General features: G+C 34.8%; 56 protein-coding genes, 1 tRNA gene and 2 pseudogenes (1 of these 59 running past the window's edge). 30 read left to right on the forward strand and 29 right to left on the reverse strand.

Annotated features, from left to right (window positions below; all coding sequences use genetic code 11):
• The 3 genes and pseudogenes from Q4Q35_RS22510 to Q4Q35_RS10750 form a co-directional block, all read left to right on the forward strand.
• Positions 1-121, forward strand: a pseudogene (locus Q4Q35_RS22510) (IS982 family transposase); the annotation flags it as partial.
• A 42-nt stretch (positions 122-163) separates the two neighbouring features.
• Positions 164-340, forward strand: a complete 177-nt coding sequence (locus Q4Q35_RS10745) for a hypothetical protein (RefSeq protein WP_303277974.1) — start codon at positions 164-166, stop codon at positions 338-340.
• A gap of 1 nt (position 341) precedes the next feature.
• Positions 342-620 carry a sigma factor gene (locus Q4Q35_RS10750; protein ID WP_303277975.1) on the forward strand — a complete coding sequence of 93 codons (279 nt, stop codon included), beginning with the start codon at positions 342-344 and terminating at the stop codon, positions 618-620.
• A 522-nt stretch (positions 621-1,142) separates the two neighbouring features.
• Here the strand turns inward: Q4Q35_RS10750 and Q4Q35_RS10755 are convergent.
• Together Q4Q35_RS10755 and Q4Q35_RS10760 are read right to left on the reverse strand one after the other, a co-directional pair.
• Positions 1,143-2,126 carry a nucleotidyl transferase AbiEii/AbiGii toxin family protein gene (locus Q4Q35_RS10755; protein ID WP_303277976.1) on the reverse strand — a complete coding sequence of 328 codons (984 nt, stop codon included), beginning with the start codon at positions 2,124-2,126 and terminating at the stop codon, positions 1,143-1,145.
• On the reverse strand, positions 2,123-2,734 hold the full coding sequence (locus Q4Q35_RS10760) for a DUF6088 family protein (RefSeq protein WP_303277977.1): 612 nt from the start codon (positions 2,732-2,734) through the stop codon (positions 2,123-2,125). Before Q4Q35_RS10760 ends, Q4Q35_RS10755 begins: the two co-directional genes overlap by 4 nt.
• A gap of 727 nt (positions 2,735-3,461) precedes the next feature.
• Between Q4Q35_RS10760 and Q4Q35_RS10765 the strand changes: the two genes are divergently transcribed.
• The 3 genes from Q4Q35_RS10765 (at position 3,462) to Q4Q35_RS10775 (ending at position 6,587) form a co-directional block, all read left to right on the forward strand.
• A complete protein-coding gene (locus Q4Q35_RS10765; RefSeq protein ID WP_303277978.1) occupies positions 3,462-4,781 on the forward strand; it encodes a tyrosine-type recombinase/integrase in 1,320 nt (439 codons plus the stop codon).
• Between the two features lie 123 nt (positions 4,782-4,904).
• Positions 4,905-5,066: a hypothetical protein gene (locus Q4Q35_RS10770; protein ID WP_303277979.1), complete on the forward strand. Its 162-nt coding sequence runs from the start codon at positions 4,905-4,907 to the stop codon at positions 5,064-5,066.
• A 165-nt stretch (positions 5,067-5,231) separates the two neighbouring features.
• Positions 5,232-6,587, forward strand: coding sequence for an RNA/DNA-binding domain-containing protein (locus tag Q4Q35_RS10775; protein WP_303277980.1), 1,356 nt, complete (start codon positions 5,232-5,234; stop codon positions 6,585-6,587).
• Between the two features lie 229 nt (positions 6,588-6,816).
• Here Q4Q35_RS10775 and Q4Q35_RS10780 read toward each other — a convergent pair whose 3' ends face one another.
• A complete protein-coding gene (locus Q4Q35_RS10780; RefSeq protein WP_303277981.1) occupies positions 6,817-7,398 on the reverse strand; it encodes a tyrosine-type recombinase/integrase in 582 nt (193 codons plus the stop codon).
• A 279-nt stretch (positions 7,399-7,677) separates the two neighbouring features.
• Here Q4Q35_RS10780 and Q4Q35_RS10785 point away from each other — a divergent pair, with 279 nt between their 5' ends.
• Together Q4Q35_RS10785 and Q4Q35_RS10790 are read left to right on the forward strand one after the other, a co-directional pair.
• Positions 7,678-8,013: a hypothetical protein gene (locus Q4Q35_RS10785; RefSeq protein WP_303277982.1), complete on the forward strand. Its 336-nt coding sequence runs from the start codon at positions 7,678-7,680 to the stop codon at positions 8,011-8,013.
• Entirely contained in the window at positions 8,010-8,474 is a 465-nt protein-coding gene (locus tag Q4Q35_RS10790; RefSeq protein ID WP_303277983.1) for a hypothetical protein, read from the forward strand. The genes Q4Q35_RS10785 and Q4Q35_RS10790 overlap by 4 nt, the downstream gene beginning before the upstream one ends.
• Here the strand turns inward: Q4Q35_RS10790 and Q4Q35_RS10795 are convergent.
• A complete protein-coding gene (locus Q4Q35_RS10795; protein WP_303277984.1) occupies positions 8,471-9,214 on the reverse strand; it encodes a hypothetical protein in 744 nt (247 codons plus the stop codon). The genes Q4Q35_RS10790 and Q4Q35_RS10795 overlap by 4 nt on opposite strands.
• A 355-nt stretch (positions 9,215-9,569) precedes the next feature.
• On the opposite strand from Q4Q35_RS10795, the gene Q4Q35_RS10800 reads away from it, so the two are divergent.
• Complete coding sequence (locus tag Q4Q35_RS10800; RefSeq protein ID WP_303277985.1) at positions 9,570-10,415, forward strand: S1/P1 nuclease; 846 nt, start codon at positions 9,570-9,572, stop codon at positions 10,413-10,415.
• A 15-nt stretch (positions 10,416-10,430) separates the two neighbouring features.
• A complete protein-coding gene (locus Q4Q35_RS10805; protein WP_303277986.1) occupies positions 10,431-11,528 on the forward strand; it encodes an endonuclease/exonuclease/phosphatase family protein in 1,098 nt (365 codons plus the stop codon).
• A 7-nt stretch (positions 11,529-11,535) separates the two neighbouring features.
• On the opposite strand, the gene Q4Q35_RS10810 is transcribed toward Q4Q35_RS10805, so the two are convergent.
• The 7 genes from Q4Q35_RS10810 to Q4Q35_RS10840 form a co-directional block, all read right to left on the reverse strand.
• Positions 11,536-12,366: a coiled-coil domain-containing protein gene (locus Q4Q35_RS10810; RefSeq protein ID WP_303277987.1), complete on the reverse strand. Its 831-nt coding sequence runs from the start codon at positions 12,364-12,366 to the stop codon at positions 11,536-11,538.
• Complete coding sequence (locus tag Q4Q35_RS10815) at positions 12,342-12,836, reverse strand: hypothetical protein (protein ID WP_303277988.1); 495 nt, start codon at positions 12,834-12,836, stop codon at positions 12,342-12,344. Before Q4Q35_RS10815 ends, Q4Q35_RS10810 begins: the two co-directional genes overlap by 25 nt.
• 139 nt (positions 12,837-12,975) lie before the next feature.
• Positions 12,976-13,449, reverse strand: a complete 474-nt coding sequence (locus Q4Q35_RS10820; protein WP_303277989.1) for a hypothetical protein — start codon at positions 13,447-13,449, stop codon at positions 12,976-12,978.
• A 23-nt stretch (positions 13,450-13,472) separates the two neighbouring features.
• Complete coding sequence (locus Q4Q35_RS10825; protein WP_303277990.1) at positions 13,473-13,781, reverse strand: hypothetical protein; 309 nt, start codon at positions 13,779-13,781, stop codon at positions 13,473-13,475.
• Positions 13,782-13,806: 25 nt separating this feature from the next.
• On the reverse strand, positions 13,807-16,572 hold the full coding sequence (gene mobF / locus Q4Q35_RS10830) for a MobF family relaxase (RefSeq protein WP_303277991.1): 2,766 nt from the start codon (positions 16,570-16,572) through the stop codon (positions 13,807-13,809).
• A gap of 132 nt (positions 16,573-16,704) precedes the next feature.
• Positions 16,705-17,427, reverse strand: a complete 723-nt coding sequence (locus Q4Q35_RS10835; RefSeq protein ID WP_303277992.1) for a hypothetical protein — start codon at positions 17,425-17,427, stop codon at positions 16,705-16,707.
• A gap of 66 nt (positions 17,428-17,493) precedes the next feature.
• Positions 17,494-19,395: a vWA domain-containing protein gene (locus Q4Q35_RS10840; protein WP_303277993.1), complete on the reverse strand. Its 1,902-nt coding sequence runs from the start codon at positions 19,393-19,395 to the stop codon at positions 17,494-17,496.
• Positions 19,396-19,749: 354 nt separating this feature from the next.
• Between Q4Q35_RS10840 and Q4Q35_RS10845 the strand changes: the two genes are divergently transcribed.
• Both Q4Q35_RS10845 and Q4Q35_RS10850 read left to right on the forward strand, forming a co-directional pair.
• Positions 19,750-20,409: a hypothetical protein gene (locus tag Q4Q35_RS10845; protein ID WP_303277994.1), complete on the forward strand. Its 660-nt coding sequence runs from the start codon at positions 19,750-19,752 to the stop codon at positions 20,407-20,409.
• Positions 20,410-20,535: 126 nt separating this feature from the next.
• Positions 20,536-20,805: a hypothetical protein gene (locus Q4Q35_RS10850; protein WP_303277995.1), complete on the forward strand. Its 270-nt coding sequence runs from the start codon at positions 20,536-20,538 to the stop codon at positions 20,803-20,805.
• A gap of 9 nt (positions 20,806-20,814) precedes the next feature.
• Here Q4Q35_RS10850 and Q4Q35_RS10855 read toward each other — a convergent pair whose 3' ends face one another.
• From Q4Q35_RS10855 to Q4Q35_RS10880, 6 genes are all read right to left on the reverse strand, one after another.
• Positions 20,815-21,237: a hypothetical protein gene (locus Q4Q35_RS10855; RefSeq protein ID WP_303277996.1), complete on the reverse strand. Its 423-nt coding sequence runs from the start codon at positions 21,235-21,237 to the stop codon at positions 20,815-20,817.
• A gap of 70 nt (positions 21,238-21,307) precedes the next feature.
• Positions 21,308-22,870, reverse strand: coding sequence for a type IV secretory system conjugative DNA transfer family protein (locus Q4Q35_RS10860; protein ID WP_303277997.1), 1,563 nt, complete (start codon positions 22,868-22,870; stop codon positions 21,308-21,310).
• Between the two features lie 20 nt (positions 22,871-22,890).
• A complete protein-coding gene (locus tag Q4Q35_RS10865) occupies positions 22,891-23,166 on the reverse strand; it encodes a hypothetical protein (protein WP_303277998.1) in 276 nt (91 codons plus the stop codon).
• Positions 23,167-23,169: 3 nt separating this feature from the next.
• Complete coding sequence (locus tag Q4Q35_RS10870) at positions 23,170-23,436, reverse strand: helix-turn-helix domain-containing protein (RefSeq protein ID WP_303277999.1); 267 nt, start codon at positions 23,434-23,436, stop codon at positions 23,170-23,172.
• 83 nt (positions 23,437-23,519) lie between these two features.
• On the reverse strand, positions 23,520-23,861 hold the full coding sequence (locus Q4Q35_RS10875) for a hypothetical protein (protein ID WP_303278000.1): 342 nt from the start codon (positions 23,859-23,861) through the stop codon (positions 23,520-23,522).
• Between the two features lie 54 nt (positions 23,862-23,915).
• Positions 23,916-24,161: a hypothetical protein gene (locus tag Q4Q35_RS10880; RefSeq protein WP_303278001.1), complete on the reverse strand. Its 246-nt coding sequence runs from the start codon at positions 24,159-24,161 to the stop codon at positions 23,916-23,918.
• Between the two features lie 366 nt (positions 24,162-24,527).
• On the opposite strand from Q4Q35_RS10880, the gene Q4Q35_RS10885 reads away from it, so the two are divergent.
• A complete protein-coding gene (locus Q4Q35_RS10885; protein WP_303278002.1) occupies positions 24,528-25,799 on the forward strand; it encodes a site-specific integrase in 1,272 nt (423 codons plus the stop codon).
• A gap of 233 nt (positions 25,800-26,032) precedes the next feature.
• Here the strand turns inward: Q4Q35_RS10885 and Q4Q35_RS10890 are convergent, their stop codons facing one another.
• Positions 26,033-28,546 (reverse strand): SIR2 family protein, encoded by a 2,514-nt coding sequence (locus Q4Q35_RS10890; RefSeq protein ID WP_303278003.1) that lies wholly within the window; start codon positions 28,544-28,546, stop codon positions 26,033-26,035.
• Between the two features lie 110 nt (positions 28,547-28,656).
• Between Q4Q35_RS10890 and Q4Q35_RS10895 the strand changes: the two genes are divergently transcribed.
• Complete coding sequence (locus Q4Q35_RS10895) at positions 28,657-29,424, forward strand: hypothetical protein (RefSeq protein ID WP_303278004.1); 768 nt, start codon at positions 28,657-28,659, stop codon at positions 29,422-29,424.
• Positions 29,425-29,530: 106 nt separating this feature from the next.
• On the opposite strand, the gene Q4Q35_RS10900 is transcribed toward Q4Q35_RS10895, so the two are convergent.
• Positions 29,531-29,929: a hypothetical protein gene (locus Q4Q35_RS10900; RefSeq protein WP_303278005.1), complete on the reverse strand. Its 399-nt coding sequence runs from the start codon at positions 29,927-29,929 to the stop codon at positions 29,531-29,533.
• Positions 29,930-30,128: 199 nt separating this feature from the next.
• On the opposite strand from Q4Q35_RS10900, the gene Q4Q35_RS10905 reads away from it, so the two are divergent.
• Positions 30,129-31,400, forward strand: a complete 1,272-nt coding sequence (locus Q4Q35_RS10905; RefSeq protein ID WP_303278006.1) for a hypothetical protein — start codon at positions 30,129-30,131, stop codon at positions 31,398-31,400.
• 270 nt (positions 31,401-31,670) lie between these two features.
• Here the strand turns inward: Q4Q35_RS10905 and Q4Q35_RS10910 are convergent, their stop codons facing one another.
• The 6 genes and pseudogenes from Q4Q35_RS10910 to mce all read right to left on the reverse strand — a co-directional run bounded on the left by Q4Q35_RS10910 (position 31,671) and on the right by mce (position 34,812).
• Positions 31,671-32,069: a JAB domain-containing protein gene (locus Q4Q35_RS10910; RefSeq protein ID WP_303278007.1), complete on the reverse strand. Its 399-nt coding sequence runs from the start codon at positions 32,067-32,069 to the stop codon at positions 31,671-31,673.
• Positions 32,056-32,973: pseudogene (locus Q4Q35_RS10915) on the reverse strand (ArdC family protein). Before Q4Q35_RS10915 ends, Q4Q35_RS10910 begins: the two are co-directional and overlap by 14 nt.
• Positions 32,974-33,033: 60 nt before the next feature.
• Entirely contained in the window at positions 33,034-33,513 is a 480-nt protein-coding gene (locus Q4Q35_RS10920; protein WP_303278008.1) for a single-stranded DNA-binding protein, read from the reverse strand.
• 221 nt (positions 33,514-33,734) lie between these two features.
• A complete protein-coding gene (locus Q4Q35_RS10925; RefSeq protein ID WP_303278009.1) occupies positions 33,735-34,049 on the reverse strand; it encodes a hypothetical protein in 315 nt (104 codons plus the stop codon).
• A 235-nt stretch (positions 34,050-34,284) separates the two neighbouring features.
• A tRNA-Ile gene (locus tag Q4Q35_RS10930) sits at positions 34,285-34,358 on the reverse strand.
• 49 nt (positions 34,359-34,407) lie between these two features.
• Positions 34,408-34,812 (reverse strand): methylmalonyl-CoA epimerase, encoded by a 405-nt coding sequence (gene mce, locus Q4Q35_RS10935; RefSeq protein WP_303278010.1) that lies wholly within the window; start codon positions 34,810-34,812, stop codon positions 34,408-34,410.
• Between the two features lie 104 nt (positions 34,813-34,916).
• On the opposite strand from mce, the gene rbfA reads away from it, so the two are divergent.
• Both rbfA and Q4Q35_RS10945 read left to right on the forward strand, forming a co-directional pair.
• Complete coding sequence (rbfA, locus tag Q4Q35_RS10940) at positions 34,917-35,312, forward strand: 30S ribosome-binding factor RbfA (protein ID WP_303278011.1); 396 nt, start codon at positions 34,917-34,919, stop codon at positions 35,310-35,312.
• Positions 35,313-35,364: 52 nt separating this feature from the next.
• Positions 35,365-36,570: an ABC transporter permease gene (locus Q4Q35_RS10945; RefSeq protein WP_303278012.1), complete on the forward strand. Its 1,206-nt coding sequence runs from the start codon at positions 35,365-35,367 to the stop codon at positions 36,568-36,570.
• 366 nt (positions 36,571-36,936) lie between these two features.
• Here Q4Q35_RS10945 and dusB read toward each other — a convergent pair whose 3' ends face one another.
• A complete protein-coding gene (dusB, locus tag Q4Q35_RS10950) occupies positions 36,937-37,932 on the reverse strand; it encodes a tRNA dihydrouridine synthase DusB (protein ID WP_303278013.1) in 996 nt (331 codons plus the stop codon).
• Between the two features lie 91 nt (positions 37,933-38,023).
• Here dusB and Q4Q35_RS10955 point away from each other — a divergent pair, with 91 nt between their 5' ends.
• The 4 genes from Q4Q35_RS10955 to lepA all read left to right on the forward strand — a co-directional run bounded on the left by Q4Q35_RS10955 (position 38,024) and on the right by lepA (position 42,453).
• The gene (locus Q4Q35_RS10955) at positions 38,024-38,767 is read left to right on the forward strand and encodes a prolipoprotein diacylglyceryl transferase (RefSeq protein ID WP_303278014.1); all 744 of its coding nucleotides are present in this window, start codon (positions 38,024-38,026) and stop codon (positions 38,765-38,767) included.
• Entirely contained in the window at positions 38,757-40,151 is a 1,395-nt protein-coding gene (locus Q4Q35_RS10960) for a radical SAM protein (RefSeq protein ID WP_303278015.1), read from the forward strand. The genes Q4Q35_RS10955 and Q4Q35_RS10960 overlap by 11 nt, the downstream gene beginning before the upstream one ends.
• Positions 40,152-40,361: 210 nt before the next feature.
• The gene (locus Q4Q35_RS10965) at positions 40,362-40,565 is read left to right on the forward strand and encodes a hypothetical protein (protein ID WP_303278016.1); all 204 of its coding nucleotides are present in this window, start codon (positions 40,362-40,364) and stop codon (positions 40,563-40,565) included.
• 91 nt (positions 40,566-40,656) lie between these two features.
• Complete coding sequence (gene lepA / locus Q4Q35_RS10970; protein ID WP_303278017.1) at positions 40,657-42,453, forward strand: translation elongation factor 4; 1,797 nt, start codon at positions 40,657-40,659, stop codon at positions 42,451-42,453.
• On the opposite strand, the gene Q4Q35_RS10975 is transcribed toward lepA, so the two are convergent.
• Together Q4Q35_RS10975 and Q4Q35_RS10980 are read right to left on the reverse strand one after the other, a co-directional pair.
• Positions 42,450-43,109 carry a response regulator gene (locus Q4Q35_RS10975; RefSeq protein ID WP_303278018.1) on the reverse strand — a complete coding sequence of 220 codons (660 nt, stop codon included), beginning with the start codon at positions 43,107-43,109 and terminating at the stop codon, positions 42,450-42,452. The genes lepA and Q4Q35_RS10975 overlap by 4 nt on opposite strands.
• 15 nt (positions 43,110-43,124) lie before the next feature.
• The gene (locus Q4Q35_RS10980; protein WP_303278019.1) at positions 43,125-45,152 is read right to left on the reverse strand and encodes a tetratricopeptide repeat-containing sensor histidine kinase; all 2,028 of its coding nucleotides are present in this window, start codon (positions 45,150-45,152) and stop codon (positions 43,125-43,127) included.
• 270 nt (positions 45,153-45,422) lie between these two features.
• Between Q4Q35_RS10980 and Q4Q35_RS10985 the strand changes: the two genes are divergently transcribed.
• From Q4Q35_RS10985 to Q4Q35_RS11015, 7 genes are all read left to right on the forward strand, one after another.
• Positions 45,423-46,829, forward strand: coding sequence for a glycogen synthase (locus tag Q4Q35_RS10985; RefSeq protein ID WP_303278088.1), 1,407 nt, complete (start codon positions 45,423-45,425; stop codon positions 46,827-46,829).
• 5 nt (positions 46,830-46,834) lie between these two features.
• Positions 46,835-48,097, forward strand: a complete 1,263-nt coding sequence (locus Q4Q35_RS10990) for a glucose-1-phosphate adenylyltransferase (protein ID WP_303278020.1) — start codon at positions 46,835-46,837, stop codon at positions 48,095-48,097.
• Positions 48,098-48,100: 3 nt separating this feature from the next.
• Positions 48,101-50,005 (forward strand): 1,4-alpha-glucan branching protein GlgB, encoded by a 1,905-nt coding sequence (glgB, locus tag Q4Q35_RS10995; protein ID WP_303278021.1) that lies wholly within the window; start codon positions 48,101-48,103, stop codon positions 50,003-50,005.
• Positions 50,006-50,150: 145 nt separating this feature from the next.
• The gene (locus tag Q4Q35_RS11000; protein ID WP_303278022.1) at positions 50,151-52,553 is read left to right on the forward strand and encodes a glycoside hydrolase family 31 protein; all 2,403 of its coding nucleotides are present in this window, start codon (positions 50,151-50,153) and stop codon (positions 52,551-52,553) included.
• A gap of 121 nt (positions 52,554-52,674) precedes the next feature.
• Positions 52,675-52,968, forward strand: a complete 294-nt coding sequence (locus Q4Q35_RS11005) for a DUF6958 family protein (RefSeq protein WP_303278023.1) — start codon at positions 52,675-52,677, stop codon at positions 52,966-52,968.
• A 93-nt stretch (positions 52,969-53,061) separates the two neighbouring features.
• Positions 53,062-53,628 (forward strand): Crp/Fnr family transcriptional regulator, encoded by a 567-nt coding sequence (locus Q4Q35_RS11010; RefSeq protein WP_303278024.1) that lies wholly within the window; start codon positions 53,062-53,064, stop codon positions 53,626-53,628.
• Positions 53,629-53,679: 51 nt separating this feature from the next.
• Complete coding sequence (locus Q4Q35_RS11015; RefSeq protein ID WP_303278025.1) at positions 53,680-54,135, forward strand: DoxX family protein; 456 nt, start codon at positions 53,680-53,682, stop codon at positions 54,133-54,135.
• Positions 54,136-54,225: 90 nt separating this feature from the next.
• Here Q4Q35_RS11015 and Q4Q35_RS11020 read toward each other — a convergent pair whose 3' ends face one another.
• The gene (locus Q4Q35_RS11020) at positions 54,226-56,049 is read right to left on the reverse strand and encodes a cation:proton antiporter (protein ID WP_303278026.1); all 1,824 of its coding nucleotides are present in this window, start codon (positions 56,047-56,049) and stop codon (positions 54,226-54,228) included.
• 167 nt (positions 56,050-56,216) lie between these two features.
• Here Q4Q35_RS11020 and Q4Q35_RS11025 point away from each other — a divergent pair, with 167 nt between their 5' ends.
• Together Q4Q35_RS11025 and Q4Q35_RS11030 are read left to right on the forward strand one after the other, a co-directional pair.
• Complete coding sequence (locus Q4Q35_RS11025) at positions 56,217-57,065, forward strand: universal stress protein (protein WP_303278027.1); 849 nt, start codon at positions 56,217-56,219, stop codon at positions 57,063-57,065.
• Positions 57,062-57,671, forward strand: partial view of a SulP family inorganic anion transporter gene (locus Q4Q35_RS11030; protein ID WP_303278028.1) — the start only. Its footprint extends 1,586 nt past the window's final position; 610 of the gene's 2,196 nt are visible here — the first part of the coding sequence; the start codon lies at positions 57,062-57,064; the stop codon falls past the right edge of the window. Before Q4Q35_RS11025 ends, Q4Q35_RS11030 begins: the two co-directional genes overlap by 4 nt.

Raw genomic sequence — 57,671 nt, forward strand, 5'->3', positions numbered from 1 at the left:
CGTTAAAGGCTTTTTGGTCAATCTTATTTCTGGACTAACTGCTTATTGTTTCTTTCCTAAAAAGCCTTCCTTGAATATTACTCCTATTGAAACTAACCAACTTTGTTTATGGGCAGCTTAAACGAGATTCACGTTAAATTACAATACGGGTACTCATTTGTTAATGGAGAAAGAATTTGACCTATTCTTTGCCCGTTTTCCTGCCAAATACTATAACGAAAAAAGAGACAACAGAAAATGGATTTGTGTTTATACCGTAGCGAAACATATAGAGTCTTGTATTAAAGCTAATGCCATTGTAAACACTCCAGAAAATAAAGTCGAAAATATCTTGATTTAAAATGATGAGAGGGGGCAAAAAGGAAATCACGCTTAAGCGTTATAAACAGCTTTTTGAAAGTTTGTATCCGCAACTTTGTGTGTTTGCAGACAAATACATCAATGATTTGGATACCTCAAAAGGCTTAGTTCAAGAGGTTTTTGTAAAGGTTTGGGAAGATCAAACTGTTTTTCAAAACGAAAAGCATAGAACAAACTATTTTTATAAAGTTGTAAAAGATGAATGCCTCAATTATTTAAAAACCAAACATCTTTTAAAAAACCGTATTTTTTTAAATTGAAGGTTTTCTTCTGTAGTTGTTATCATAGAAAAAACCTGTTAAAATATCTTTTCGATTGTGAGCAATCAAAATTGACTATTCAATTTTATTGAGGGAAACTAGTCAAATATCAAGCCTCCGAAAAAAAGGAGGCTTTTCATTTCTATTAAAAAATGTTAAATTTTGGAGTGTTTGCAAAAAAAAGCCTCACATCTCTGTAAGGCTTTACAATTTCTAAGTGGTCCCACTTGGGCTCGAACCAAGATTTAAAAAAAATAGCTGCCCTTTGTCAAATTAACAAGCCCATGAGTAGCTTTGTCGCTCGTCATAGTTTTGTCAATTGCCTTAAACAAAAAAGGTGTAGCCACAGACATAATAAGTGAATCTATGGGACATAAAAATTTGACTGTAACCCAATCTACTTAGAAGAGTTGGAAAGTGGTGTTATTGATGAAGCTAGTGAGATGTAGCTCTAACTATGATTCACAATTTTTTTATTTTTTAGACTAGGTCTAAAATTCTTTTTGTTTTTCTGATATATTTTTATTTCAATTCTTTCATTATTTTTTCGAGGAGTATTTCAAAATCAAGTGATTCACCATATATCATACTATTCTGCATTTCTTTATAATCAGATTTGTAGCTATCTAAGAATTCGTTAGGCGGTATAATGTTGAGACTTTGTAAAGTCAAATCTTTATAATCCGTAGTTTTTAAAGGTGTTAGTACACTTCTATGTGCAATAATACTTTCAAAAAGAACTGTGTTTTTCAAAGCACCCTGCCCATATTCAGAATTTAGTATTTGTCCTATATCATGGAAATGTCTTGACATACGTAGATGCCTTATTTTTTCTTGAGGTTTTTGAAATTCTTCATGTAATAGAATTAACTTCTCTAAAAATGTTTTTTGAGGATTTGTCGCATTTACAATAAATCCTGGTTCTGTAAAACCCGCTTCAGGATATTGTTCATCAATCATTGAATTTATAGCAACTTCTTGATTGGGGTCTATTAATGACCTTGCACTAACTTCAATTAAAACTCTTTTAGGTAAATAGTACACATCTTCAAATAGTGATTGATAGTTTACTCTAATTGTTTCTGGGTCTTGATCAGATACTTGCGTGTTTTCTACAATAAGTTCAAAGAGACTTTCATCAACTCCATATTCTACCAATTGTTTTTGTAACAATTCAGCTAAATCGGTAGAAACAAATGAATGGCAAGCTTTTCTTAATTTGCGAATTTGTCCTTTTGATAAATCGCCTTCAAAACCTAGATATTTCCTGTCAATTCCTAAATCAATATCTTCCGAAAATCGTTGAATCAAATTAAAAGCTTTGCTTAATGAAGTCCGACCTTTGAATATTAGGTGATTCGCTAAATCGGAAGTGAATATCATGCGTAACATGAGTGTTACCCAAGCATCTTTTTCAACAGCTTGTGGCGGCAAGTTTGTTCTTACACCAATTTGGGTAAATAATTCAACTTGTTCTTCTTTCGATAATGTTAGCCAGTTGTTCATTTACTTAATATTATTTTTTGTATCCAAACGGGGGCATTTTTTAAATTTTGATAGATGAGTTTTCGCTCACCACTTTCATCAATTATCAGCTGTATTTTATCAGTCTGTTCTTGTTGCACATTTTTTTCTCCAATTTCTTTCAATGCTTGAATTATAAGGTTGGTTAATCTATGCTCAATACTTAAGTTTTTAGGATTTGTCTTTTTAAACTGAATCGTTTGGTTTCCCACTTTTATGTTTCTAGCTGAGCCATCTGTTAAGAACACGACCTTTAATGGAATTTGTGTTGATAAGCCCAATAAATTTAAGGCTGTTGATCCTGCCGCTATTATTCTTGCTTTATCTCGTTTAGCAATAGCTTTGGCAATCTGTTCAGCATGAGGGTAGATGATACCTAATCGCTCATTTTTTTTAGGTAAAAAGTATATTCCTTTTGCAATACGTTTAATGCTGTCGTCTTTAGTTAGGCGTTGCAAAGCCTTGCGTACAGATTCATAATTACCTAGTTCGGTAAAGTCTGATATAAAGAATATATCACCTTTACTAAACTTCTTTTCTATGTTCTTTAAATTCAACATTGTCCCAAAAATAGCAAATAAATGGGACAAATATAATTAAATATAGAAATAATTGTCCCGAAAATAGTAATTATTTGGGACGCAAAACCATACGATTACACTAACTAACTTTATTGTGGAATTACTTTCTAGCGTTTTTCCATCAACTATACCAGAACGGTTCGTATATTTTTGTGCTACCGGTTGTTTAATGAAGTGTTGTTCTATTTTGTTTTCTTTAGCCATTCAATTTTTCACTTTAAGTGAATATGGTACATTTGTTTTGTTATAGCTTTTCAATAATTTCATTTTTTAGCCATTGAAATGCTGCTTCTTGATCATATTTAATTTCCTGTCTTAATAAGGCTTCCATATCACCAATAAAATCCAGATTATTTACTACAACTTCACTGCATGATACTTAAGCATTTGTTTTTAGGTTTTTAGGCACTGCTGAAATAGGGCTACTTCACAAAGCTGGAATACAACGAGACCTGTTTTGAGTATAAAGAAAAGAGATTGTTGTACCTATATTGTACCCGTCTTCAAAAGCAAAAGCTCCCGATTTCTCGAAAGCTTTGTCTTTACTAGAGTGGTTCCACTTGGGCTCGAACCAAGAACCCCCTGATTATGAGTCAGTTCACATACGGTTTTGTTTATTTCTTTTTGCCTAAATACGAGGGTTTACAAGGGTTTTTCGTAAATTTGAAACCGGATTAAACCGTTTCAAACCGAAAAAAGCACGCTGAAAGCACGCTACTAAAATACCCTCTCAAAAATGTCAAAAATCAAAATAGCCTTCGATAAACGCTCATCTAATACGACCAAAGATAATAAATACCCATTAGTCTTACGCCTTAGCCACAAAAGGAAAACCAGAGATATTCCTTTCAATATTCATCTAAGAGAAGATCAATATAATTTCGAGACAAAAAAAATTACAGGCATATTAAATGCCGTCAAGCACACAAAACGCACGCTGAAAATATACTCTAATGTCGATTTATGGGTCGATGAACATGAAGGGGAAATCAAAAATTGGGACATAGCGCGTTTAAAACGGGAGATAGAACAACGCTTTTTTAATATAGCACCATCCAGAACGATCCTGAGTTACGGGGCTGTATATCTTAACCGCCTTCGCTTGGAAAAAAGATTTTCTACAGCAGACTCTTATGAAGATGCATTAAAGCTGCTCGTAAAGTTCAAAAAAAGCCTAAAGGGACAGGATGATACTGAAAAGATAAAAACCCTCTATGAAATCAAAGACGGTAAAATGCAGTGTCTTGACGAGTTCAAAGATTGGGACATGGAAATCAAGGCAATGGATTACGGGTTTGTACGTGACTTTAAGGCTTATATGAGTAATCGTTATGAATCCAAAAATACGCCGAATATATACTTAAGAAGCCTGCAAGCCATTATGAATGATGCGGGAAATACATTTGAAGATTTAAGCAACCATAAGCCACTATCCAAGATCAAAAAAAAGAGCCATGCTAATGCGCCGTCCCCACTTGATCTTGACGATATAGATAGGATACGGAATTTGAGATTAAAGCCTGATACACCGATATGGCATAATCATAATTACATGTTATTCATGTTCAATAATATGGGTATGAATTTTTTTGATATTGGGCTTATCAAACGTTTCCAGTTTGAAGACAACCGGATTAAATATTTCCGCAAAAAAACGCACTATGAAGGTGATTATTTTAACATTAATCAAAATGATGAAGCGTTGGAGATCATTAACCATTATCTGAACGGGCAAAAGCCGGACGATTATTTGTTTCCGATTATTCCCAATGGCACAACGCCTGAACGCCTTCATTTGGTCAACAAAGCAAGAGTTAAAAGCTTCAATAAATATGCAGCGCAAATTGCAAAACTGGCTGGTGTTACCAAAAAAATCACGACCTATACCATGAGAGACACATGGACAAATATCGGTCTGGATATGGGCATTGATATTCGTAAAATTTCATCCGGCCTTGGTCATTCCAGTGTACAAGTAACCGAGAAACATTACAGCCAAAGCATATCCGAAAAAATTCTTGATGAGATCAACGCCAAAATAACAGGACACTCCTAAATTTTGTTTTCTACTATCGTTGTCATTTTTGCAGGCTGTTTTTGTCATGATCAATAATTATAGCCATAAGAGAAGTCTCGCTTTAATTTTGATTTATTAAATTCACTTAAAATAAAAAAAATCATGGAAGAAATAAATTTAATAAGAGAAAAAATTAGATTAATAGTGAAAAATCTTTGGGATTTAGAGAAAGGTTTATATGATCCCAATTACTATGAAAAAAGTAAGGTTTTATCTAAGAAGCTTAATATTTTAATTCATAAGGAAAAAATGATGATGATGTAATGCTTGTTGAACTGGAAATAACTCGACGACAGGAGAGTTATTCTATTTCAACAAGCCACATAAAGGCGAAAATTATAGTCATTCTTTTTATCTTTGGTAGACATTGCGGAAATCAAACTTGAAGCTATAGTGAATTGTAGAAGCTTCATAAATAAAATTTGAAAAATGACTGAATCAAACCGGATAGAATATAAACGAGAGCTTAATGATAAGCTGGAAAAGGAAGCTATCGCCTTTCTGAATGATAAGGGCGGCGTTATTTATTTAGGTGTAGATGATGACGGACGTGTGGTTGGCCTTGATAATTCTGATGATGTGCAGCTTAAGGTTAAAGATCGTCTTAAAACAAACATAGAACCGTCATGTATGGGCTTGTTTGATATTGAGCATGAGGCCATGGATGATAAGGATGTCGTTAAGGTTACATTAGCCAGTGGTACGGAAAACCCTTATTACTGGAAAAAATATGGAATGACTGAAAAGGGAGCCTATATCCGTGTAGGATCAGCATCCGAGCCTATGCCGCAGAAAATGATAGAGGATTTATTCTCCAAAAGAACTCGTAATTCTATAGGCAAAATAAAATCACCGCGTCAGAATTTAACCTTCGAGCAGCTGAAAATCTATTACGAAGCATCCGGTTATAGACTAACTGACCAGTTCGCAACCAATCTGGAACTTTTAACCGAAAATGGCGAGTTCAATTATGTCGCCTATTTAATGGCAGACGAGAATGGTATGTCTATTCAAGTTGCCAAATATTCTGGAACTAACCGTGTAAACTTAATTGAAAACAATGAATATGGTTACGAATCCTTGATTAAAGCGACCAAGAGCGTATTGGATAAGCTAGATTTAGAGAATAGAACCCGTACCAAGATAACCCCGAAGGAACGTGAAAATACAAGGCTTTGGAATGCTATTGCCATTCGGGAGGCTGTCATCAATGCTATTGTGCATAATGATTATTCAAGAGAAGCTTCTCCAAAATTTGAAATTTTCTCGGATCGGTTAGAAATTACTTCAGTAGGTGGTTTGTCAAATGGTTTGGATGAAGATGAATTTTTTAAAGGTTACTCCATTCCAGTAAATAAAGAACTTATGCGTATCTATAAAGATTTGGATATGGTAGAGCGTTTAGGGTCTGGTATGCCTCGTATTCTGGAAGCATATCCCAAAGAATGCTTTACCTTCTCAAATAACTTCTTACGTATGTCTTTTCCGGCAACCGAACAAGTTACCCAACTCATCCCCCAAGATGCCCCTCCACATGCCCCCCAAGTCATCCATATCACCCCCCAAGTGGAAAAACTTTTGCAGGTAATTTCAGGTGAGATGAGTAGAGGAGAAATTCAGAAAAAATTAGGACTGTCTGATAAGAAAAACTATATACGGAATTACCAAAAACCCGCACTTGAAGGGGATATCATAGAAATGACCATACCCGATAAACCAAATAGTCGATTACAAAAATACCGTCTCACGGAATTTGGGAAGAAACTAAAAGAAGAACAAGAGTGATTTAGAAATCTCAACACCCTACCGCTTACCAGATACGATTTCCCAATGCTTGTAAAAATGTTGCTGAAAGTGCTGTAATCTTTCTTCAAGAGCATTGGCAACACAGCTATGAGTGCACCCGTCGGGCAGGACTTGTTGTAGGGCTTGCATTAACCCGCTTATCTGTATCAGGTCTTCTTCCATCTCATGTAATTGTTTCTGTATCTGCGGCATTTGCATTGTCCTTTTTTTATTGAAACCAGACCTTTTCGGCGATTGCTCTTTCTTCTTCGCCAACAACATCGAGATAAATAGCAGTCGTCTTTAAATCACCATGACCAAGCCATTTTTTAACCAAAGTGATAGGAGCTTTTGTGACGGCATGTACGGCAAAACCATGACGCAGCCCTCTAGCAGAACTTTGAATGCCCGTAATATCGGCCTTACACATAACGGTCTTTATATATCTGGATGCACTGCGCAAGGAAAAGCGCCAAAGCCTTAGCGGTTCTTCACCTTCACGCTCCAAACTGTTCATATAAAATTCCAAATTTTCCAATAGAATATCCGGCAAGGGAATTTCCCTGTAAATGCCTCGCTTTCGTTTTTTGAGCGTTTCCAGCACCACAGATTTGTTGGAAAAATCAATGCCGCTAACGGAAAGGTTATGTATCTCGGCAATACGCGCACCAGTGTAATAGATCAGTTGGCAAAACAGCCTTATATCTACGGGGTGATTTTTTGTGCATTCCAGAAACCTTAACCGCTCGGCATGGTTTAGGTATTTACGCTGCCCCTTATGGTTATGCAGGGATATGGTGTTTTTATACATATCTTTTGCTCGTAACGACAAATATAACTGTCTGATTATTAGATATATTCGAACAAATAATCAAATAAAAAGAGATATTTTTTTCGGTTTTGACTGAAAAACGCCCATTTCTGCACAAAAACATAGGTGTTTTTAGTGAAAAAGCACATGCATACCCCTGTGTGGTGGCAGAGTATATCTAATTTTCGGACAAATAATTGATAAGCATGTAAAAAATGTGGTTTAACCACAGTCTTTAAATCCGTTTAAAAGCAAAAAAAATCAATCATTAAAGCAAATATGGGATATACAGAAGGCAAAATATCGCCAGACAGTTATATCGTGGAACACCACGCCTTTATAGCCACTGTGATGGTGTTGATGTTTAACCCCAACCTTAAAAATGAGGTTAAAGAACATTGTAAAACAGGGCTAAATATTGTCGGGTTTATCATAGATAGCCCTGAAGGCAAGGCGAAAGCAAACCTTATGTCAGGAAAAGAGTTTGACAGGTTTTTTAAAGCTTTTCCGGCTGTTTATTTTAATAATCGGGAATTGCTGCCCACCGATATGATATTCGGAAATATAGAAAAGTGCCTTAAGGGCAATAAAGTAGCTAAAATCACAAAATTATGAGGGAAAAACTTAAAATAATCTGTGCGGTCATTTTAATGACCATGTACGTTAATACCACATTGGCGCAAAACACAAAAAATCCACACGACAAGGTTCATGTGTTCGATATGACGGGGCAGGGCATTGGAAAAGCCTTTAGGTCTTCTCACATTAGTTCACAAAGAAAAGGCGGTATTCTTATTGCCACTGTTGTATCTGACGTGCCTGAATTTTTTAAGCTCGTCAAAGATGTCATGAACGATAATATCGCAGCAGGCCGTAGACGCTTAATGATTGTCCATGCTGGGGGAGCCAAAGGCGAAGGAATAGAATCCAGCATGGTCGCTCTTTATGCCAATGGTGAAACGGGTGATGTATATTACTTTGAAGGTGATGGGGAAAAACTTAAAGATACCGGAACTAAATTGTTTTTTAGTGTGAAGTCTTTATACGAGAAAGAGATAGAACCGCTTAACAATTAGAATTTCAGGCTTGTGGTAACATCCACAGAATCATTTTCTAAATCAATGTTGTTTAACTTATCAGACATATTGGTCTTCTCTAAGCCTGATACTTTTTCTTTTTCAGCAATATATTCCCTTGCCGAATTAATGGTTTTCTGAGGAATTTTACTTCCATCGTTTCTGGCTTCTATGCCTGCATCAAGGTCTTCGAGGATTTCGTTTGCTTTTTGTATTTCCTTGTTTTTGTTTTCAATGTCACGATCAAGTTTTGACTCTTGCTCACTTAAATCCAGAATAATGTAGTGGAGCATTTCGGAGGCTTCAAGAGAACCGGCATCAAACTTCTTACCCGTTTTCTGTTCCCATTCTTTAATGGCGGCTCTGGCTTTTTCGTTTATGGGATAACCGTCTTTACCAACCTCAATTCTTCCGTCTTCTCTTAGGTCATCAAGAACTTTGGAAATAGCGTTTCTCTTATCAATAATTTCATCTCTATCTTTGATAAGCTGTTCAAGCTCGATTTGCATTTGTGCAATATCGGCAAGTATTGCTCTGCGAGCTTCTTGGAGTAAATGCAAAACACGGTCTAAATAACGACGGTCTTTTTCTTTTTTGTTGATTGCGTAGTGCGAATTATGTGTCTGCAATGAGGTTGTGGGGATGCGCCCTATACTTTCCTCAATATCACCGCGCAAACTGTAATTATGATCCGTTTGCTTTTGGTGAAATGCTTTTTCGTTGAAATAAGCTTTAAGCATGAACTCCCCCTACCTTATACATATTGAATATTATGTCATGCAAATGTTAAGAATTTCTTAGGATTTGAGTGTAAAAAGCCTGTCAGTCATTTGCTATTCTTGGTGAGAAGGTAACCAAAAAAGTAGTTACAAAGGAGCAGTTAATTTTTTGCTTCGAAATGAATTTGTTCAGTCAGTATATTTGATTATATTTATGACATCTTCCTAAGAATTAGTTTTTTATAAGTATTCATGTTGATCAGGCGTGAAGTTTATTTGATTTTTAACTTAAAATATCAATTATGAAAAAATTAATTCTTTGTTCTTTATTTTTTTTAATGACCACTATTGCCGATGCTTGGAATGCAAGGGGCATATGATTATTGCTGCCATATCGTGGGAAAAATTAGATGCTAACTCAAAAGCTTCAGTGACAGAAATTTTAAAAAAGCACCCAGCTTATGAACATAGTTGGAAAAAGGAATTCAGAAAGGTAAAAAACACCAAGATCCCTTTAGGGAAATTTTTGATGATGAAAGCTTCTATTTGGTCAGATGCCATTCGGAGCTTTAATCACCCAGAACATGAATTTCATCGTGGTGAATGGCACTATATTAATTATAAGATTAATTTTAGTGGTGGACATGACAGCAAAATACCTAAAGATGTGCAACGAAAAGGCAATGTTGTTTTTGCAATTAATTGGGCTAGGGATGTAATTACAGATACTCATACCCCAGATAACGAAAAGGCGATGTATTTGGCGTGGCTGATTCACCTTGTTGGAGACATTCATCAACCTTTGCATTGCGGGTCACTATTTAGCAGTGACTTTCCAAAGGGAGATAGAGGTGGGAATAAGTTTTTTATAAAACCAAGTACCGCTGGTGTAAAACTTCATAGTTTTTGGGATGGATCATTAGGGGGGAGTAATAACGTAAAAACAGCGTCAGATCAGGCATTTCGAATAATTAACTCAACGTCAGCTAACATTTTTCCAAATGTAGATGTAAATGAAAAATCTCCAAGAAAATGGAGTCTTGAAAGTTTCGAACAAGCTAAGAAAGAAGCCCATTTGAATGGCAAACTTAAAGCTGGAACAACAAAAAATAATGCTGTTGCCCCACCTGCAAATTATGGCCAGAAAATGAAGGGATTAGCTGAAAAGAAAGCAACTCTGGCAGGGTATAGATTAGCAAGTGATATTAATAGAATTATTTAATTACTGGAGATTATTATGGCTTTTTATCATCATCTAAAGAATTACAAAAACGACTCCGATTATCCAAATAAGCAAGAGTGGATTTCTTCCAGATTATTGACATTGCGTCATGACTTGTACGAAACCATTGAAAAAGACCGCGAACCTAAATCATTGATAATAGGCTCTTGGAATATTCGCGCCTTCGATGGAGGTATGCCAAGGCTGGATGAAAGTTATCATTACATAGCAGAAATCATAGACCATTTCGACATTTGTGCCATACAAGAAATTAAAAGCAGTCTTAAACCTCTGCGTCGCTTGGTCAAGCTTTTAGGGCCTAATTGGGACTTCTTTGTGTCGGATGTTTCCACCCATAAGGGTGGCAACAGTGAGCGCATGGCATTTGTCTATAATACCAATCGAGTATTTTTTCGAAACTTGATTGGAGAAATAGTCTTACCCAAAGAAAATTTGATTGATGGTGAACAAGTAGCCCGCTCCCCATTTTTTGCTTCGTTTCAGGCAGGATGGTTTAGGTTTTCCCTTTGTTCTGCACATATAGTGTTTGGTAATGATCTAAGTAAACGGGCTGCGGAAATAAAAGCCGTTGCTGACGTACTGGTAAAAAGGGCAAAGTCAGAGGATCAGGTACATATTTTCTTGGGAGATATGAATATCGAGGAAAAAGATGATGTGGTCATGCAGGCACTGAAAGAATCAAAGCTAACTGTTCCCGAGTTTGGGTTTACTAACATGGGTGGCGATAGATGGTTTGACCAAATAGCATTTACAGAGAAAGGTAAAGCTGGTAGAAAAACACGTCTGCTTCGTCACGGTAAGTTTGATTGGCGTCATGCCGTTTTCGGCCCTCATCCAAATCCACAAGAAAAAGCTCCTAAATTGACGGAAGCTGATAATAAAAAAGGTAAAAAGCGTCTAACTAAGGATGAGATTCTGAATCACTATGAAAAGATAGTTGAGCAAGTGAGAAAGAAGCATGACAAAAAGCCCTATAAAGATTGGGCAAAAAGTTATTCAACTTGGACAACGCATGAAATGTCGGATCATTTACCTATATGGATGGAGTTGGAAATCGACTACTCCGATGATTACTTACGTCGTTATTTGTGATTATTATCTAATTCAGCTTTCTCTTTTTAGTTCTTATTACTAAGAACTTTGAAAGGCTCCAGAAATCTTTTGCATTTAAAATTGAAAGAGAGGCTTGATTTCCTACATTATAAAACGCATAACTGTTTTTTGGATGAAAAGTAAGTACCTCATATTTATCTAAATTGTAATAAAAATCAATTTTTGATCCGTATATTTTTGAAATTTTTGAGTCTATTTTTGCAATTTCTATCAAATATCGTTCATTAAGCTTTAAACTCAAATCTTCTATATCATTCTCTAGAGTTTCAATATCTTCTTTTTTATTGTCTAGGTCTTTATACAGCTCTTCATTTTCACTAGATAAATTTCTATTATTGAATTCTAATTTGTCATTTTCATTCTCTAGATCATCTATCTTTCTCTTTGCATTATTTAATTGTCTTCTGTATCCATAAAGCACTTCTTTTAGTCCTTCATATTTAGTTACATACTCTGATAACTCTTTATCTTTCTTATCTAATAGTAATTTAATATTAGATATTTTATTCTTAAATTCAGATATATAATCTTCTTCATAAAGCAAGCCTTCGTCATCAAACTCTTCCGTAGAATATAAAAACTCTTCCGTTTCTATTGACAAAAATTCTTTTTGAATTTCCGAAAAAGTATTTAACCAACTGTTGAAGTTTTTTTCCTGAAATTTTAGATGTTCTTTTAATTTCTCATTCTCAGTTTTTAACTCATCTAACTCTTTTGATTGCCCATTTTCTTTATCAATTTGAGTTTCACTATTACAACTGAGAATACAACATAGTAATAATGGAAAACATATTATAAAACTCTTTCGAATTCCCATGAATTGTTTATTTTGTTTTTTGATCTAATATTTATAAAAGTCTTATTTTTAGTAACATAAGCACTATCACTATTCTCTGTAACTATTAGTCTATCTTGAAAATAATATTTAGCATTATAACTAGACATCCTTTTCTTCCTTACAAATATCATTTTAATACTATCCTCATGTCTATGCTTTTGAATCAAAAGAGACATAAATTCTTTCTCTCCCATGGAATTGATAACATGGCCTTTATATATTCCTTTAACCTCAATAATATCTTCAGGGCTAAAGACAGGCACTGGCTCAGGGATGGGAGGCTCAACAGTTTTATTTTTAAGGGCTAAAGCCATCATTATGCAGACAATTAAAAAGACTCCTATAGTAAACTTCCTTTTAATATTGTCTTTTAAAAGAAAAACTATAGATACAATTCCTACAGTTAGTGTAATTGTTAGAACTATGACATTTAAAGAAAAGTTGTACATGCTTCGAATTTAACTAAGGAAAAAAAACGGTTTTAAATTAATCGCTAAAAACCCTTTTTAATCGATTTAACGCAAAACAATCTTGTTAATCAACTCTTTTACATAGTAGTAATATTTTAAAGCCTATCCTATAAATGTATTATCTATCCATATCCTTAGCTTTATTAAAGCTTGGTTCTATTCCCTCCCTGAATAGTGGGTGTTTTTCTTTAAAGGATTTTTCGAGGCTGTTTTCGGCTCGATAAGGTTCTTTTGCTTCTTTAAGGGTGTCATTTCTGAGCTTCCGATCTTGATCGTTATGCATGTCTTTGATGTCTTCATAATCCTTATGCGGTAGATCTGAACGAACACCCATACCGTAATGTAACGCCCCTTTGTTACGGTTAATTTCCCTTTCTTCCATTTCCTTTAGATATTTGTTTTTTATCTTTTGCAGGTTAAAGGATTGTTTTTCCTCCTTGTTCATTTTTTCGTAGAGATCAATACGCTCCTGCAATTCCTCATGTGATAAATCTGCGTTTGGGTGATTATCCTTTTCAGGATGGTTGGGTTTGTTAATTTCTGTTGGTGATAAATGATCCTCTTTTGAATTGTTGTCTTTGTCTGTTCCCATTTTTTTTAAGGGTTTAAGGGTTATTATTTGTTTACGGCTTCTCCTTTGATTTCAATGTTCGAGATAAAGGTTTCGGATTGCCCGTCATCTTTCCCCGATGGGCTTTCTTTCATCCATATCAGGCTTTCTTTTGCCAGATATTTTTTTACAGGGGCGAGGTTTCGTCCGCTTATCGTGATAACGAGATCATAAGCAATGATGTCGAGTTTTTTACCGCCTGACAGCTTGTAAATAGGCAGGAGCGAATAGGGGATACTATACTCATTGCCCGAACGTAGAATTAAATCGAAACGTTTTGTTACATCTTCCGATCCTACCGCGTAATATTGCATAGGCTCGGAATTAAAATCGTTTTCGTTACCTGTCGCGGTTGAAGCCCTGTGATTTTAAAACTCTTCGCGCAGGAGATTGTTCTCTTTGCCTGTTTCTTCCATGTTCTTTTAGTTTTTCATTTAAGGTTCTGTGATGGGTGCGCCGCTGCTGTTGCAATAATCTGCGTCTATCATTGTCTGCAACCTCGCGGGCAGTCATGTGCTCGCCGCTGCGGGAAATATTTTGTTTCAGTTGAAATTTATCAGGGGTGTAGACCTTCACCGCGTGCGTTCCACGACTTACAGAAACGTAGAATTGTTCGCGGTTATCGGCTGGGCTCAAGGCTTCCGATTGAGAAATAATCACATCCATTGCATCCTTACCCTGCGTAGCATGACTGGTTTCAACATAAGCATGTTTAATGTGGTGAATATCTTTAGACAGGGTTTTACCGTTGCTGAGTTTAATATCACCCGTTTTGGTAAAGCCGGTGATATTAAAACGGGTTCCATTGGCAATCTTTGAATTTTCCAATGTCTTTGAATTATTGGTGAGCTTAATAAGATCGCCTTTGGCTAAAGGGGTTTCATGCCTCCAGTAGATTTGGAAATATTCCGGCTGCTCATGCGGCAATTTATGTATCTGTTTTGTTACAAGGTTTAGGACTGTGACTCCGTCCTGATTATTGCGTTTTAATACCTCATAATGTCCGCCTGCTTTAAAACCGCCTCTCTGGTTTTTGGTGAAACGGATAACCTGACCTTCTTGGTAGTTGGCTGTATCTTTCCTTTGTGCTTCGGTAAAAGACAGGTTTTTAAGCGTTTCAAAGCTCCGGTCTTTACCTTGAATACACCCCTTTGATTTAAGCCTCTCCCGCACAATATCGGAGAGTATTTCACCTTCCGCATTGGTAGGGCTAATTATAAGCGCACTTCTTTTTTTGGTTACGGATGCCACATAATCATCGGCAATAGCATCCATACGCTTTTCATAGTCTGTAATCTCTTTGATAGCCCCTAGCTTGTCCAAAGCTTTATAGCCTTCAAGTGTTTTTCCCTTCGCTAATTGCTCGACAGCTTTACGATAGCCTTCTGGTTTTTGCCTTATAACCTTGTTGACGGTGACTGTTTTTAACTTGGCTTTATCTTGCAAAATGCGGAGCGCATCACCATATTGTCCGGGCGGTCCATGTTGATAGGTGTCCCCGCTTAAAATGATACGGGTTTTGTGTTTTTGGGCTAAAGACAGAATTTCGGATTTTGCTTTAACGCCGACCATGCCCGCTTCATCTACAATGAGAACGGCATTTTTTAAATTTTCCTGAAGTTTCGGGTTATGGAGCAGGGCGGCTATGGTACCTGCTTTAAAGCCTTTTTGTTTTAAAACATTAACCGCCTGCGTTGAGGGCGCGGCTGCAAAAAGTGATTTTTTTGCTTCCCTTACGCCGGAAGCAACTTCTTTTAACAAAGTCGTTTTTCCCGATTCTGCCGCCCCTTTAAGGATGCTCACTTGGTCATTCGAGATGAGTATATCCTTGATAGCTTTACGCTGCTGGTCATTTAAAAAATCTGCTTTGGGTTTGTAATTCGGATTAAGGGCAGGGAACTTGCCTTTACCCGATGTGGCAAGCTCGATCATGCGGTTCTCCGCCCGTATCATCTCCTTTGTTGTGATATGGCTGATAGTATTTTTATCTTCCGAACGTAAAATGTTGCTCCTTCTATCCAGTTCCTTTTGAACATCCTGTGGTAACAAATGACCGTACCCTAATGTCAAGGCATGAGCTAATACGCGCTTTTCCGGTGCGGTAGAATTCCGTTCGAAAAAATGTTCAAGACTACGATCTATCGCTTCCTTTGCAGAAATTGGGCGGGGCGCATTTTTATGTTTTCCTTTGATGTTTTGAACATTTTTAATTTCTGTTTTGGTTAAACGCTCTTGCCAATTTTGATGAAGTTCTTTTTCATTTAAAGTTTTTGATTTAGAAAGTCTTGTTTTCGCACCAAGTTCGGATAGTTTTTTGGGGTCGGTAATCTTTTTTTCTTTGGCAATTTTGTTGATGTGTTTTATGCGGTTAGAAAACCTGTCATTTAGATGGCTTATTCCTTTAATTTCATATCGGTCATGTGTGCGTTCTATTTGATAGCCGAGCTTATTAAGTTTGTGGCTTAAATTTGAATGAAAGACTTCTTGGTAATATTCAGCATCACGCCAGATGTTTCCTATTTCCAAAGCTTGAAAACGGTCTTTTGATTTATTGTGCGTAACGTTCATCACAAAATTGTGAATGTGGATCATTGGATCGCTCGCATAAATCGTTTTGCCGTTTTTTTCAATTGGTGTCGGGCGAGATTTAAAATGCAAGAACGGTGAATAGATTAGATTTCCTGTATGTTCATAGTGTCGTTCATTTCCGATATTGGCTTGTGTCTGCGCTGAGGCTTCAATAGCTTTCATCATTTCCTGATTGGCCGATAAAATCGCTTCCTTAATTCTTTCGTCTTTTGTAAAAAATTCCGTCACAGACACGGATTTTGGAACATTAATTGTAAAGTCATAACCTGCACGTCTCTGCTCTGCATTTCGAACCGTTAGGCGCTCATTATTACTTTCAGGGCGAATGTTCTTAGCTAGATTGGAAAAACCTTTTTTATTAACCTCTTTACCCTTTAAGCCTAAAAACGCGCTCGCCTTACCTTCCCAACAAGTACTAATTTTTTCGTCTAAATAGTAATTGCCTTCTTTGCTCAACCCTTCATTAAAATATAAAGTTGCAGCTTCACTGCTGTGAGATATGGTTATTCTCAGCATGGTTTTTCTTTTTTTTGAGATTTTTGGATTTGAAGATTGAAGGCGGGCTTGGCTATGTGTGGCCGCCCACCTTTCAATCTTTGTATTAATGACTGATTCTACAACTCAGATCAAGGATTAAATTCCTATAATTCATATATCAAGTATAGCCCGCTCACGTTTATATTTGGAATATTGAACCAGTTCCTCGCGCAACACATTTCCTGCACATAGCCACAAATAGCTTGCAAAGGTTAAATCATCGCCAAACTTCCATGCACAAAAGGCAACAGCGGAAATAACAAACGGTTGCACTATGACGGTGATGAAATACAGGTTTATTTTTTCCTCGAAGGCTTTACAAAGCAGGACATATATCCAGCTTTTATTGCTCTTTTTGTATTTGCTGTCTTTCCACGTCCAGATCAGTACCAAACGCACCATAGAGAGGATAAAAAACAAAATGGTGTATGTGAGTAGAGCCTTTGATTTTATGCTTGTAAAAACCCATTCATATAGCTGCCCTCCATCGGCAAAAAATAAAAGAAAGGGGGCTATGATAGCCATTATTAGAGCGAACACCGAATATAAATAAGCAGAATTGAAGCACAGAATAAAACAGAGTGAGAATACCGTTAGGATTACACCAAAATTCGAGGTTGAAAATTTATGATAAAAAAAGACATTAACCCCTGTGCTAATTATAGCCGAGATAAATTTTAAAAAGTCTTTTCCTAGCTGGTAAAATGCCTCATTCGGTTTGAAGATCAGGTTTTTCCAAAAAGGTGTAGAATAAGCACCTTCTATAATTCTTTCGTCACCCCATTGACGGCCTTTTGGAATGTTAAAATCATTATTTGCTGGTTCTGTTTTCATTATTATTTAGGTTTAAGGGATTAAAAGGGCTAGTGTTTTATGTTGGTAACACTAGCCCTGTAAAACTTATAAATTGGGTAATATCTCTACGTCCGCTGAAAACTCCTCTAAAAAACGTTTCCAGAAATTCCGGCACTGAAATGGTAAATCCGAAGTTCCATCATCCGTTCCGATAATTTTGATCTCAATACCGCTTAAATCGGGTATTTTGGCAACATCCAGAAACATCTCTTTGATTAAGTCATAATCTTTTGTTAGAGCTTTCGGGTCTTTATTGTGTAGATCAACCATACTCAAAATATGTGATTCCTCTACGCCGTCCGTTAACAAAAAAAGGATTGTCCTATTGGCTGACGAGCGAGCCATCCTTCCTAATGTGTAGCTTAGGTTATGATAAAGTTGGGTACTTCCTTCTCCTTTTATTGAACCAAAAAACGCCTCTAACTTAAACTTAAGGTCATCGTCGAACTGCTTTAGATCACGCTTTGTTTTTTCTCTGTTGCGGTTAAGCAGGTGAGGCACTTCGGGGATTGGAATAACCCCGATTTTAGGCATTATAGAATCTCCAAATACACTATATTCGATGCGTCCTTTAAATCCATTTGTACCCGGATTATCTGTGCCTAATTGAGTTATCAACGCTTCACATACGTTCTGCGAAACGAACTGATTTCCGCCATAGCTTCCTGAGCCATCCGCCAGAATGATCCCGTAAAGGTTGTCCTGCTGGATATTGGCATTTTCACAAGCTGTAAAAAAAGACAGTGACAACATAAGAAGGATAACAAAAACCGGGTTTTTCCATTCTGGGAAAGGTGGCGGGGCTTGTGTATCGTCACCAGAATAATGCCTGCTACGTCCTTCCTGATGACTTTTTTTGATCTCTCCTACCGCTTGTTTCTTATAATGTTCAAATCCATTGACCGTGGTAGGCTTCTTTTGCTCATTGGTGGTTAAAGCGGCCTCTAAACTGATCGCTTCATTAATTAACCTGTTCTTCTCGGCGGCAGCGTTAGCCTCAGCCTTTTGATGCCACTGAGCAACAATGATATTTGCATTAGCAGTTGCATCAAGCATGGTTTTATTAAACTTGTTGATTTGTTTGATGAGAGAGGCTTTAAGTGCAAGCTGATCAAACCATGCTTTAGATTTATAACGTGCTGTTGCTGCCAAAGTAGAAGTCGAATAGAGCAGGGCAATGGCGGGGGCTGTAAATTGCCAATGCTCACTGTTAACCGAAATACGCAGACCAATAATAAATGTCAAAAAACCAAGACCAAAAAAGCAAAAAACCAGAAAGCCTTTTTTGCTTCCACTACGGTAATAGTACCCTGTCATCTCTGCAAAGAAAATTAACAGGCATGAGAAGCCAGTAGCGCCTAATAACGCCTGACCATAGTTAAAGCCGTGCGCCTCCAAAATGGGCGTAAAATACCCAACTTCCAATCCCATAATCATCGAAGCGATTACAAGTGTAACGGCTAAAGTTTGAAAAAAAGCTTTCTTATAAATACCGCTATACTTGCTAAGCGATACTTTGACACTCTGCAAACTTATAACCGCTTCATCCTTTCCTCTATGTGCCTCCGTATAGGTGGCATATTCTTTGGTACATTTGCGGTTAACGTCAGGCTGGAGCTTATTTTTTTCCCTCTCTACACGCTTATCATCCGGTACGTTTAACTCTTTCTCTACCCTAGATTGTTTTTCTTTAATCTTGGTTCCATCTGCATCTATAGCTCCGAGAGCTTCATCTTTTGCGGCATCAATCTTTTCTACAACAGGGTTTATTATTCCGTCTATGTTTTCCTCACCCTTTAGTCCCGCTGTCTCAGCGTCTTCTTTTGCCTGTTCAACATATTCGTTTAATGGCGCGGTTAGTTTGTCAATTTCGGAAAGTCCGTTTCCAAAAACAGCTTCTATAAGAGAGCTGAAAAATGTTTTTAATTTGCTAAATACGTTTTTCATTATTGAGTATTTTTTTGGTTAATTAATTTTTGTTTTTGATGGATAATTCTTACTTTGCTTTAGAATTTTTTCATGCGTATAAATGATTTAGATTAAACTTCCTATGACAAAAAGCATCAACGTGACAATGCGACTGTAAATGAGTGATTTAAGTTCTTTTTGTTTAGGTAAATTGAGCTTGAAAGTTTTCTTGAAACTTCCACAAAAGCACTTGGCGTGGTTCTAAAATTGTTAGAATTCTAAGAATTTAGTCCATATTTTCTCTGCTATTTCATGAAAAAGGAAGACTTTTATATATTTATTGTTGATTATCCATTTTTTGAAAGCATTCAACGAAAAAGCTAAAATCCCACAATGTCAAGAAAAACGAGAGAGATTAAAGGGCTACATATCAGCCTTGAGGAATATCGTATTAAAGCCAATAAAAAGCCTAGAGAAATATCAAATATCCTAAGAGGTATTGAACAGGCGATGAAGTACAAAAAGTACTCATTAACCAATACGCTTACAAATGCAGAATTTCATGAAAATTTAGGGCATTTAAATCAAAAGAACCTACACTACTATCAGCACATTCTAGAACTCCATATTTTAGGAGGTGTGCCTCTAGAATATTTTAATTTTTACGGTAATGAAGATTTGTTTAAAGCCCTCAAAAGTTTTAGTGTAAATAAACAAGATAGCTCAAAAGATGAAAAAGAATCTAACCTTGTCGAAATGCATAAATCTTCCATACAGACTAATATTGGAGATAGCTATTTTAACAATTGTAATTTGCTTTTAAATAATGTGAAAGGAAGTTTGTTTGTCTACGAATATTTAGACCGTTTTTATCGAATAGATGAACATGATAAAGAAGATTATGTCGAAAGACATGAAAAAATATTTGAGAAAATTGAAAAAATATTAAAGAATTCTACTAATAATGGTATCCCTCAAATAAAATATGCTAGGCTTCTTGCCCTACCAATGGGAAAAGGTGAACTACCCAATTTACGAGAAAGAGGATGGTAGAAGAAAATACCCTTTGGGATTTTACCTTTTTGATTTTACTCCAAGAATGTATCACTTTGCGGTAACTAAAGAGGGGGATATTATTTAACAGAGAATTATAGATTTAACAGACAGAAGGTTTGTAGGTTGGATACATTAGAAGTTGAGAAAATACGAGAAACAGATAAAAGCACTCGAAACATGGCAGATATTTATCACGATTTTATAATTAAGATGTATGAAAATGATGTGGTTCATAAATTAACCAGAGAAGATATACATGCGATATTCGAGAATGATATTATCAAATTTAAAAATAAAGAAGCCCTAAGTTCTGATTCTACATCTTGGCTTAACAAGGTGAAATACCTTACGAAATGGTATGATTTTAAAAAAAGAACATGGAAACTTGACTAAGTTAAGTTTTTAAAGTTCTTTTTCAAATTTCTCAATATTCTGAAGACCTTGTTGTGCAAGTTCATCAATTTTCTTTTGATCTAGTGGTCTTGGATATATTGGGTTTGAGTATTCATCAATAATTCTTTCTTCTCCATTGCTTAATTCCAAATTGACATTAGCAGCGATTTTAAAAAGTTCTTTTCTATCCCAATTCACTTTGTTCAGTAGGCACTCAGTCCAACCCAGTCCAATATCAAAAAATTCATCTTTCCATCCATCATATTGTACGCTAAATAAAAAATCACCATCACAAAGCTCAGGTTTTGAAGGATCACCACCCTCAAAACATTCATGATGAATATATGACTCATTTCTAATTCTGGTGACTTCCAAAAACGTTTCTTTTAATAATAAGAAATGTTTTTTAAGTAGATCTGGGCTGGTTTTCATTAAGCTTCTCCATAAATAGAACTGGGGAACGGAGATATACAGGCCCGCATAGCTTTATGTCAAGAAAAAATCAGCCTCTCTGGTCAAACTGGGCAACGTCGAAAATGTCATTGTTTTTACCCCATGTTTTACCAGCTTTAAAAACAACGGCCTCGACGATGAAGTTATTATTTTTCCGGCCTGTTTTTAAGGTTGTGAAATGATCTGTGGTGATCCGGTATTCCAATCGTTTATTTTTAGTCGTGGAAAGTTCCTTGTCTTTGTTGATTTGAACACTTTCAACATAAATATAATGTTTTCCGACCATCTCAGAGGACCATTTGTTTGTCTCGGCTTCCGAATTATTGCACAGATATTTAAGGTTTAAGTTTTCGACAAGGCTTTTCGCTCTAGCTTGGGGCATATGTTCTCCCATAACAAAATAGAGGTTTTGTAACGACTGCGTTATAAAAACAGACGCAGCCCATGAACTGCGGGCTGTACTTTGAAAGATACTGTCATTTATCGGTGAACACAGGCTATGATATTCGTCAATATAGAGCGCACATGGTTTGGGATCATTCTCTTCCTTGATTTTACGCCTTTCCATTGCCGCCTGAAATGCTGTTTTATAGATCGTCGATGCATAAACTCCGGCAAGGCCATATTCCTTAATGGAAAAATCAACCACCACGATTTTATTTTGAGTGATAATATTTTCAGGGCGTAATTGATCGCTTAAACCTTTGGAGAATTGCTCTTTTAAAATTCCACGATTAAGAAATAACTCAACAATCCCCATAAAGCTTTCAGTGACGATGCTCGCTGATTTATCGGAAAGCTCTGGGAATTCTTTTGTCCAGTAAGATAAAGCAAGTTCTTTTTCTTCCAGATCGTCGGATGCTTCAAAATTTTTACGTTCAACTCTGTTAATTACTGTTAGGAAATAGCTGGCTTTTATCCATATATCTAATTCTTCTCTTACTTGCTTCCGTATATCTCCATCAATTTCATCCTTAGTCTCAATAATCTCTTTCCGGTAGTTATATTTTGCCCGGCTTTCTCCCCTAAGATGACCTGAAACAATTTTACGCATATTGGTTATGTTGATTTCTTCACCAGCCAAACGAAGCAGAGAAACACAACGGCTGATTAATCGCCGCAGGGCATCATCCCAAAACCGATCTTCACTTTTACCTGTGCCGCCTGTTTGAAAAATCGAGCTTTGCTCTTTTAAGTTCATCAAAATATTAATGATGTTTATGACATCGCCTGCACCTTCGCCCTGACGGGTCATTTCATATTCAAGGAAGTTAAAATTAAGGCCGCTTTTTTTATCGAATGGAATATAATCTCCCTTTCGTTCGGGCACTTCTTCTTCGATATATTTCTTCCAACGCTCGGCTTCATCGGGCTTTACGCAAAATACGCACATACCGAACCCACTGCGAAGCATGGAAAGGGCTATATGGCGGGCAGGGCCGGAACTTTTACCGCTTCCGGTTTTTCCCGTAATAAATGTGCCTTCTACGGCATCCGCCCATGTGACCGGGGTGTTAGTGCCAGGAACTTTATAGAGTGTTTGGTCTAGTAAGGCTTCGTATTTGTCTTCGGTGCTGTTTAATTTGGATTGTTTTTTATTGAATAGCCCCACGTATTGTTAGTTTTTAAAGATTAATCCCTGCCTATATCTTTTGATGTGCCTTTATCTTTATAGGGAGCATCAATATCGTCCTTGTATTTATCCGCAAGCCTTTCGACTGAGAAATTTTTGATGGCCTCTTGCTCTTTTTCATACTGCTTTACGCGATCCTGAAATCCTTTGGTGTATTCACTCGGTTCATCTTTAGGCAAGTTCATACCCTTTAATAAATGGGGCATGTAAGTGCAGATCATGTCTGCTTGGTTGTAAGCTTTTTTGTAGTCTTCCGAGACTTTTTGGTTTTCCATTGCTTAGAATTTTGATTTCACATTTTGCTCGATATATTCATCAATGGAATGCGAGTCATAGAGAATGATTTTTTTACTGGGTTGGGAGTAAGCTATCTTCCCTTCGTCACGTAATTTTTGAAGTGTCGTGGATTTTATACGAAGCCTTCTCATGGCTTCCTCACCATCAATCCAGCGGTGAACAGGCGCTTGGTGTTTTTGGCTCAACCTTTCGACAACTTGCTCAACAAGTTCGTAAAAGGCTTCTTCTTCAAGGCAGATTACGTTCATAAATAGCTAGGATTAAGCGATGTAAATTTAACAATTAAAATTGTTAAAAAAACAAATTTAGGGGAAAATACGCACACAAATTTTTATAGCTTTATCCTTTTAGGCAAGTCAGAAACGAAAGCATCCAAAAGCTTTTTAAAATGTAAAATTGAACCAGTACGCAAATTGAAAACAGAATTCTTTTCGATCAAAAGATCATCTTTATCATTGAGGTTAATTCTCCCCGATTTATCAAAAGTATCCAGACTTACTTCATAAATACCTTTTAACGAAACGATAAAGAAAATTGTATTAGGGTAGTTCCTTTTATATTGTTCAAAATCAATTTTAGAGCTAAACCTAAATTGACCGCTCGCACAGAATTTCACTTCGGCGTAATATATCTTTCCATTTTCAGGCTCGGGTGCTGGTTCAAAGATAATCAAATCAGGTGCTACGCGTAAGAATAGGGCTTGTTGAGTTTCAATGCTCTTAATCTGTTATAATAAAAACGGATGAGTGTTCTCAATCCCATTTTTATAAACTTGATAACCTTCACTTAAAAATAGCTCTTGTATCAGGTTTTCTGCAATGCGTCCTTTAATAAGCCGATATTTGAAGTTTAACTCTTGAAGACTTACCGCTTCATCTTCTTTGTTTTTGCCTATCTTATTATAGTCGGATGCTGGCTCTCTAACAATTGACAACGTATAGTCGTCAATGTCTTCATAATTAGATTTACCCATGTCAGAATTTGGTTGCGACTAATAAGTAAAGTTAGTCAAAATATTTTTGATTTCACTTCTCAAAATCACAAAACAAAAATGTACTACATTTTAAACTTTTAAAATTTGACGATACAATTTTTTTATTTTAAATCAATTAGTTAGTAATTGTTTATGTGTTTGTTCGAATCCTCCCGAGCGCGCCATTTCATCTCTCCTGTTAATTTATTCTTGTTCATCTCAAGCAATTGTTTTTAAACAAAAAAATTCTTTTCTGATCGAGGGGTGAGGTCAGGTAGAATTCATTTAAGCTTGATTTTGTACCACAAAATGTACTACAATTTGTACTACATTGGATGATTTTAGGGGGTATAAATGGCTTCTTATTTGAAGAAACGAGGCAGGAAATTTCATTTTCAAAAACGAGTACCAAAGGATTTTCAAAAGTTATTTTCTAAAGATGTCATACAAATTCCTTTGGGAACTGATAGCGAAGTGGTGGCATTGCAACGTGCCAGCAACTTTAACCTAATCCTTGAGGATTTCTGGAAGGGATTAATTGATTTTAGCGAGGATGTTATTGACCAAAAATTTCACGATGTTGTTGTGAGAGCTAAAATGTGTGGATTTCAGTATCTACCTAAAAAAGAACTAATACAGGAAGCGCCACTCCCTGAATTCGTTAATAGATTAAACAGTGCCGATGCTGTTGCAGATAAGCATATAAAGGAAGCTATATTGGGCGGTGTTGAAGTTTCAAGTATAACTCTTTCAAAGGCTAGGAAGGAATATTTTCAGTATGAAGAAGGTAATTTAAAAGCTCTTTCGGAAAATCAAATTAGAAAATGGAGAAACCCCAGAAAAAGAGCTGTCAAAAATTTCATTAAAGTAATTGGTGATAAGCCTGTAACAGAGATTACGCGGAAAGATGTATTGGATTTTAGGAGCTGGTGGATAAGCAGAATTGAAAAAAAAGGACTGGCAGCCAATTCTGCCAACAAAGAATTTGGTTTTGTCAAAAAAATTATAGGTACAGCGATAGACAATCATTCTTTAAGCATTCCAATTGATACCATATTCAAAGGAATAGCCCTTAAAAAAGTTGAAAAAACAACCCGCCATCCATTTTCAAATACGTTCATTAAAGATGTTTTGCTCAGAACCAAGGAGTATGGTCTGAATGAAGAAGCACAATTATTGATTTTTGCTATGACTGATACAGGCGCTCGAATTGGGGAGTTAACTGGTCTTGAAGAAGAAGATATATTTTTGGATGCAACTATTCCTCATATTAAAATCAGACCAAACCAAACCAGAGTACTTAAAACAGTACAAAGTGAAAGAGACTTACCTCTAGTGGGAGCTTCACTATATGCGTTTAAGACTCTTGATGGATCGTTCAAGTGTTATTTTGGAAAGCCTGATTTAATTTCCAGCACGATCAATAAGTTTTACAGGGAAAATAATTTATTTCCTTCCAAGCACCATAGTTTATATTCGCTGCGGCATAGCTTTGAAGATCGATTAACAGCAGTAGAGCCGCCTGAGAAGGTTCAAGCCGTGTTAATGGGGCATAAATACCTTCGTGAAAGATATGGCAGTGGATCAAGCTTAGTACAGAAAAAATCATGGCTTGATAAGATAGCTTTCAAGATGTAAAGATTTCTCCTCAATAGCTATGAGATGTATTCGATCTACAATCTCTATTCTATACCTTAACCTGTTTAAGTTATTTTACAATTTTTGCAGCTTTGATTAAAGATGAAGACTCTTATCTCATACTTCAATCTCTCACTATGGAATACAGCGGAATCGATCAACACCATCAACGTTATTCAACGCAATGTGTTATTTTCCCGGTTTGTATTTATTTACGATTGAATATTTCAATCTTATTGTTTTAATAGATTTCTTTTCGTAATCCAATTGTCTGGGCATTTTGCATAATCCGAATATTGCTTAAACTTTTTCAAAAGATATTCTTTGTTGCTTTCTTCATTCAACCTTATCGGATTTATTTTTCGAGAAAGCCCCTTTTTATAAAAGTAGATTGCATTACGAACTTTTGAACTTTGATTCTCAAAAGTCGTGCTAGGATCATAATCCATAAAGAAAGTCATGTGATGATTGTGTCTTAGGGGTTTCAAGGATATCGTATTAATCATTTTTGTAACCCGTTCTCTTACCTCTTTTTTGTATGATTGTAGAATTTTTTTTAGATTTCCGTGAAAATCATCTACATATCTATCATCAAGTATTATGAAAATATATTGTATTTTAGTTTCTATTATACTCGGTAAAAATTTAAGCAATTGAATGCCCATATCTCCGATAATACATAAGTCCGTAACCTTTTTTTCTAGACCATTTGAAAAATAAAGATCATGTGATAAATCATTATCCACTAAATCGGTTATTTCGTAATTCTCAAAAATATGGTGTACCGAACTTCTAAGGTTTGATTGTATTTTTCGATTCTCAATAAATCTTAATTTGGAAAACCTATCCGCTAATTCTTTTTTATCTGTCGGGGTTAGATTTTCTAAGTATTGATTCAATTCATTAGAAAATATCTTTGAGTTTAAAACAGTATCTGGCTTGAATTTTTCAAAGCTTTTACAATCAAGGGGAGTCAATATGTAATTAGGATCAATCAACCTAAAAATTTCTGATAATTTTTGAGTATCATCCTTGTTTTGAAAACAGTCAAAATATTTAGAATAATATTTCCCTGCTAAACCATTCATTAATGTTGACGGGTCTATCATGTCTTTATTTATCGATAATTCAAACATTAATTCTACAATGACCCTATCCCGATAGTATTTCGGGCTTTCAAAATATTGTTTTGGATAAAGGATAACCTTCTTTTTATCTTTATCTTTTAATGTATTTTTATTTAATTTGTTTGCCTCCTTCCAAAAGCGTTCATTTCCCAATAATTTGGAAATAATTAAATGTTTCTCTAATCTTCTAGGTTTAAATTCTGGTCGAAAAAGGTCTTGGATAATCAAACATAATAAATGAAAAGTATTGTCCAAGCTTTTACATGATTTTTCAAGCCAACGGCTTATTTGAAATTTTGGGTTTACGTACTCCTCATAAATATGATCATAACTATCTCTGTAAAGTTGATGAAAAATGAAATGATATTCAGGCCTATTTTGTAAATCTTTAAAAATCTTTCTATTGAATTTTTCCTTTAACTTTAAAGTTTTCTCTTCTTTTTGTTTTAAGGAATCGTTGTCATGAAAGTGTTGGAAGTAAAATAGTTTTGAGTATTTTGGTAATCTAGTTTTGAGTATTTCATTAAATTCAAAGCTATCCATATTGAAACCAACAATAATAAGATTCACTATCTTAGAAGGCTTCTCGTGAACATTTTGAAATACTTTGGAAAGCAAAGTTTTGATATCAATAGGTATTTCATAATAATGATCTTTAGTAAATCTCATACTACTTCGATAACTAGCTGTACCATGAGGCTTAATATATAGTGGTCTTCTGAGTTTGCCTTCTTTTGCTAATGTTTTAAAATCATTGACATCACCATCTGAAATTATTCTATCATATCCATTCGCCCCTATTTCATCATCAATGGCTTCATCTAATAACTCATCGAAGTTGAAGTTTATAATGACATCTATAAATCTGTTTTTAAAAAGATGAGCTACTATTTGGTAAAATAATGTAATCCCACTTTCAAATTTGTAGATATCTTGTACTAATTTTCTAATAGTAGACAGATTGAATATTCTTGAAAGTAAGTTCAATGCAGTCTCAAATTCAAGCTCGCCATTTTTATGTTCCTCTTTTTCGGAAGAATATAACTTTAACCTGTCGTATTCATTTTTGTATTTTTGTCTGATTTCTCGAAGTATATGTGGTTTTTCTGATTTCAAAATTGGCGATAATATTGGAAATAAATCATCTTTTTCATTCTCATCATCGTACTTCAAAAATTGGTTAAAACTTATTTCAATTTCTGGACCATTAGGACCATTAGTAACCTTTTTCTGAAGTTCTTTGCTAAGTTTAAGGCCTTCGGGAATATTGAATGTGCCAACGGACAATTGTTCTTGTATCTTAGTAACAGCTTCATTTCCCAATGGTATATCATGAAAAGCATTTTTCGTTGCTCCAGCACCTATTACAAGTATATTACGATGGGCTTCATTGGATTCAGGATTATACTCAGGATTGCCCTTTGGCCCCTTTATATCCCATATATAATCCTGAAATACCGTTTTTCTTTTTTTGGGAAAATTCTGGTAATCATCAGTTTCTGGGTTTCTCTGGTCTCGCAATAAATCGATTGAAGTTGAATCGAAGTAATTAATCGCTAAAGCTTGAGCTAACAAAATAATACTTTCGTTAGACTTCTTGTTGAATTCTTTTTGCGTCATTTATTAGTTATTTGACAAAAGGTTTTATAATATGTTAAGTGGTAGATTTAATTTTGAAAGGCATGTTAAAAATACTACTTTTTTGTTTCTTATGAAAGAAAGGGCTTCTAATGACGAATACAAATGACGATATTTTTATTAAAATGTCTTCTGAACTCATTAAAAATGGTGAATTGACTTTTTTATTTGATGCTAATGCCTTAGCTAAATTATTTTCAAACGATATTGAATTACTTTCGAAAGCCGTAAATAATCTTTCGCATTCAAAAGAAAAAAGTTCTAGATCTGCAATTTTAGCACTTATTCAAAATGGAAATACAATAAACAAGATATTGACATATAATGCTTTTTCGTTCGGAGCTTTTAAAAATTTAGATTCTGAGACAAAGACGCTCTTCAATAGTCCATTTAATGACATAAATATAAGAGTTAAGACTGAAATTGATTTAACACAAATTAAACAAGGGTATTTATACAAAGTTGTCTCGTTTTTAGGTCCTAGCTTTATTAGAAAGTCTCAAAAGGCTAGGGACGATATCGCCAAAATAATACTGGATAAAGAATACCCAAAAGGTTTCGCTTGGTTTTCAGGTTCTCTATTCGCCCATATCCTATTAGAACTTGATAATGATTCACGATATGAGATTTTGATGAAAGCTGGGGCTAAGGAAGTCCTGAATAAAATACTCTGGAATACGTGGCCAGATGGTTGGAATAAAAAAGACGAACAAATGGCTTTGTTGAACAATGTTCTCTTAGATATGACAGAAAGTCAAATTCATGATTTGACCTGTGGAATGCCAATGGAAATTTTACATCAATTGGATTTTGAAAAAAATAAATCCCACAAATTTAATGAGCTAAGAATTGACCTTTGATATCAAAACTAGTTTATAGGCTAAGCACCATAGTTTATATTCGCTGCGGCATAGCTTTGAAGATCGATTAACAGCAGTAGAGGCGCCTGACAAGGTACAGGCTGCTTTAATGGGGCATAAGTATGTCCTGCCTAGATACGGCGATGGCCCAAGCCTTGAGCAAAAAAGATTTCGGATGGACAAGATCGCTTTTAAGGTATAAATGAGATTGTATATCTGATAGAGCAAGCTGCTTAACTCTTTCTAGATCACTCATATTCTGTCTGGCGTTTTCAAGTTCTTTTTCAGCTCTTCTGAAAATATCAAGATAATCTGATCCAAGTTGATTAACGATTTTAGCCGCTTTGATCACAGCAGATTCTAATTCGAAAATTGGTATATCTTCGGTTTCTTTGTAATAATAAATAGGTGCTAAATTGGTTGACAGAGTATTTTTAAGGGGCGAATAGCTATTTCTTTCAACCCATTTTTCTAATACTCTTTCCGCGTCCCATTTTTGGTTCATTCAGGACTCTTTTTGTTTGAAAGTTTATTGCAGGACTATATTCCTATTTTATTGATTTTGTCAATAGTTCGTTCTCTTTTTGTTCTTTGTTAATGTTTTGATATTCAGAAAACAATTATTCTATTTGTAATATTTTGATTACTTTTGAAATTCATTCTCCCTATGAAGTTTTCGTAAGTAATTTAAAAACTAAAATAATATGAAAATTTTTATTAAAGAAAAGATAGGATTAACATTAATCCTAACCCTTTTTTTTCATTTATCTCTATCCGCACAATTTTTAAAAGACCTAGAAAAGGCTGTTAAAGGTACTGTCAAAACAGCTACAAAAATTACTACCGCTCCTTATGAGTCCATTGCCAATACTGCAAAGGTTATTACTGGAGGTGGCAACATCAAGCAAATCTATAAACCTTATACAGATGCTAGTAAACAAGCTGGTGCAGCAATAGGAGGAATGACGAATGTAATATCTGAACCTCAACGTTATCTTTATCAACAGGCCAATAAATTTGCCTCTCAAGTTGGTGATGAAGCAGAATTTGTTTTTGATATTTCTACTTTTGTTCAACGCTATAGTAGCGATCTAGCTGTGTCTGGCGCTCATGCAACTGCTAACATTTTACAAGGAAAAGATCCATTTCAGGTTACAGCACTTCCTCTTGCGGCAGCGGTTCGTTCTGCAAGGGACAGATTTAAAGACAAGGCTATTCCAATACCGCAAGAACTAAAAATTTTTTTGAAGGGAAAGCTGCCAGATGCAACTATTAATCGGGCAAAATATGCTGTTGGTAAAGTTGAAATCACATTACCAAACTTTGTAAATAATATTGTTATAAGTAACAACTCGAATCATGCAGTAACTGTTGATGACATCATAGTCTTTTATAGAACACCTAAATCATTTTTTGAAGACCCATGTTTTTGGATTCATGAAATGATGCATGTGGAACAGTACCGCAAATGGGGTATAGAGAGATTTGCTTGGAAATGGCTCAACAAATATCCTATTGAGAAAGAAGCTAATCAACAAGGTTCGGCTATAGCAGGAAGGCCTTGCAATAATGGAAATGAAACTTCTGGAGGCTTTGCAGGAGGATATAGTTCACCTACTTATTCACAAAGCCTTGAAACATATAGGTCTGGTCACCCTACGGAATGGTTTATGGCTCAATGTCATTTTGCGCGAAACCCGTACCCTTATTATTATTTAATTACAAATACACGAAAAATAATTGCGGTGCATATTCGAAATGGGTCTCGCATACATATAGGATATGCCGCTGCTCCCTTTAATATGAACTTTACATGGGATTTTGCTTTGTTTTCTAATTATCGAGTTGGGGTAACACCAGATGGTAGAATTTGGGAGCCTGTCCATCTGAGAAATGGTTTTGGTCAATTTCTTTACAACCCAAACGGGACACCAATGCTTGGATCAAACGTAATAGGTTATGTAAGGCAATTATAGGTTTCTTACGATGAAATTACTAGGGTATTCTCTATAATAAATATCTAAGTTTGTTAATAGTTAAGTTTCTGCTGGGCAACGCAATTTCGGGTCAGTGAACCGATAGGTTCTAAGAGGTTGATTGTCTTAGACATGATGTCTGATAGAAAAATAGGTTAGAATAAATTCCTATCCATTATCTTGTTATCGGTTCAATTTTTGTTAAAAAGAAAACCCTTAATTCATTGGTAAAAGGGTTATTGAAAAATCAATTTTAAAGTAGGCTGTTGATTAAATCTCGTTCGACAATTCATCTTCGTAATCTGCCATTAATGAGCAGTAACCTTCTTGCGTTATTTCGATATCTTCTTTACTTGGCCTGAGACTTCCCGAGGGGTGATTGTGAGCCAAAATTATTCTGTTCGACCTTCGTTTTAAGGCAATTGAAAAAACTATTCTTAGATCAACGACTATGCTTGATAAGCCACCTTTTGAAAGGTGAACAACCGACATAAGCTTTAATCGGTTATCTAAAAGAAGAATTTTACACTCTTCCAATAAATTGATTTGATCCATATTCCAGTTTTCAAGGAGTATTTTATAAGCAGCATCAGGACTTTTTACATTTGGTCGGTCACTGGCTTTGGTTTTATTGCGGTAAACAAGCTGGACTTCTTCATATTTGGTCATTGATTAGCTCCTTCGGTTGTGTTTGAAGGTCATTCAAAAATTCAGATGCTTTAGCGGCCTGTGCTGCGGCTTTAAAAATGTAGGTCTTGCTCTTGTCCTCTTTCAAAGCCTTTAACCAACTTTTGATATACATTGCATGGTGGTCTGGTTGGGTCTGGGTAATGCCATGCTGGGCACATAAAAAGGCTGCGCCCAACTCAGCTACAAGCTCCTCAAAAGCGTATTTTTCTTGTTCTTGGCCTTTATCTCTATCCAGCCGATATTTTGCCCCGGTTCAATGAGTTAATTCGTGTAATAACGTTGCATAGTAATTTTCAGTTGCATCGGCCTGTGCTGTGTCCAAAAAAGCCGATGTATGAGGCATATTGATAAAATCAGAATCCGATCTGTAATAAGCTCTGTTTTCACCATGTTTGATTTCTGCGCCTGTGTTTTTGCAAAACTCATCGACAAGCTTTATGCGCTCTACCTTGTCATTTTCGGGAAGTAATTCACCTTCTTGATGCTCATACCCATCAACCTGATTGACGTTGAATACGGTGTAAGTTTTGAGCATCTGGATTTTTATTTCTTCCTCTTCTCCTTTTGCGTTTTCTTCGGATTTAAGGAGTGTTTTATAAAAGATTATCCGGCTGCCTTTTTCCCCTTTACGAACTTGTGCGCTGTTATCCTTCCATTGCTTGAAAGTCGCCCATTGGTTAGAGGTGAAGTTTTTTGATTGTTGGTTAAACCAAAGCGATAAAATATTAATGCCTTGATATCGGTGGTCGGTGGTCGGGTTGATTGGTAAACCTTGCGCTGCAAGTCCGGCAAAAGGCGGCTCATATTCTTCAAGATTTACTTTGTCCAAAAGGTCAATAATCTGGTTTGTGACTTCTTGGTGAATATCGGTTTTGTTGGTCATTGATTTTTCCTTTCAGAATCGAAAAGGGGAAAGCTTTAGGCTCTCCCCTTGTTTGGTTGTTTAAGCTTCTTGAGTTTGGTTGCTGCTGCTTTCGTTCTTCAGACCAACCTTGTAGGCATAAATTATAGTTTCAGCCTTTCGGTAGCCTTCGAGCGTGTCGAAGCTTTGCTTTGCGTCTTCACCTTTCAGATACACCCAATCACATTTTTTAAGGTCTTGGGCAGCTTCAAAAGCATTCTTAAGATTGCTTGAAACAAGTGCATTGAAATAATTTGTATTGGTCTGAACTTCTTTATTGGCATCCAGATATTGCTTGTTGGTTGCAATTCTCAATCTGACAAATTTACCCTTGCCAACCAGCTCGGCATCTTTAACGAGCCTGCCGGATTTCATAGAAACATTTGTATCTGCAAACAGCTTTGTTTCTTGGTTGGTTTCGTTTTGGGTTTCAGTTTTTTTCGACATAATATTTCCTTTCTGTCGGTTGGTTAAAAGTCCTTTGGAAAAGGAGTTTGTTAAACGCATAAGTGCGTCTGACATAACTCCTTCCATGTGGCGAACAGGGGGTGAGCAAACGTCAATGCGGAAACGTGCTTTAGCTAAGCTTGGGCGAAAGAATTTTTAAAAATAGGACGGTTTTAGCACCCGCATTTTTCAAAATTGTTTTGGCTTTCAAATTGGCGTGCGCGAGGGGGAACGCCCTAAAGTTTTGAAGTGTAATAAAACGCTTCCCCGGAAGGGGAAGCTCATATTTTATTTTTCTATTGGCTGTTTTGGATGCTGCTGGCGGTCATGGAAACCATGTCGATCAGAGTTGGCATTTTTCCAGAGAGAAGACAATCAAGTATTTGCTCGGAATAAACACTTACGGCCTTGTGCCAATCAATAAAATAATCACTTGATAAATCCTCAAGCCTATCAAAAACCCTCGCTGCTTCCGCAGAGATTATTGGAATAGTTTCCTTCTCCGGTTGCATAGCAATAACATGATTGATACGTGTTTTATGATCTGGATTTTCTACAAGTTTACCGGAGATATACGCAGCGATTTCACCATAATATAGATTGTTGGGCATAACAGTTGTCCTTTCTTTTATACCTGCTTAAAAAAATATAATTAGGAGTTAATTCCTATTAACCTTAATGTTTGAGTGGTTTTATGCCCCTGAGGTAAGTGTGTCAAGAACAAAGAGGGAACATGTGTTCTATAGTATGCGTTTCAAAAAGTTATTAACAAAAAAGCACGCTGAAAGCACGCTATAGGGAAATAAAAAAGCAGCTACATTTTCTGTAACTGCCTTGTTTTACTAGTGGTCCCACTTGGGCTCGAACCAAGGACCCCCTGATTATGAGTCAGGTGCTCTAACCAGCTGAGCTATGGGACCGAAATTGGAGTGCAATATTACTACTTATTTTATTTCTTAGCAAGAAAAATTATTCCTTTATCTCTTGACACAGCTCAATTAAAACTCCATTAGAAGATTTTGGATGCAAAAAAGCCACCAACTTATTGTCTGCTCCTTTTTTTGGAGTTTCATTTAAAACTTTAAAGCCTTCTATTTTAAGACGTTTAATTTCTGCTTCAATATCGATAACATCAAAAGCAATATGGTGAATACCTTCTCCTTTTTTATTTATAAATTTTGCAATCGGACTGTCTTCATTGGTAGCCTCCAACAGTTCAATCTTATTATCGCCAACCTTAAAAAAAGACGTGTTAACACCTTCTCTCTCCACCTCTTCTATTTTATAATGAGGCTCTCCAAATAATCTGGAAAACAATTCATTAGAATCCTTTAAGCTTTTTACAGCAATTCCTATATGTTCAATTTTATTCATTTATAATGTTATTTTTGTCATCCCTTGGTCTATTGCATAACCAAAGTAATGAAGAGAATCGGCATTTGTAGTTAAGATACAAAAATATCCATTATTTTTGCAACATGGAGGAAAGTCAAAGACAAAAAAAAATAGGATCTGTTTTACAACGCGATTTAGTTGAAGTATTACAGGGTGCTGCCACACAAGGAGGAATGCATGGTATCTTAATATCTGTATCCAAGGTTAAAGTGACGGTAGATTTATCGGTAGCTAAAGTTTATTTAAGTATTTTTCCGAACGATAAAGCTAAAGAGCTTCTTGAAGGTATAAAATCTAACACGCCTTTAATTAGACATGAGTTAGCACAACGCACCAAGCATCAATTAAGGCGTATGCCAAATTTAGAGTTTTTTGTAGACGATTCTTTGGAATATATCGATCAAATAGAAAAATCCCTAAAAGGAGAAAAAAACCCTATTAAAGACCCTAATATTTTAGATAAAAGGAAAAAATCTTAATCAATTCAAAAAAACCCTCCAAGTTTAAACTTATTTTCTTTACTTAGTAAACATGCAATTTCCATTATATATAGCAAAACGTTATTTACGCTCAAAAAGCACTAACAATGCTATTAACTTTATAACTATAATTGCTATTATTGGTGTTATTTTAGGCGCTGCATCATTATTTATTGTGCTATCCGGTTTTGCAGGTTTAAAAGATTTTACGCTTCAGTTTTCCAGTATTGTCGATCCCGACTTAAAGGCGGAATCTTCGGTTGGTAAATCTTTTATTTTAACGGAATCTGATATTTCTAAGCTAAATGACTTAGAAGACATCGCGTTATTCTCTAAAATTATTGAAGAGCGCGTTGCTATTGCTGTCGATGATAAAAACTATTTAGCAACAATTAAAGGAGTTGATGAGCACTTTCAAAACGTAGTTAATATTGAATCTAAAATAGATAATGGCAATTGGTTAGATCAAAAATCTAATCAAATTGTAGTAGGCTGGGGTGTTTCAAAAAACTTATCACTTGGCGTTTTAGATTTTTCAAAAGCTCTAAGTATATATGTTCCAAAACCGGGAAAGGGGCAAATAACTTCTAATAAAAAAGCATTCAACACAGTAAAAGCGGTTAATGTTGGTGTGTTTTATATAAATGAAACATTAAACGACACCTATGTATATGCCTCTTTAGATTTAGCTAAAAATCTTCTAAATTATGATCCTAATCAGGTATCTGCTATAGAGTTTAAACTTAATAGTGTTGTAGACGAAGCACTTGTTAAACAAAAAATTCAAGCTATTTTAGGAGATAAAGTTGTTTTAAAAAACAGAGCGCAACTAAACGATGCACTTTATAAAATGTTAAATACCGAAAATCTTGCAGTATATTTAATATTCACCTTAGTATTAATTATTGCCTTTTTTAATGTTATAGGTTCATTAATCATGATGATGCTGGACAAAAAGAAAAGTTTAAGTACGCTCTTTAACATGGGAGCCACTATACAGGATATTCGTAAAATTTTCCTTTTACAAGGGAGCTTAATGAGTATTATAGGCGGTTTTATAGGCTTAGGAGTCGCATTAATCATCACAGCACTTCAAAAAGCATTTAATTTGGTTATGATAACACCGTCATTGCCTTACCCAATGGCCATAAGGGTTGAAAACTTTTTTATCGTATTTATAACCATTTCCGTTTTAGGTATTATTGCTTCTAAAATTGCATCCGTAAGAATTTCAAAATCGTTAGTGCAAACTAATTAATTTGGGTGAGTTTTTATAAATAATGACAAACAGTTTTTAGGTAGTTCCTTTTTTAAAACGAAAAAAGTTCAAACAACACCCCAATTCTTCTTGCAAAAAACCTCCTCGTCTTTAGTTTTTAACCAAAACTAAATCCACTCCTCCTTAAAAAAAGGAGGAGAGTGTTATATCTCTTATAGTTTAAAATCTTACTATAAAAATGGCTTTTTATCACGCACATTACAACATCTAAATGGTATTAAATCTTCGAATTACAATTTGGAGTTATATATCTAGTATAAATCATTACTCCAAACATGATCACCAAGCAATTCCTTCCCTTATTAAGGGATTTCAATTCCATAGAATTGAAAGACGGAAGGGTTTTTACTCCGTAAACTGATACTCAGAGAATTTTTCTAATACCTCATCAAAAGCAGCAAATACATCTGCAGAATGGTCACTGGTAACCATTTTCATGCGGTACTCTTTAAAGTGCGGAATGCCTTTAAAATAATTAGTGTAATGTCTTCGCGTTTCAAAAACACCTAAAATTTCACCTTTCCAATCAATAGCCATTTGTAAGTGTCTGCGAGCAGCTTCAACACGTTCAGCTAAAGAAATTGGTGCTAAATGTTCACCTGTTTTAAAGTAATGCTTTACTTGTTTAAAAAACCACGGATTCCCAATACTGGCACGACCAATCATAGCACCATCAAGCCCGTAACTATCACGCATTTCCATAGCTTTTTCTGGGCTAACAACATCACCATTTCCAAATACGGGAATGTGCATACGTGGATTGTTTTTCACCTCGGCAATAGGTTTCCAATCGGCATCGCCTTTATACATCTGAGCTCGGGTACGGCCATGTATAGCAATGGCTTTACAACCTACATCTTGTAACCTTTCGGCAACCTCAACTATTTTTATAGAATCATGATCCCAACCTAAACGCGTTTTTACAGTAATAGGTATATTGGTACGTTTCACCATTTCGGCAGTAAGTTGCTCCATTAAACAGATATCTTTTAAAATACCTGCGCCCGCCCCTTTACTAACTACTTTTTTCACAGGGCAACCAAAATTGATATCAATAATGTCCGGTTTAGAATCCGAAACAATATCAATAGTCTGCAACATACTATCTAAATTAGCTCCAAAAATTTGAATCCCGACAGGGCGCTCTTTCTCATAAATATCCAACTTCATAACGCTCTTTGCTGCATTACGAATTAAGCCTTCACTAGACACGAATTCGGTATATACAACATCGGCTCCCTGCTCCTTGCACAGCTTACGAAATGGCGGATCGCTAACATCTTCCATAGGCGCTAAAAGCAATGGAAAATCTGGCAGTTCTATGTTGTCTATTTTTACCACGTTGCAAATTTTGGACAAAATTACTCTTTTTTAATCAAATTGATTATTCGCTTTAATATTGTTGTATTTTTAAAACTAAATTTTAAGCTTTTTGAATATTCCCTACGAACCTATTGTTTTCGGTTACAACATAAACATTCACCTAATTTTAGAATATCTTGCCTTTTTTATTGCATTTAGGTATTATGTGTTTTTAAGAAGAAAAAGTAACGATATTATTTCTTCAAATAATAGATTATCTATCATTTTAGGAGCTGCACTTGGTGCTTTAATAGGCTCCAGACTCGTTGGCTTTTTAGAAAACCCTTTAGTTAGTTTATCACAAGAAAATATCATCCAATTACTCAATACAAAAACCATTATGGGTGGGCTATTTGGCGGTTTGCTTGGCGTAGAAATTGCCAAAAAGCTCATAGGAGAAACAGAATCATCTGGCGATTTATTTGTTCTTCCCATTATTCTAGGCATTTTTATTGGAAGAATAGGATGCTTTTTATCTGGCATAAACGAGTTTACTTATGGAGTAGAAACGACTTCTATTTTTGGTATGAATTTAGGCGATGGATTATTACGTCATCCCATAGCTCTATATGAATTGCTGTTTCTAATCATTTTATTTTTCGGTTTAAAACATAATAGATATAAACCACACTTAAAAAACGGCGACCTCTTTAAATTGTTTATGATTTCCTATTTTACATTTAGGTTCTTCATAGAATTTTTAAAACCGAATGTGTTTTACTTCTTAAGTTTAAGCACAATCCAAATATTATGTCTAATTTGTTTGCTTTATTACCACAAAACCATTTTAAACATTTTTAAAAATGCCCGTTAGAAAATACACCTACTACGATTTTACGCTAAGCCTTTGTCCAGAATGTTTAAAACGTGTTGATGCCAAAATTGTATTCGAAAACGACCATGTTTATATGTTAAAGCGTTGTAATGAACACGGTAACTCTAAAGTATTAATTGCAGATGATATAGAATATTATAAAAACATACGAAACTATAATAAACCCTCTGAAACACCTTATAAATTTAATACTAAAACAGATTATGGTTGCCCTTACGATTGCGGTTTATGTCCAGACCACGAACAACATTCCTGTTTAACTGTTATCGAAGTTACAGACCGCTGTAATTTAACCTGCCCTACCTGTTATGCCGGGTCTTCGCCTACTTACGGCAGGCACCGTACTCTCGAAGAAGTCAAAACCATGTTAGATACCATTGTCGCTAACGAAAAAGAACCCGATGTCGTGCAAATTAGTGGTGGTGAACCTACTATTCATCCACAGTTTTTCGAAATTTTAGATTATGCAAAGTCATTACCCATTCGGCATTTAATGTTAAACACCAATGGTATCAAAATTGCAAAAGATGTCGCTTTCGCTGAAAAGCTAAAAACCTATGCGCCAGATTTCGAAATTTATCTTCAATTTGATTCTTTTGAAAACAACGTGTTACAAGAACTTCGCGGTGCCGATTTAAACGACATAAGAAAACAGGCTATTGAAAATTTAAATAACCTGAACTTATCGACCACTTTAGTGGTAACCCTTCAAAAAGGATTAAACGATCATGAAATAGGTAAAATAATAGACTACGCTTTAAAACAAAAATGTGTACGGGGAGTTACACTTCAGCCAACGCAAATTGCGGGAAGGTTAGAACATTTTAATCCAGAAACCGATAGAATGACGCTCACAGAAGTACGTCGGAAAATTATGGAGCAAACCACTATTTTTAATCCAGATGATTTGCTCCCTGTACCTTGTAACCCAGACGCATTAGTCATGGGGTATGCCCTTAAATTGGGGAACGAGGTGTTTCCCTTGACGCGTTATATAAATCCCAATGATTTATTAGATAATAGTAAGAACACGATAATTTATGAACAAGATGAAAATCTTCATGGAAAAATGATAGAACTTTTTAGCACCGGAAATTCAGTGGAAGTGGCCGAAGAAAATTTAAAATCTATTATGTGTTGCTTACCAAACATTGATGCGCCAAATTTAGGTTACGATAATTTATTTCGTGTCATTATCATGCAATTTATCGATGCTTATAATTTTGATGTACGTGCTATTAAAAAATCCTGCGTACATATTGTAGATAAAGACAATAAGATTATCCCTTTTGAAACAATGAATTTGTTTTATAGAGATGATAAAAAAGCATATTTAGAGGAACTTAGAAATAATATATTATGACTATTTTAATAACAGAAGGGGGAAATTATATGGGGGTCTTTTTACTGGTTTTAGCCATTATGTTTTTACCCTCATTGATTTTACTAATTATTGGATTGGCTATTCGAACAAAAAACCGAAAAACATCGAAAATACTCATAATACTATCCGTGGTTTATCTTTTAATAAGCCTTGGTGTATGTGGAAGTATGATGCTATAAAAATTTAATTATGTTATACTTTTTAGAAGGCAATATGAATTTAGATGGCTTGATATATTTAATTCTGGCTATCATGTTTGGACCTGCCATTTTATTAGCTATTATCGGATTTGTTATTCGTGAAAAAAATAAAAAAGCAGCCAAAGTATTATTTATTCTGGCTACAATTTATGTTATTGTAAGCTTAGGGCTTTGCGGGAGTATGATGACCTAGCTTTAACTTATTTTCATTAAATTAAAATATTAACAAACCTCGGCTAAATCATCTATATTTGCAGAATCTTTTTTAGAGAGATTTTTTGACTATGAAGCACATTAGAAATTTTTGCATAATTGCACATATAGATCACGGTAAGAGTACGCTCGCAGACCGTTTGTTAGATTATACCGGCGCTGTGACCGCTAGAGAAAAGCAAGATCAGCTTTTGGATAGCATGGATTTAGAACGTGAGCGTGGTATTACTATAAAATCGCACGCCATACAAATGGAGTATGAGTACAAAGGCGAACAGTATATTTTAAATTTAATTGATACTCCTGGTCACGTTGATTTCTCTTATGAGGTGTCCCGATCTATAGCTGCTTGCGAAGGCGCTTTACTTATTGTAGATGCCGCCCAAAGCATACAAGCGCAAACCATTTCTAATTTATATTTAGCTTTAGAAAACGATTTGGAAATTATTCCGGTACTTAATAAAGTAGATTTACCTAGTGCCAATCCTGAAGAAGTAACCGATGATATTGTTGATCTTTTAGGTTGTGAAGCAGAAGAAGTAATTCATGCCAGTGGAAAAACAGGTTTTGGAGTCGATAATATTTTAGAAGCTATTATTGAACGTGTTCCTGCTCCAGAAGGTGAAATAGATGAGCCTCTACAAGCTTTAATATTTGACTCGGTTTACAATCCATTTCGTGGTGTAGAGACTTATTTTAGAGTGATAAACGGCTCTATTAAAAAAGGGCAAAACATTAAATTTATTGCCACCGACAAGAATTATTTCGCCGATGAAGTTGGTACTTTAAAACTCAAACAGTTTCCAAGGCAAGAAATAAAAGCAGGTGATGTTGGTTACGTTATAACCGGTATTAAAGAAGCGAAAGAAGTCAAAGTGGGTGATACTATTACCGATGCTAAAAATCCAACAACCAATGCCATTGCCGGATTTGAAGATGTAAAACCTATGGTTTTTGCCGGTATTTATCCTGTAGATACCGAAGACTACGAAGAGCTTAGAGCGTCCATGGAAAAGCTTCAATTAAATGATGCCTCATTGGTTTTTGCACCGGAAAGCTCTGCCGCTTTAGGCTTTGGTTTCCGTTGTGGTTTTTTGGGTATGCTGCATATGGAAATTATCCAGGAACGATTAGAGCGGGAGTTTGACATGACTGTGATTACAACGGTTCCCAACGTTTCTTATCATGCTTTTACAAGAAAACACCCAGATCAAGTTATAATTGTTAATAACCCAACCGATTTACCGGAACCTTCTGGTTTAGACCGTGTTGAAGAGCCTTATATTAAAGCAACCATTATTACAAAAGCCGATTTTGTTGGTAATGTGATGTCGCTTTGTATTGAAAAAAGAGGTCAGATTACCAATCAAACATATTTAACGACCGAGCGTGTTGAATTAACATTCGATATGCCATTAGCCGAAATTGTATTCGATTTTTATGACCGTTTAAAGACCGTTTCAAAAGGTTATGCTTCTTTCGATTATCATCCAATAGGCATGAAACAGTCAAAATTAGTTCGTGTAGATATTTTATTAAACGCGCAACCAGTTGATGCACTTTCCGCATTAATTCATGCAGATAATGCCGCAAATATTGGTAAAAAGATGTGTGAGAAATTAAAAGAGCTTATTCCACGTCAGCAATTCGATATACCAATTCAAGCAGCAATTGGAGCCAAAATTATTTCCAGAGAAACAACTAAAGCATTACGTAAAGATGTTACCGCAAAATGTTACGGAGGTGATATTTCTCGTAAACGTAAACTCCTTGAAAAACAGAAAAAAGGAAAAAAACGAATGCGTCAAGTTGGTAATGTAGAAATTCCGCAGGAAGCTTTTATGGCTGTTTTAAAGCTGAATGACTAAATAAATCCTTTTTGTTCTGCGACTATAAGTAAGTCTCTATCACTTTTTACATTAAAAAGGTCTTTTAATGTGCGCTTCCTTCTTTCTAAAGCAGTTAAAGAAAGAGGCATTATTTCTGGTAATTCACTCATTTTTGTTCCGAGGGACAGTTCGTACAATAGCTTTCTGTCAATATCGTCTATCATTATGCTATTAGACGTTTTTTTTCGCATTAACGCAACGACAGATTTACTGTAATATGGAGTGTTTTCTATTATTTTTTCGATAGCGAAAACAAGTTCTTTAGGGTTTAAATCATTTTTTATTAAAAAACCATCTGGATTTATAGTTTTAAAAATACTACCTATTCGGTAGTTATCATTATATGTGGTCGCTATAACTATTTTAGCATTTGGTAAAAGTGTTCTTATTTTAATGCCTAAATCTTCTCCCGAAACTATCTTCCTGTCCTTAGATGGTGGTAATTTAATATCCAGAAAAACAATATCAATAGTATTTGTTTTTTGAGCACTCTTAATCTTAAAATAAGCATCATCGCAATTTGTAACAATATCAATATTAAACTTTAAATCTGTATTGTTAGTACTTACGTGCTCTAGAGTATTTTTATATGCATTACTAATTAATGGGTGGTCTTCTACAATTAATACATTCATGTTTTAAAACTCTTGTTAGACTGGGATATTTATATTTAGTTCAGTTCCTTTGTTTGGGCTTGAGATTATGTTATAATCACCTTCAAGTTTTAATACTCTAGAGACTATATTTTTTAAACCAATGCCTCTATAATTCCTATTGACCTCAAAGCCTATGCCATCATCGTGTATTTTAATTTCTAAAACTAACTTTTTTAATGAAAAAGAGATAGTAACCATATGAGCTTGTGCATGTTTTGTTATATTTTGTATGGCTTCTTGTATAATACGGTAAATTTCTACTCTTATACTTTCGTTAAACATTTCAAATTTTACATCGATTCCTTTTTTAAACTCATATTTATATCTACCTATAACGCTTTGTCTCTTTAGATAGCTCTCAATAATAGACTCGAAATTAGTTTTTGATAATTTGCTTTCTTTTTTTAACGTATGAGATATATCTCGTACTTCTCTTTCTATATCTTGTAACTCTTCTATAAACCCTTTGTGTTTCTTTAAAGCTTCTTGTTCTTCCTTTATATTTAAAAGCCCCATACCCATTCGTGTAGCAAACAATCTACTTAATACGCCATCATGTAAATCTTCTGCAATTCTATGTCTTTCTTGTAAACGTCCCTCTTCCTGCCTAGTTTGCTGTTGTAACATTAACTTATAAATTTCCTGATTGGCTTTTTCTTGCTCACTCGCAAAAGCTAATGCCTTATTTTTAGAGCGTTGTACTTTTATAAAATACAAGAGCCCTAATACCAATAATAGGATACCACCTATTACTGAGATTAAAATGTTTTGGGTACTTAATCGCTTGGTTTCTTTTATATATTGGTCTGTTTCAAATTGTATTCTGGCATACTTATTCCTTTTTAAACGCTCTGCTCTCTGAATACTATCGTTTAAAGCTATATAGGACTCATAATGTCTTACAGCTATACTATCTTCTTCTATTCTTGATAGCACTAAAAGTGATTTTAATACATCGTCCTTATAAAATTGTTCTGAAACCTTTTTAGCTTTATAGCCATGATATAAAGCAGAATCTTTTTTATTATAACTATAGTAATACTCTGCTAAATGTTGATGGATAATTATGGTTCTATAATCGGCATTAACACTATCGCATATTCTTAAGGCTTTTAGATATAATTCTGGAAGTTGTTCATGCTCTTTAGATAAATATAATGCATGCGCATAATTATCTAATACAACAGCATGCAAACTCATCTCTTTATTAATAAAAACTTTATCATTTAAAACTTTTGTATATGTTTTAATAGCTTTATCGTATTGACCCGAATACTTAAAAGTATTTCCTAAATTATTATAACATATATATATAGTTTTTTGATTATCACCTTCAAGCTCTCTTTTTATTTTAAGTGATAAATTATAATATTCAATAGATTTTTCATATTGTTTCAACTGGTTAAACACCATGCCTAAATTGTTATAAATATAAGCTCTTCGTTTTTTGATTATATTACACTCTTTCAATGTTTCTAACAACAAAAGAGCTTCTATAGAGTTAATTTCACTACCAACAAATTCTTTCTCATCTTTTTGCAAAAAGGCTATTCTGGATAATATCAGTGCGCTACTGAAGCTATTCTTTAGTGCCTTATAAGTTTTCTGGGAAATATTGTAATAGTAATATGAGCTATCTGGTCTTATTTTTTGAAAAATGGAATAATGTTCTCCTAATAAACCACAATAAAAAGCAATCTCTACAGAATCTTTTAGTTTTCTAGCTAGTTTAAGGTGTTTATGAAACGTCTTTTTTAGTGCCTGAAAATCCTTAGTATTTGATAAAAAATCCAGACTATTTATATCTGATGAAAAAATAACTGAATCCACCGCCATTTTATAAGACAACTCGCAAGCTTTTTTAGCATGTAATATTCTAGTCTCTATATCTAATTCGTTGTTTTTAGATAAGCGTCTTAACTTTTGTATATAATCCAGTTGCTTTTTAAAGGTTTGGTCTTGTGCATTTATGTTTAAACAAAAAAATAGAAAGGGTATTAGTGCAAAAATGTACTTAAACATATATAATGAGGGCTCTTATAAAAAGTAAAAAACAAATATAGACTTTATTCTTATATTCAATTAATTGATTTTTTTATTAAGAAAAAAATATAATACCCTAAGGTTTCATTATGTATTATTGAAAAATTGAAAAGTATTTCTACATTTTTTTAATTTTTATTAATAAAAACTTCGATTAATCTTATATATAGGTTATTTTTCTTAAAAATAAAATCTTACAAAATTTTTAGACAATAATTTTGTAAGTTTATGAGATACGTAAAACCATATATGAATATTGTACACATTAGTGCAGAATGCTACCCGATAGCCAAGGTAGGAGGATTAGCAGATGTCGTTGGAGCATTACCTAAATATCAAAACAGTGCGACAATGTCATCTCAAGTTATTATGCCTTTTTATAATAACACATTTACCAAAGCACATACATTTAATACTGTTTATAACTCGCAATTAAACTTAGGAGATATATCGTACCCTTTTAAAATATTAACCTTAAAAAAAAGCCCTTTAGATTTCGACATATTTTTCGTTGATGTTCCCGAACTTTTGTTCAAAGAATATGTTTATTCTAATGACGATACCGAGCGCTTCTTGGCATTCCAAATTGCCGCTTTAGATTGGATGTTAAATTGGGATACATATCCCAATTATATACACTGTCACGATCATCATACAGGACTTATCCCTTTTATGTTACAAGAAAGTTTTAAGTATGAACGCTTTAGAAAAACACCTAATGTTTTAACCATACATAATGCACAATACCAAGGCTGGTTTTCTCATAATAAAGTACACTTAATTCCTGCCTTTAATTTTGAAAATGCAGGGCTTTTAGATTGGGATGGTAGCGTAAACCCATTAGCAGCAGCCATAAAATGCGCCTGGAGGGTTACCACCGTATCACCCACCTATATGGAAGAATTAAAAGTATCTGCCAACGGATTAGAAGACTTGTTAAATCATGAAAGTGCCAAATGTTCCGGCATTCTAAACGGTATCGATTGGAATGTATGGAATCCGGAAACCGACAACTATCTTATTTCTAATTATAACATAGAAACAGTCATTTCCGGAAAAAAAGCCAATAAAAAGCATTTGTGCGATACCTTTAATTTAGATTTTAACAAACCTCTTTTCGCTTTTATTGGTAGATTAGTTGGAGAAAAAGGATCTGATTTGTTTCCCGAAACATTTAAAAAAGTACTCGATAAAGGAGATGCTTCCATCTTATTATTAGGCTCCGGACACGAAGAAGTAGAAGTTCAACTAGAAGCCCTCAAAAAGGAATACAAAGGCACTTATAATGCCTTTATAGGTTATGATGAAGCCTTGTCCCATATTATTTATGCTGGTGCCGATTTCTTACTCATGCCATCCAGAGTAGAGCCTTGCGGACTCAACCAAATGTATGCATTACGATATGGTACTATACCAATTGTAAGAAGCATTGGAGGTCTTAAAGACACCGTTATAGATATCTCGGAAAAGAACGGATTTGGTATTTGCCATGCAGATGTTACTGTGTCTAACATAACAAATGCTATCGAAAGAGGTGTTTCCCTTTATGAAAACAATAGCACCTATAAAAAATTAACCAAGCAGATCATGGAGATAAATCATTCCTGGGATACATCTGCGAAAGCATACATAAAATTATATAAATCCATAAACTAATAAAGATGATTAATGATAAAGTTTTATCCATTATACTAGGAGGAGGCCAAGGTTCCAGATTACATCCATTGACAGAAACAAGATCTAAACCAGCAGTTCCCATTGCTGGAAAATATAGATTAGTAGATATTCCTATTTCGAATTGTATTAATTCAAACATAAAACGCATGTTTGTCTTAACACAATTTAATTCGGCTTCTTTAAACCGCCATATTAAAAACACGTATCATTTTAGTTTTTTCAGCTCTGCTTTTGTTGATGTATTAGCAGCAGAACAAACCCCCGGAAACAAAGGGTGGTTTCAAGGAACTGCAGATGCCGTTCGCCAAAGTATGCATCACTTTATAAGACATGACTTCGACTATGCATTAATCCTTTCTGGCGACCAATTATACCAAATGGATTATGAATTAATGATCGATCAACATATAAAAAGCAAAGCCAAAATATCTATTGCTACCATACCTGTTAATGCAAAAGATGCGACTTCTTTTGGGATATTAAAAGCCAATGATAAAAATGTAATCACTTCATTTATTGAAAAACCAGATGCCGGTTTATTACCAGATTGGGTTTCTGAAGTAAGTGATGAAATGAAAGGACAAGGCCGAAATTATCTGGCTTCTATGGGTATTTATATTTTTAACAGGGATTTGTTAATAGACTTAATGAACGACCCAAGCACCATAGACTTTGGTAAAGAAATTATTCCTCAAAGCATAGATAAGCACAAAACATTAAGTTACCAATATGAAGGGTATTGGACAGATATAGGAAATATAGACTCATTCTTCGAGGCTAATATCGGTCTAACAGCAGACATTCCGGATTTCGATTTATACGATAAGTCTAAACGGATATATACTAGAGCCAGAATGCTTCCTACAACAAAAGTATCTGGCACAACACTAAACAAAACAGTTATAGCAGAAGGTTGTATAATTAGTGCGGCCAAAATTGAAAAATCGGTAATAGGCATTCGTTCCAGAATAGGAGACGAATCAACAGTAATAAACACCTATATGATGGGGAGCGACCATTATCAAACTTTAGGTGATGTTACGAATCCCAATATAAATTCTATAGGAATTGGAGCTCGCTGTTTTATAAAAAATGCCATTTTGGACAAAAATTGTTGTATAGGTAATGATGTAAGAATTAATGGAGGTACACATTTAGAACCGGTTGAAACAGACTCATACGCCATTAAAGATGGTATAGTAGTAATTAAAAAAGGAGCCATTATTCCTAATGGTTTTGTTATATAATATATGGCGCACGTAAAACCTTATAGTTTATTTACAGATTATGATATCGATCTTTTCAAAAAAGGAAAACATTATCGTCTATATGAAAAGTTTGGATCACATATAACAACAAATAAAGGTATTGAAGGCACCTATTTTGCTGTATGGGCGCCCAGTGCTAAATCCGTATCTGTAATTGGCGATTTTAACTATTGGAAAGGAGGCGAACATCAATTAAATGTACGCTGGGATTCAAGTGGTATTTGGGAAGGTTTTATTCCTCTAATAGGAAAAGGCACTATTTATAAGTACAAAATTGAAAGTCATAATGACAATATAACAACAGAAAAAGCAGATCCTTATGCAAGACGTTGCGAGCATCCGCCAAAAACAGCATCGATAATCTGGGACGATTCCTATGTATGGAAAGATAACAATTGGATGGAGAAGCGTAAACAGCATAACGCCATAGATGCACCTTTTTCTGTTTATGAAGTACATTTAGGGTCTTGGAAAAAACATTTAGAAGAAGGTCGGTTTTTATCATATTTTGAATTGGCCGATCATTTAGTAAACTATGTAAAGGACATGAATTTTACACATGTAGAACTCATGCCTATTATGGAATACCCTTATGATCCTTCTTGGGGGTACCAGTTAACAGGGTATTTTGCACCCACTTCCCGTTTTGGATATCCTGAAGAATTTAAGTATTTGGTTGATATGTTTCACCAAAACGATATTGGTATTATTTTAGATTGGGTACCATCTCATTTCCCCGAAGACGCACATGGTCTTGGGTTTTTTGATGGCTCACATTTATATGAACATCCGGACAAAAGAAAGGGCTATCACCAAGATTGGAAAAGTTTAATTTTCAATTACGAACGTAATGAGGTTATATCCTTTCTAATAAGTAATGCCATATTTTGGATGGAACAATATCACGCAGACGGATTACGTGTAGATGCTGTCGCATCTATGTTATTTTTAGATTACTCTCGTGAAGATGGTGAGTGGGAACCGAATATTTATGGTGGTAGAGAAAACCTAGCTGCTATAAATTTTTTAAAAGAGCTAAACAAAGAAGTTTACAGATCGTTTCCAGATGTTCAAACCATTGCAGAAGAATCTACAGCATTTCCTATGGTTTCTAAACCTGTTTTTTCAGGTGGATTGGGCTTTGGAATGAAATGGATGATGGGATGGATGCATGATACTTTAGAGTATTTCGCTAAAGACTCTATTTACAGAAAACACCATCAAAACGATATAACGTTTAGTTTAGCATATGCCTTTACCGAAAATTTTATGTTGCCACTATCGCACGACGAAGTGGTTTATGGAAAAAATTCTATTTTAGGTAGAATGCCCGGTGACGAATGGCAGCGTTTTGCAAACCTTCGCCTGTTGTACGGATATATGTTTACACATCCGGGAACCAAATTATTGTTTATGGGTGGTGAATTTGGACAATATAATGAATGGAATTTCCAAGAAAGTCTGGATTGGAATTTATTAGAGTTTGAACCACATAAAAACCTTCAAAACTATTATAAAGAGTTAAACAAACTTTATAAAACAACACCTGCCTTATACGAAAAAGGGTTTAGCGGTGAAGGGTTTGAATGGATTAGTTTTGATGACCATGAAAACTCTGTCATGTCTTATATAAGAAAAAGTTATGACTCTAAAAATGATGTTATTGCAGTATGCAATTTTACTCCAACTGTTAGAGAAAATTATAAAATAGGAGTTCCTGTAAAAACAAAAATTAAAGAAATTTTTAATAGTGATGCTAAAGAATTCGGGGGAAGCGGCATCGGAAATACAAAACCAATTTCAACAAAGAATGACCCTTGGAATGGTAAAGACTTTTCGGTAGAAATAACACTCCCTCCTTTAGGTATAGTTATATTTTCAACTTAAATAATTTTCTATTTGAGATTTATGTAATTATCTCGCTGATTATTTGTGGTTTATCAAATAATCATAATGTTTTTTTAATAAAAACTGACCACTAATACCTGTTAAATTTAGTAATTTAGGCGATTAATAAATTGCGCAACCCCATATGATTTTAAATACCGAATTAGAATATAAAGGAAATTTGTTTCCTTCTAAAATAGTTTCATACGAAAAAAACCTAAACGTGCTCTCTTTTACCACAGAGAACGGTGTTATATTAGAGGTTACCGTACGTCGTGATAGTATTCTACGGTTCAGATTTACTACAACAGGTATTTTCGAAAATGACTTCTCTTATGCCATAACTAAATATGCGAGTAGAGGATATAATCATCTTGAAGTCACAGAGAGTCAAGATAATTACATTATAACCACAGCAAAACTTATTTGCCATATTTCAAAATTAGACTTGCGTACTTCTATTTTTGATGCTACTGATAATACATTGATTTGTGAAGACGAACTTGGATTCCATTGGGAAGAAAGTTACGAACATGGTGGCGATATTGTTAAAATGTCAAAAATCTCACAACCTGGAGAAAGTTATTATGGTTTAGGAGATAAACCTGTAGATAATAACCTTAAAGGAAAACGTTTCGAAAACTGGGTAACAGATTCTTATGCCTATGGTAGAGATACCGATCCCATTTATAAAACAATTCCATTTTATACTGGTTTGAATAATAAAAAATCATATGGAATATTTTTTGATAATACGTTTCGTTCGTTTTTTGATTTTAGTCATGAACGTCGTAACATAACCAGTTTTTGGGCTCAGGGAGGTGAAATGAATTACTATTTCATTTATGGTCCTAACATGTCTGATGTCGTTGTGAATTATACCGACTTAACTGGTAAGCCGCATGAAATGCCAGCGCTTTGGACATTAGGCTATCATCAATGTAAATGGAGTTACTATCCAGAATCTAACGTAAAAGAAATTACAGCTAAGTTTAGAGAATTAAAAATTCCATGTGATGCCATTTACTTGGATATTGATTATATGGAAGGCTTCCGCTGTTTTACATGGAGTAAAGAGCATTTTCCAGATCCAAAAAGAATGGTTAAGGAATTGGCAGATGACGGGTTTAAAACCATTGTTATTATAGATCCGGGTATTAAAATCGATATGGATTATTCTGTGTTCCAAGAAGGTCTCGAAAAAGATTATTTCTGTAAACGAGCAGACGGTCCTTATATGAAAGGAAAAGTATGGCCGGGAGAATGTTATTTCCCGGATTTTACAAGACCAGAGGTAAGAGAATGGTGGGCCGGGTTATTCAAGGAGCTCATTGAAGACATAGGGGTTAAAGGTGTTTGGAACGATATGAACGAACCCGCAGTCATGGACGTTCCCGGAAAAACATTTCCTCCAGATGTGCGTCATGATTACGACGGCAACCCTTGCAGCCATAAAAAAGCACATAATATTTATGGGATGCAAATGGCTAGAGCTACTTATCAAGGCTTAAAAAAATTCGCTTACCCAAAAAGGCCTTTTGTAATTACAAGAGCTGCTTATTCTGGTACACAACGTTATACTTCTAGTTGGACAGGTGATAATATAGCCACATGGGATCATTTAAATATCGCCAATCTGCAAGCACAACGTATGTGTATGTCTGGATTCTCCTTTGTAGGATCTGATATTGGCGGATTTGCAGAACAACCTAATGGTGAGTTATACGCACGCTGGATTCAACTAGGTATTTTCCACCCGTTTTGCAGAACACACTCTTCCGGAGATCATGGCGACCAAGAACCCTGGGCTTTTGGAGATACAATAACTAATGTAGTAAGGAAATTTATTGAATTAAGATATCAATTACTGCCTTACTTATATACGGCATTCTGGAGATATGCCGAAGAAGGTATTCCTATTTTGAAATCACTAGTGTTATACGATCAAGAAGATTCTCAAACACATTATAGAAACGATGAGTTTATATTTGGAGAAAAAATATTAGCGTGTCCTGTAACCGGTCCTAACCAGAAAGGAAGACGCATGTATATACCTAGAGGGAAGTGGTATAACTTCTGGACAGATGAAATTGTTAGTGGCGGCCAGGAATTATGGGTAGACGCCGATCTGGATAGCATGCCCATATTTGTAAAAGAAGGCGCTATTGTTCCTAAATACCCCGTTCAACAATATGTAGGTGAAAAGGTTATTGATGAGTTATTACTCGATGTATATTACAAACTAGGTAAAGAAAACTCCATGGTTTATGAAGATGCTACCGATGGCTATGATTACATTAAAGGACGTTATAGTCTAAGAGATTTTAAATTGCTTGGCAAGAAAAACGAATTGATTATTCAGCAACATAAATCAGGTAAGTTTATAACAACATATAAAACGTTTAAATTAAGCTTGCATGGCTTGCCTTTTAAAATTTCTAAAGTTCAGGTGGATAACGAAGAGATTCTTTTCAAGGATATAAAACTTAATGGTGATAATACATTAGTTCTTAATAAGGAATTTACCGAGCTTCATATAATAGGTTAATAAATCTATCTTAAATTATAAATAAAACCCGCTTTTAAGTGGGTTTTTGTGTTTAATAAGATGACTTTGTAAGAAAAAACAACAACTTCGCCTAAACACTTTTACTTTTTAAAGCTAGAAAATGCTTGATAATAATAAAATATTAACATTACACCCTCAAGGTAAAAAGGGAGTAAATATATTAAAAAGAAGATATGATGTCATTAAAGAATTCATAATTGATACCATTGAACAGCATGGGGAAATTTCATATGAAAGTATGAATGATTTGGCGGTAGAAAAATTAACCAAATCTTTCGACGGTAAAGTAGTATGGTATATTGTGACCGTTAAATTAGATTTGGAAGCAAGAGGAATTATCGAGCGAATACCAAAAACAAGCCCGCATAAATTAAGAATGAAAAAAGAGTCTTAACGATCTCAAGACAATAATATTTTATAGAACGGCACACTAAAACATAAACAACTATTAAACAAATTCTTAAAATTCAAGTTTAATAAATATAATATGAATAATGTTAGAGCTTATTTTGATACATTAGTCAAAATGAATGATGTGGATTGGGAGCTATTTTCTTCAAAGCTCGAAAAAAAAGAATTCAAAAAACGAACAATACTTTTAGAGTCAGGGAACATTGAAAAATACCTTTACTTTATTGAAAAAGGCTCGGTAAGGCTATATATTCCTAAAGAAGATTATGACTTAACTTTTGGATTTTGTTTTAGTGGCCGGTTTATGAGTGCTTACGATTCTTTTTTAACCCAAACGTCAAGTACCTATCATATAGAAACGCTTACCGAAACTACCATTTGGAGACTAACTTTTGATGATTTACAAGATATTTATAAACAAACTGAAGTGGGTCATGCCATTGGCAGAATTGCTGCAGAAAACCTGTTTCTTGCTAAAGTAAAACGAGAACAATCATTACTTAACCAAACCCCACAAGAAAGGTATTTAAGCTTATTTACAGAACAACCTCAGCTCATAAAAGAAATACCTTTAAAATATCTTGCATCTTATATTGGCATCACACCTCAAGCTCTTAGCAGAATTAGAAAACGAATTTCTTAACTCAGGTTCATTGTTTCATCAATAATGTATTGGGACATTTGTACAAAAAAGATGAAACCTTTAATTGTACTTATTTCTGCCTCCTTAATACTGCTATTCGCATTAAAAATTATCACCGGGAAACCAGATTTAATTTTTTCAGCGAGGATAGGAATGTCCATAATGCTATTATTTACGGCTTTAGGTCATTTTATATTTTCCGAAGGCATGGCCCTAATGGTACCTAGTATTGTTCCTTTTAAAAAACAAATCGTTTATTTTACTGGAGTTATCGAAATTGCAGCCGCAATAGGTCTTCATATTCCCAAACTACGACTAGTAACAGCTTGGTTATTAATTATCTTTTTCATTCTTGTTTTTCCCGCAAATATTAGGGCTTCGCTCGAAAATATAAATTACCAAAAAGCAACTTATAATGGAAACGGTTTAACCTATTTATGGTTTAGAGTACCGCTTCAAATCTTATTTATTGTTTGGGTTTATATCAGTTCAATCAAATACCTTTAAAGAACCATGAAAAATTTAATACTATTTTTAATCATGACGTCAACAACCTCTCTTAGCTTTTCGCAAAAACAAACTGTTTTATTTAATAAGTTACTTTAAAAGTTTTCCTAAGTACACGAGCTTATAGCCTTTTTCAACTTTATCGATAGCTTTATTATATGAAGATATAATTTCTAAAACACCTTTTTTATCTTTAACAAATAAGGGAATGATATCGTTATCCTTGTTTATTAATTCTATTAAATCTTCGTAATCTGCCCTGTCTTGAATTTCAATTTCATGAATTTCTGGATTTTTACGAGCTACCTCAGTTAGCAAGTTAAAATCGTCTGTATGAGAAAATAAGCCTTCCTTTGGGTTATTGTTAGGGTCATTCATTTCATCAACCGTTATCAGTCTAAACGATCCGTTCTCACCAAATTGTTTTCCAAACTTATCAATGGCATACTTATTAATATCTGCATTACCGGTTAAAGCCATTAAAAACCCCACATCGTTAAGCTCTATATTATCGCCTAAACTTTCAGAATATATATCTGTATTTATAGCTTCAAGCCCTGATTCTTGGGCTATTTGAATATTCGTTTGGTTGCTGTCAATTAAAACAACATTCCGTTGATTGTCCACTAAATATTGCCCTATTAATCTAGACACCTGTGAGGCTCCTAATATTAAAATACCTTCCGATCTTTTTAGAAAAACACCAACAACCTTAGCAAACACCCTTGCAGTAGTCGCATTAAGCAAAACCGTTCCAAGAACAATCATAAATACTAAAGGGGTAATATACTCGGCACCTTCAACACCTTGTTTTATTAATTTACTTCCAAAAAGCGAAGCAATTCCCGCAGCAACTATACCTCGGGGCCCTACCCAACTAATAAATATTTTTTCATTGATTTTTAATTTAGATCCTGAGGTGCATAATAATACGCCTAGTGGCCTAATTACAAAGACTACCACTAAAAATAACCATACTGTTTTCCAATTGTATATCAACATTAAATCTTCAATATTAATATTTGCTGCCAACAAGATAAACAGAATTGAAATCAATAAAACACTTAACGATTCTTTAAAATGCAGCAACTCTTTAATGCTCTCTAATTTTCCATTTCCTAGTACCATCCCCATAACCACTACAGCAAGAAGACCTGATTCATGTGCAAAAATTTCAGATTCTACAAAAACCAATAAAACAACCGAAAGGGACACGACATTTAATAAATAGTCGGGAATTAACTTTTTGTTTATTGCAAAAGCCAAAGCATGAGCAAACGTAAACCCGAATGTTGTTCCAAAAAGAATGATTTTACCAAACTCGACTAGGGCGGTTTTTGTAAAACCGCTATCACCTTCAACACTTATAAACTCAAAGACCAGTACCGCTACCAAAGCGCCTATGGGGTCTATTAAAATACCTTCCCATTTTAAAACAGTAGATACATCTTTTTTAAGCGGTATATTCCTAAGGATCGGTGTTATTACGGTAGGCCCGGTAACAATAATTAGCCCGGAAAAGAGAAAAGATATTTCGAAACTAAAACCAAAAATAAAGTAAGCAGCAATACCGGCTCCAAAAAAAGTAATGGTAGAACCCAATGTTATCAATTTGGTAATAACCGGGCCTACATTCTTTATTTCGGAACGCTTTAATGTTAATCCCCCTTCAAAAAGAATGATACTAATAGCCAGAGAAACAAAATAAAACAAGCCTTCTCCCGGAAACAAACCTTGTTTGCCATTCCAGATAGGTTCAATCCATTTGGAACCATCATCGCTTAAAAACTCCGCTGCAATGGGGCCAACCAATAGCCCTATAAGAATTAATGGTAATATGGCTGGGATTTTAAATTTCCAGGCAACCCACTGTGCCAATATACCTAAAATAATGATTCCTGCTAGTTCTAACATCTTTTTAAAATCTATTAAGATACTAATTTAAATAAAACAGATGATTTCGCATTCTTTATTTGATTTGATTTTTAAGAGTTTACCTCCTGCATAACTTAATGTTTGGTTTATTCTGTCTTTATTTAAAAAAATATTATCTTTCTACTCTTGTAATCTAAATAATAAAAGTGTCTTTACAACCATTTAAAAGTATTGGAATTGGTGCCGCATTCTCACCTAATTTAAAAGCAAACCTACATGAAGCAGTTAGACTTTCTCTATTTTTTAAATCAAAGTTATTTTTAATCCATGTTGGTGAAGTTTCTGATGATAAGGTTAAAATGCTAAAAATCTTTTTAAAGCCTTTTGAAAAAGATAATCTGGATTACGAAGTCGTATACAAATCTGGAAACCCAGTAGATGTTATTCTGTCTACTACTGAAGAAAAAAATATTGATCTCTTAATTCTTGGAGCCGTACAACGGGAACGTTTTTTAAAATATTACGTAGGGTCTATTGCCAGAAAAATTACTCGTAAAGCAAAGTGTTCTGTATTATTATTAATTAAGCCTTCGGTAGAACGTGTTGCATGCGAGCATATTGTTGTAAATGGATTAGAAGACCCTAAAACCGAACAGACTATTAAAGCCGCTTTTTATGTTGCCAAACAACTTGAAGCCGAAAAAGTTACCATTGTTGAGGAAATTAAACAGGAACAAGTTTCTGTAAAGGTCGACGATGATAAATCTTTGCGTAAAGCCAATATTATAAAAGAACGTATAAGGCTTAGGGAAAACTCAAGAATTAAAGATATTATAGCACACATCCCCGAAAAATACACCAAAAATGTTGTCACAAAACTACAGCCCATTTTTGGCAAACAAGGCTATTCTATAGGGCATTATGCGCAAATTTCCAGAGCCGATTTATTGGTTATGAATGCCCCTAGTAAAATGACCTTTTGGGACCGTTTATTTCCCCATGATATTGAACATATTTTAACCGAACTACCAACCGATGTCCTAATTCTTCAATGAGTCCGAAAAAAAATAAAATAAAAGATTTTCTTAGCGCATTACCTAAAAATATATTTTCTGGTTTTGTAGTTAGCCTTATAGCACTACCACTTGGTTTAGGATTAGCCATGGCTAGTGAAGCGCCTCCTATTGCTGGCATTATAGCAGCTGTTGTTGGCGGTATTGTAGTCTCTATTTTTGGCGGGAGTCATGTTACCATTGCAGGCCCGGGTAATGGTTTGGTTGGAGTCCTTCTTGTTGCCATATCGACATTAGGTTTAGAAAGTGCTTTTGCTGCCATTATATGCTCCGGTATATTAATTCTCCTGCTTGGTTTTTTTAGAATGGGAAAATTAGCAGATTTTTTTCCTTCTTCTGCTATTCAAGGCATGCTAGCTGCTATTGGGCTTATTATTTTAGGCAAACAGTTTCATATTATGCTTGCTCATAAAATAAAACGTGAAGGTACTTTAGATTACTTATTTGAAATTCCATTTACCATAAACGATGCCATACACTACGAAAATAAAGGGTTAATTTTTGCTTCTTTGGCAGGCATAATAAGCTTGACTATTATGATGTTTTATTCTAAAATAAGAAATAAATACTTGCAATTAATACCTGCCC

The sequence above is a fragment of the Flavivirga aquimarina genome (assembly GCF_030540835.1).
GTDB lineage: Bacteria > Bacteroidota > Bacteroidia > Flavobacteriales > Flavobacteriaceae > Flavivirga > Flavivirga aquimarina.

Excerpts from the sequence above, each read along its gene's own strand:
- Q4Q35_RS10975 (WP_303278018.1), bottom strand. The coding sequence starts at position 43,109 with ATGAATGTATTAATTGTAGAAGACCACCCATTAATTAGTAATGCATAT.
- Q4Q35_RS11000 (WP_303278022.1), top strand. The coding sequence starts at position 50,151 with ATGATTTTAAATACCGAATTAGAATATAAAGGAAATTTGTTTCCTTCT.
- Q4Q35_RS11015 (WP_303278025.1), top strand. The coding sequence starts at position 53,680 with ATGAAACCTTTAATTGTACTTATTTCTGCCTCCTTAATACTGCTATTC.
- Q4Q35_RS10865 (WP_303277998.1), bottom strand. The coding sequence starts at position 23,166 with ATGGAAAACCAAAAAGTCTCGGAAGACTACAAAAAAGCTTACAACCAA.
- Q4Q35_RS10775 (WP_303277980.1), top strand. The coding sequence starts at position 5,232 with ATGACTGAATCAAACCGGATAGAATATAAACGAGAGCTTAATGATAAG.
- Q4Q35_RS10855 (WP_303277996.1), bottom strand. The coding sequence starts at position 21,237 with ATGAAAACCAGCCCAGATCTACTTAAAAAACATTTCTTATTATTAAAA.
- Q4Q35_RS10795 (WP_303277984.1), bottom strand. The coding sequence starts at position 9,214 with ATGCTTAAAGCTTATTTCAACGAAAAAGCATTTCACCAAAAGCAAACG.
- Q4Q35_RS10770 (WP_303277979.1), top strand. The coding sequence starts at position 4,905 with ATGGAAGAAATAAATTTAATAAGAGAAAAAATTAGATTAATAGTGAAA.
- Q4Q35_RS10785 (WP_303277982.1), top strand. The coding sequence starts at position 7,678 with ATGGGATATACAGAAGGCAAAATATCGCCAGACAGTTATATCGTGGAA.
- Q4Q35_RS10825 (WP_303277990.1), bottom strand. The coding sequence starts at position 13,781 with ATGCAATATTACGCGGTAGGATCGGAAGATGTAACAAAACGTTTCGAT.
- lepA (WP_303278017.1), top strand. The coding sequence starts at position 40,657 with ATGAAGCACATTAGAAATTTTTGCATAATTGCACATATAGATCACGGT.
- Q4Q35_RS10845 (WP_303277994.1), top strand. The coding sequence starts at position 19,750 with ATGTCAAGAAAAACGAGAGAGATTAAAGGGCTACATATCAGCCTTGAG.
- Q4Q35_RS10985 (WP_303278088.1), top strand. The coding sequence starts at position 45,423 with ATGAATATTGTACACATTAGTGCAGAATGCTACCCGATAGCCAAGGTA.
- Q4Q35_RS10800 (WP_303277985.1), top strand. The coding sequence starts at position 9,570 with ATGATTATTGCTGCCATATCGTGGGAAAAATTAGATGCTAACTCAAAA.
- Q4Q35_RS10815 (WP_303277988.1), bottom strand. The coding sequence starts at position 12,836 with ATGTACAACTTTTCTTTAAATGTCATAGTTCTAACAATTACACTAACT.
- Q4Q35_RS10965 (WP_303278016.1), top strand. The coding sequence starts at position 40,362 with ATGTTATACTTTTTAGAAGGCAATATGAATTTAGATGGCTTGATATAT.
- Q4Q35_RS10920 (WP_303278008.1), bottom strand. The coding sequence starts at position 33,513 with ATGTCAGACGCACTTATGCGTTTAACAAACTCCTTTTCCAAAGGACTT.
- Q4Q35_RS10755 (WP_303277976.1), bottom strand. The coding sequence starts at position 2,126 with ATGAACAACTGGCTAACATTATCGAAAGAAGAACAAGTTGAATTATTT.
- Q4Q35_RS10870 (WP_303277999.1), bottom strand. The coding sequence starts at position 23,436 with ATGAACGTAATCTGCCTTGAAGAAGAAGCCTTTTACGAACTTGTTGAG.
- Q4Q35_RS11005 (WP_303278023.1), top strand. The coding sequence starts at position 52,675 with ATGCTTGATAATAATAAAATATTAACATTACACCCTCAAGGTAAAAAG.
- Q4Q35_RS10895 (WP_303278004.1), top strand. The coding sequence starts at position 28,657 with ATGACGAATACAAATGACGATATTTTTATTAAAATGTCTTCTGAACTC.
- Q4Q35_RS10960 (WP_303278015.1), top strand. The coding sequence starts at position 38,757 with ATGCCCGTTAGAAAATACACCTACTACGATTTTACGCTAAGCCTTTGT.
- Q4Q35_RS10945 (WP_303278012.1), top strand. The coding sequence starts at position 35,365 with ATGCAATTTCCATTATATATAGCAAAACGTTATTTACGCTCAAAAAGC.
- Q4Q35_RS10990 (WP_303278020.1), top strand. The coding sequence starts at position 46,835 with ATGATTAATGATAAAGTTTTATCCATTATACTAGGAGGAGGCCAAGGT.
- Q4Q35_RS10790 (WP_303277983.1), top strand. The coding sequence starts at position 8,010 with ATGAGGGAAAAACTTAAAATAATCTGTGCGGTCATTTTAATGACCATG.
- Q4Q35_RS11010 (WP_303278024.1), top strand. The coding sequence starts at position 53,062 with ATGAATAATGTTAGAGCTTATTTTGATACATTAGTCAAAATGAATGAT.
- glgB (WP_303278021.1), top strand. The coding sequence starts at position 48,101 with ATGGCGCACGTAAAACCTTATAGTTTATTTACAGATTATGATATCGAT.
- Q4Q35_RS10810 (WP_303277987.1), bottom strand. The coding sequence starts at position 12,366 with ATGGGAATTCGAAAGAGTTTTATAATATGTTTTCCATTATTACTATGT.
- Q4Q35_RS10925 (WP_303278009.1), bottom strand. The coding sequence starts at position 34,049 with ATGCCCAACAATCTATATTATGGTGAAATCGCTGCGTATATCTCCGGT.
- Q4Q35_RS10835 (WP_303277992.1), bottom strand. The coding sequence starts at position 17,427 with ATGAAAACAGAACCAGCAAATAATGATTTTAACATTCCAAAAGGCCGT.
- Q4Q35_RS10840 (WP_303277993.1), bottom strand. The coding sequence starts at position 19,395 with ATGAAAAACGTATTTAGCAAATTAAAAACATTTTTCAGCTCTCTTATA.
- Q4Q35_RS10905 (WP_303278006.1), top strand. The coding sequence starts at position 30,129 with ATGAAAATTTTTATTAAAGAAAAGATAGGATTAACATTAATCCTAACC.
- Q4Q35_RS10900 (WP_303278005.1), bottom strand. The coding sequence starts at position 29,929 with ATGAACCAAAAATGGGACGCGGAAAGAGTATTAGAAAAATGGGTTGAA.
- Q4Q35_RS10780 (WP_303277981.1), bottom strand. The coding sequence starts at position 7,398 with ATGTATAAAAACACCATATCCCTGCATAACCATAAGGGGCAGCGTAAA.
- Q4Q35_RS10750 (WP_303277975.1), top strand. The coding sequence starts at position 342 with ATGATGAGAGGGGGCAAAAAGGAAATCACGCTTAAGCGTTATAAACAG.
- Q4Q35_RS10880 (WP_303278001.1), bottom strand. The coding sequence starts at position 24,161 with ATGGGTAAATCTAATTATGAAGACATTGACGACTATACGTTGTCAATT.
- Q4Q35_RS10765 (WP_303277978.1), top strand. The coding sequence starts at position 3,462 with ATGTCAAAAATCAAAATAGCCTTCGATAAACGCTCATCTAATACGACC.
- Q4Q35_RS10820 (WP_303277989.1), bottom strand. The coding sequence starts at position 13,449 with ATGGGAACAGACAAAGACAACAATTCAAAAGAGGATCATTTATCACCA.
- mobF (WP_303277991.1), bottom strand. The coding sequence starts at position 16,572 with ATGCTGAGAATAACCATATCTCACAGCAGTGAAGCTGCAACTTTATAT.
- mce (WP_303278010.1), bottom strand. The coding sequence starts at position 34,812 with ATGAATAAAATTGAACATATAGGAATTGCTGTAAAAAGCTTAAAGGAT.
- Q4Q35_RS10805 (WP_303277986.1), top strand. The coding sequence starts at position 10,431 with ATGGCTTTTTATCATCATCTAAAGAATTACAAAAACGACTCCGATTAT.
- Q4Q35_RS11020 (WP_303278026.1), bottom strand. The coding sequence starts at position 56,049 with ATGTTAGAACTAGCAGGAATCATTATTTTAGGTATATTGGCACAGTGG.
- Q4Q35_RS10890 (WP_303278003.1), bottom strand. The coding sequence starts at position 28,546 with ATGACGCAAAAAGAATTCAACAAGAAGTCTAACGAAAGTATTATTTTG.
- Q4Q35_RS10980 (WP_303278019.1), bottom strand. The coding sequence starts at position 45,152 with ATGTTTAAGTACATTTTTGCACTAATACCCTTTCTATTTTTTTGTTTA.
- rbfA (WP_303278011.1), top strand. The coding sequence starts at position 34,917 with ATGGAGGAAAGTCAAAGACAAAAAAAAATAGGATCTGTTTTACAACGC.
- Q4Q35_RS10745 (WP_303277974.1), top strand. The coding sequence starts at position 164 with ATGGAGAAAGAATTTGACCTATTCTTTGCCCGTTTTCCTGCCAAATAC.
- Q4Q35_RS10910 (WP_303278007.1), bottom strand. The coding sequence starts at position 32,069 with ATGACCAAATATGAAGAAGTCCAGCTTGTTTACCGCAATAAAACCAAA.